Below are 57,671 nucleotides of genomic sequence, written 5' to 3' on the forward strand. Positions count from 1 at the left end.
AGCTACCCGGGGTCAAACGTGGCCACTTGGGCCAATACGACAGGTGACTGACACCGGAGCACAATGTCAGCCCCCCTGCCCTTACAGGATCGGAACACACCTGCGCGGGAAGGTTCCCTACCTCATCGAAGCACTGGCCACAGGCGCTACCGCAGCTTGCGCCAGGGCGGCCAGCATGCACGGCTGCAGCCGTCCCTCGACGACCATCAGATCGCGATGCAGACCGTCAACCACGTCCGTGAGGGCGTGCTTGTCGGCGAACTGCCGGCGGTTGAAGCGTCGATCCAGCACCAGAGCGCCGGTCGAATCGCGCAATATCACCCGGCATTCAAGCGGGCCGCCCACGTCAACCACGTCCACGTGGTAGGGCGTCAGTGCTTCAGTCAGCAACTCGTTGATATTTTCCATTCGATCACCACTCAGTTGTTCGAAATCAAGGTGTCTATCAATGACCCGTCGACAGTGCAAAAAGTTCTAAAAACGGCTCCGACGGGGAGTTAACCTGCCGTTTCAGCTTGCCCGTCGAATATGACAGTTGGAATGTGCAAAAAGCCAGCCCCCCGGCGAATGTGCCAGACTCCTCGTCTGGAACATCCACCGCGCCCGGAGCCCTACCGTGAATACGCCTTCCCACTCGCCGCTGCGCATCCTGGTGGCCGACGACCACCCGATTTTTCGCATCGGCCTACGCGCCGTGCTGCAACAGGACCCGGACCTGGCGGTGGTGGGCGAGGCCAGCAGCCCGTCGGAGCTGACCCAGTGGCTGGAAGAAGGCCAGTGCGACCTGCTGATCACCGACTTCATGATGCCGGCCGAACACCAGAACGACGGCCTGCGCCTGCTGGAGACCGTTCGTCGGCATTGGCCGGAACTGCCGATCCTGGTGGTGACCATGCTCAACAACGCCGGGCTGTTCCGCTCGATGCTGGGCTTGGGCGTGAAGGGCCTGCTGGGCAAGGCCAGCCTGGTCAGCGAGCTGCCGATCGCCATCGCCCAGGTGCGGCGCAACAAGGTGTTCATCGCCGATTCGGTGAGCCAGGCGCTGCTGCAGGAGGGTGAGGTGCGCCCGGACCGCATGTTCGAGCGCGAAGCGCTGTCACCCCGGGAGATTGAGGTGACCAGGCTGCTGGCCGGTGGCCTGTCGGTGGGCGAGATCGCCGCGCAGCTCAACCGCAGCAAGCAGACGGTCAGCGCCCAGAAGGTCAGTGCCATGCGCAAGCTGGGGGTGGCCAACGACGCCGCCCTGTTCATCTACCTGCAGGAGCATGGCCTGGCCTGAGCCCTGAACCCTGCGCTCAGGCCTGGCAAGGCTGGCCGTGCTGCGCAGCCCAGTGGCTGAGGTCGCGCGTGGCCATCCAGGCACCCAGCGCTTCCTGCGACATGGGCCGGGCCACATAGGGGCCTTGCAGCGCCGGTTGCCCCAGGGCCTGCAGGGCGTGGAAGTCGCTGGCGCTTTCCACCCCTTCCACCACCACGCCCAGGCCCATGCGTCGCGCCATGATCAGCGCACCGGCCACCACCGCCGCCTTGCGACCGTCCTGCGCCATGCCGCGCACGAACCGGCTGGGAATCTTCAGCTCCGAGAACGGCAGGTCCAGCAGGCGCTGGATGTTCGACTCACCGGTGCCGAAGTCATCGATGGCCAGCTGGCAGCCCAGCATGCGCAGGCGCAACAACGCTTCCACCTCCAGGCCATTGGCAGGACCCTGGCGGGTTTCGCGCATTTCCAGGGTCAGCACCGTGGCCGGCACACCCACCTGCTTGAGCCGCGCCTGGAGCTGGGCGGTGAAACCTTCGGCCTCGATAAGGCCCGGCGCCATGTTGACGGCTACCGGCAGCGCTTCACCGGTGTGTTCGCGCACCGACGCGCTTAGCTGCAATGCAGCTTCCAGCACATGCCAGGTAAGCTGCGGCAGCAGCCCCGCATAGCTGACCAGCGGCAGGAAGCTCGCTGGCGACAGCAGGCCCAGGGCCGGGTGCTGCCAGCGCACCAGGGCTTCGACCCCCAGCAGGCGGCCGTCGATGGCAACCTTGGGCTGGAACCACACCTGCCACTGCTGGCGCAGTTGAGGCAGGCGCTCCAGCGTCAGCTCGTCCAGGCCAACCAATTCGTTGACCTCCACCAGCGGCATCACGCCGGGCGCTGTTTCCCCTTGTTCATACCGTTGCAGCAGGTCGTGCAGCACTGCCGGGGTGGCCGGTTTTTCCAGCACCCCCAGCACCTGCAAGCCCAGGTGCCGGGCCAGTTGGCCGACGCTGTCGAGCACGCCGCGTTCCAGGCTCGACAGGATGATCAGTGCCTGGGCCTGGCGATGGCGTGCCAGGTGGCGGATCAATTGCAGGCCGTCGCCCTCCTCCAGCTGCAGGTCGCAGATGGCGATGTCGACAGGGCCGCGGTTTTCCAGTGATTGAAGCGCGGCATCGACACTTTCGGCCGTCAGGACATCGAAGACCCCGCTGGCGTTGAGCATCTGGTGCATCGCCATGAGTTGGAAGGGGCTGTCTTCGAGAACCAGAACTTTCAGTGCGTGCATGTGCATACCTCCGAATCACGCCCACGTGGTCAAGGGCGCTTGCTGCACACTCTAGAGAGCGGGCCGGGGGTGACACATAGGACAAGTCCTAAACTTTGTAGGATATTTCCGAAAGTTGTTTTTCGATGTCCAGGCTCAGCGCCTGCAGGCGCTGGCGCAGGGTGGTCCATTGCTGCCCGAGCCCATCGCCCGCACGGGCCTTGGCGCTGCTGTCCAGCTCGGCGCAGGCCATGGCCATGGGCCCAGCGTCAATCAGGCAGGCCACGCCCTTGAGGCGATGCAACGCGGCCCGCATGGGCGACCAGTCAGCCGTGGCCACCGCCGCCTCCAGCACCTGAGTTTCCTGGGCGATGTTGTTGCGCAGTTCCTCCAGCATCTTTTTCATCACCGTATCATCTGCCAGGGTCATGCGCCGCAGTGTGGCCATGTCGAAGGCTGGGGGCGCCGCCAGGCCGGCCAGCAACTGGCCAAGCTGTTCAAGGCCGATGGGCTTTACCAGCAGCTGGTCCATGCCCGCCAGGCGACAACGCTCTGCCTCGCCATCGGAGGCATTCGCGCTGCTGCCGATGAACGGTATACGCGGCCTTGCGCCCTGCGCCTCGGCGGCACGGATGGCGCGGGCCAAGTCGTAGCCACTCATGCCCGGCATGTTGCAGTCGCTGATGATCACATCGGGGGCCTTGGCCTGCCACGCCGCCAAGGCCTGCTCGGCGCTGCTCACGGCCTGCACCTGATGGCCGAAGAAACTCACCTGCTGGGTCAGCACCAGGCGGTTGGCGGCCATGTCATCCACCACCAGCACCTGCAGTGCACGGCCAGCATACGGCTGGGCGTGCCCCGTGGTGTTGCCGGGGCTGCCGGCAACGCGCGGCAGGTCCAGGGTCAAGGTCACCCGCGTGCCCTGCCCAGGCGCGCTGGCCAGGCGGATATCACCGCCCATCAGGCCCACCAGCTGCTTGCAGATGCTCAGGCCCAGGCCGGTGCCACGCACCTGCTGTGCAGACGGCGCGCCCACCTGCACGAACGGCTTGAACAGCCGCGCCTGCTGCCCGGCGTCCATGCCCACGCCAGTGTCGCTGACTTCGATGCACAGGCCGCCCTGTTCGCTCAACCTTACCTCGAGGGTCACCTGGCCCTGAGGGGTGAACTTCAAGGCGTTGCTCAGCAGGTTGTGAATCACCTGGCGCAGGCGCAACGGGTCGAACCAGTAGCTGCCGTCCAGCCCCGCCGCCATGTCCAGCTCCAGCCGCAAGCCTTTCTGCTGCGCCTGGGCGCTGAACAGCTGGACGATGGTGGCGAAGAAGGGCCGCAGCTCGGTGGCTTCCGGTGCCAGTTGCAGGCTGCCCGCCTCGATCTTGGCCAGGTCCAGGCTGTCACCGATCAAGGCAATCAGGTCACGGGCCGACTGGTAGGCGACGTCCAACGCCTGCGACGGCTCACCACCGTGCAGGCGAGCGGTCTCTCGCTCCAGTTCCAGCAGGCCGATGATGGCGGCCATGGGCGTGCGGATCTCGTGGCTCATGGTGGCCAGGAACGCGCTCTTGGCCTGACTGGCCTGCTCGGCCACTTGCCGCGCATGCACCAGCTCCGTCTCCAGGCGCTTGCGCTCGCTGATGTCGATCCAGCCGCCCAGCATGCCCTGCAACTGGCCGTCGGCGCGGTAGAACGGCACCATCCACTGCCAGGCGTCCACCGGCTGGCCCTTGAGCTCGATCTGCCGGTCGGCGAAGCGCGGCTGTTGGTCCTGCAGCAGCGCCAGGTAGTCGGCGTGCAGCTGCGCGGCCTTGTCGGCGGCGATCAGTGACACTTCGGGCAGCAGCTTGCCGCGCACCAGCGCCAGGCGGGTCGAGAACACCTCCTCGTAGCTCTTGTTGCACGACACCATGCGCCCCTGCAGGTCGCGCACGTAAATCGGGTTGGGGATGCCGTCAAGCAACGCGCGCTGGAACGCCAACTGGTCGCTCAGCGCCTCCTCGGCCTGCTCGCGCTGCTGGATCTGCGCCTTCAGGCGGCTGTTCCACATCAACGAGACGAGGCCGAACAGCACCGCCGCCGCCAGCGCCCACCACACCCATGGTGCGATGCGTTGCCAGGCCGGTGGCGGGCCGTCGACGGCGCCCAGCCACTTGATGCGCACCGCGCGCAACTCCGGCACCGGGTAGGCTTCCAGGGATTTATTGAGAATGCTCAGCAGCAGCGGTTCATCCAGCCGCACGGCAAAGCGGTCCGCCGCCCAACGGCCTTCCACGCTGCGCCCTACCTTCAGCTCGCCCGGCGGGTAACGGCCCACCGAGCGCCAGGCGCTGACTTCGCTGTCCAGTGTGGCGTCGGCCTCGCCCCGCCGCACCAGGTCGCGAGCCTGGTCGTAGGTGTCCACCAGGCGCAGGATGATGCTGGGGTATTCCTCGCGCAGGCTGCTCTCCAGCGCGTGCTGGCGCGGCAAGGCCAGCACGCGCCCGGCCATGTCCTCCAGCGAGGCCACCGGCGGCCCATTGCCCCGCGCCACGAACACCCAGCCCTGGCCGCCGAAGGCATGGGAAAACCCCAGGAAGGCCTTGCGCTCGGGGTTTTCCGACAAGGTGGTATTCATGTCGGCGTTGCCGGCCTTCAGCGCCTGCAGGCTGTCGGCGATGGACGCCGAGGGCACGTAGTCGAACTGCAGGCCGCTCATGGAGGAGATGGTCGCCAGCACGTCGCGGTTGAGCCCTGCCCAGTTGCCCTGGCGGTCGCGGTACAGGTACGGCGGGTAATCGCTGGCTGCCACCCGCACCCTGGGGTGGGCATGCAGCCAGGCCTGCTCCTCGGCCGACAGCGCCACCCGTGGCTGGCCGATGTCCGAGCCCAGGCCGGTGGTCCAGCGGCCGAGGATTTCCCGGCGCAACGATTCGTCGATACTGGCCAGGGCGCGGTCCAGCAGGCCCAACAGCACCGGGTCGGTGCCGCGTACGGCGAAGGCGAAGCCGGCATCGGGCAGGCTGGCCTCGCCAGCGATGCGCAAGCCCATGAACGGCCGCAGCGCACTGTAGGCACGCACCACCACCTCGTTGCCGATGAAGGCTTGCACATCGCCCTGGGCCACCGCCTCCAGCCCGCTGGCGAGGCTGGGGGCCAGCACCAGCTCGCTGTGCGGATAAGCGGCGTGCAGCACGTCCAGGTCCAGGTAGCCATCGAGTACGGCGATGCGCGAGCCTGCCAGGGCGTTGGGGCCGCCCAGGTTCTCCCGCTGCACCAGCACCGCGTCGTCGGGCATGTACGCGCGGGTGAAGGCCAGGCCGGGGTGCTTGCGCACGAAACCGTTGGCGCTGGTGAGGATATCGATTTCGCCGGACTCCAGGGCCTCCACGGCCTCTTCGCGGCGGGCGAAGCCGTGAATCTGCAACGGCAGGTCGAGGCGGCTGGCAATCAGGTTGAGGTAGTCGGCGCTGATACCGCGGTAGCGGTTGCGATCCACGGTGATGTCGACCGGCTCAAGGTCGGTGATCGACACCCCGACCCGCAGCACCGGGTGCTGGGCCAGCCACTGCCGGTCGCCGGCCGCCAGGGGTAGCGGCTCAAGCCGGGTGAACGCCGGCATCAGGGTGAACGGCAGGGTCTGCGCGGCCTGGACCAGGCTGCAGGTGGCCAGGCACAGCAGCACCAACCAGGCCGCCAGCCAGCGTTTTGCCTTGTGCAGGTTGTGCTTCATGCCGTGTCATGGCCCTTGGGGAATCGAACCCCAAGTGTGACACGCGCAAAGAATAAAGCCCGTCGAGCGACGGGCTTTATGTGTTGCAGGGCTATTCAGCGTAACGCAGCGTTACAGCGGCTTGCCGCGGTTGCCGTGCTGGCTGACGAAGGCCTGGACGGCCTTGAGGTCGTTCGGCAGCACCGTACATTTCTCTTCGCGGCTGAACAGGTCTGCCAAGTGGGCTGGCAGCTCCAGCGCCTTGCCAACGCCAGCCTTGACCACCGCGTCGGGGAACTTGACCGGGTGCGCGGTGCCCAGCACCACCATGGGGATGTCCAGGCTGCGGCGGCATTCGCGCGCGGCCTTGACGCCGATGGCGGTGTGCGGGTCCAGCACTTCGCCGGTCTGGGCGAAGACTTCGGCGATGGTCTCGCAGGTGGCTTCGTCGCTGACCGCCAGGGAGTCGAACAGCTTGCGCGCCTCGGTCCAGCGCTCTTGCTCGACGCTGAAGCCGCCACCCTGCTTGAAGGTGTCCATCAGCTCGGCGACGGCGGCGCCATTGCGACCGTGCAGGTCGAACAGCAGGCGCTCGAAGTTCGACGAGACCATGATGTCCATGGACGGCGACAGGGTGGCGTGCAGGGTTTCCTTGGCGTACTGGTTGCCGCTCATGAAGCGGTGCAGGATGTCGTTGCGGTTGGTGGCGACGATCAGCTGGTTGACCGGCAGGCCCATGTTGCGGGCCAGGTAGCCGGCGAAGATGTCGCCGAAGTTGCCGGTAGGCACCGAGAACGACACCGAACGCGCCGGGCCGCCCAGCTGCAGGGCCGCGTGGAAGTAGTAGACGATCTGGGCCATGATGCGCGCCCAGTTGATCGAGTTCACTGCAACCAGGCGGGTGCCCTTCAGGAAGCTCTGGTCAGCGAAGCTGTTCTTGACCATTTCCTGGCAGTCATCGAAATTGCCTTCGATGGCGATGTTGTGGATGTTGTCGCCGAACAGCGTGGTCATCTGCCGACGCTGCACTTCCGACACGCGCTGGTGCGGGTGCAGGATGAAGATATCGACGTTCTCGCAGTGCTTGCAGCCTTCGATGGCGGCGGAACCGGTGTCACCGCTGGTGGCGCCGATGATCACCACGCGCTCGCCGCGCTTGGCCAGGGTGTAGTCCAGCAGGCGGCCCAGCAGTTGCAGGGCGAAGTCCTTGAAGGCCAGGGTCGGGCCGTGGAACAGCTCCAGCACCCACTCGTTGCCGTTCAGCTGGCGCAGCGGCGCCACGGCGTTGTGGGCGAAGGCACCGTAGGTTTCCTCGAGGATCTTCTTGAAGTCGGCGTCCGGGATGCTGCCGGTGACGAACGGGCGCATGATGCGGAAGGCCAGTTCGTGGTATGGCAGGCCGGCCCACGAGGCGATTTCTTCAACGGTGAAGCGTGGCAGGTTTTCCGGCACGTACAGGCCGCCGTCACTGGCCAGGCCAGCCAGCAGCACGTCTTCGAAGTTCAGGGCCGGGGCTTTGCCGCGAGTACTGATATAACGCATGGTTCCAAACCTTTGGTTCGCACCGCCAGCCCTGGCAGGGCTGGCGGCTACTGATTAGTTGAGGTGCTCGACGCGGATGCGGACAACGGGGCTGACCACGCCTTCCAGGCCTTCGAGGGCCTTGATGGCGTCGTTCATGCGCTGTTCCTGCACGCGGTGGGTCAGGAGGATCATCGGCACGCGGCCGTCCTGTTCCTCGACTTCCTTCTGCATGATCGATTCGATGTTGATGCCGCGCTCCGACAGGATGCTGGCGACCTGGGCCAGCACGCCTGGGTGGTCCTTGGCGTGGATGCGCAGGTAGTAGGCGGTCTCGCACTGCTCGATCGGCAGGATCGGGTGGGCGGACAGCGAATCGGGCTGGAAGGCCAGGTGCGGCACGCGGTTCTCCGGGTCGGAGGTCATGGCACGCACCACGTCCACCAGGTCGGCGACCACGGACGAAGCGGTAGGCTCCATGCCGGCGCCGGCGCCGTAGAACAGGGTGGAACCGGCGGCGTCACCGTTGACCATCACCGCGTTCATCACGCCGTTGACGTTGGCGATCAGGCGGTCGGCCGGGATCAGCGTCGGGTGCACGCGCAGCTCGATGCCGGCGGCAGTGCTGCGCGCCACGCCCAGGTGCTTGATGCGGTAGCCCAGCGCTTCGGCGTAGTTGACGTCGGCGGTGGTCAGCTGGGTGATGCCTTCGGTGTAGGCCTTGTCGAACTGCAGCGGGATGCCGAAAGCGATGGACGCCAGGATGGTCAGCTTGTGCGCCGCGTCGATGCCTTCCACGTCGAAGGTCGGGTCGGCTTCGGCATAACCCAGGGCCTGGGCCTCGGCCAGCACGTCCTCGAAGGTGCGGCCCTTCTCGCGCATTTCGGTGAGGATGAAGTTACCGGTGCCGTTGATGATGCCGGCCACCCAGTTGATGCGGTTGGCGGACAGGCCTTCACGGATGGCCTTGATCACCGGGATGCCGCCGGCCACGGCCGCTTCGAAGGCGACGATGACGCCCTTCTCGCGCGCCTTGGCGAAGATTTCGTTGCCGTGCACGGCAATCAGCGCCTTGTTGGCGGTGACCACGTGCTTGCCGTGCTCGATGGCCTTGAGCACCAGTTCGCGGGCCACGGTGTAGCCGCCGATCAGCTCGATGACGATGTCGATGTCGGGGTTGGTGGCCACGGCAAAGACATCGTTGGTAATGGGGGTACCGGTAATCTGGCAATTCGGGTTCTGCGAACGCATGGCAATCTGGGCCACTTCGATTCCACGCCCGGCACGGCGGGCAATCTCCTCGGCGTTGCGCTGAAGTACGTTGAAGGTGCCGCCACCGACGGTACCTAACCCACAGATGCCTACTTTGACCGGTTTCACTCTGAACTCCCCATAAAACGGCCGACGCAGGGTCGGCCGTGACAAACCGCCGCACACCCGTGCGGCTTGGTAAATTACGGCCTGGCGGGCATTCCCGTCAGGCCTTGATCTTGGATGACACGAAGGCGGCGGCCATCAGCCCTTGGCGCCCAGGGCCAGCTTGGCCACTTGCGGGGCCGGCTGGTAGCCAGGAATCATCTGGCCGTTTTCCAGGATGATGGCCGGCGTGCCGTTGACACCGATGGACTGGCCCATGGCGAACTGCTTGCTCACCGGGTTGGCGCACTTGGCCGGGGTGTCGACGCTCTTGCCGTTGATCAGCTTGGTCAGCGAGTCCTGGCGGTCCTTGGAGCACCACACGGCCTGCAGCTGCTCGTCACCGGGCGAACCCAGGCCCTGGCGCGGGAAGGCCAGGTAGCGCACTTCGATGCCCATCTTGTTCAGCGCCGGCACTTCCTCGTGCAGCTTGTGGCAGTACGGGCAGGTGGTGTCGGTGAACACGGTGATGTGCGACTTGGTCTCGCCCACGGCCGGGAACACCACCATTTCGCTGGCAGGAATGGCGTTGATGGTCTTGGCCACGCCCTGGCGCTCGGTGATCTCGGTGAGGTTGACCGGCTTGCCGTCCTGCACCTGGAACAGGTAGCCCTGCATCACGAACTTGCCGTCGGCACTGGCGTACAGCACGCGGCTGCCCTGCAGCTTGACTTCGTACAGGCCGTTGAGCGGGCTGGCGGCGATGCTTTCGATCGGGGTGTCGAGTTGCAGGGTGTCGAGGGTCTTGCGGATGGCCTGTTCGGCCTTGTCGTCGGCCATAGCCACGGTGCTGAGCAGCGCAAGGGCGGCGGCAGCGAGAATTCGGGTCACGCGCATGGGAACTCCTGAGGCAGCGGACGAAGGGGCCAATCGTGCTGGGTCGGCGGTCCGTGGACAGCCGGCATTCGATGCCCGCTTTGGTAACCGCCCAAGCCTACCACATTCACAGGCTCTGTCCGAATGACACGGCAACAAGAGATGTGCGGTGATCGCCTCAGCCACGCGGGTGGTGACGGGCGTGCAGGTCCTGCAGGCGGGCCCGGGCGACATGGGTGTAGATTTGCGTGGTGGACAGGTCGCTGTGGCCCAGCAGCATCTGCACCACGCGCAGGTCGGCGCCGTGGTTGAGCAGGTGCGTGGCGAAGGCGTGGCGCAGGGTGTGCGGCGACAGCGACTTGCCGATGCCGGCCACGCTGGCCTGGTGCTTGATGCGGTGCCAGAAAGTCTGGCGGGTCATCTGCTCGCCGCGCTGGCTGGGGAACAGCACGTCGCTGGGGCGCCCGCCCAGCAGGTCGTTGCGGCCGTCGCGCAGGTAGCGCTCCACCCACACCACGGCCTCCTCGCCCATGGGCACCAGGCGTTCCTTGCTGCCCTTGCCCATCACCCGCAGCACGCCCTGGCGCAGGTTGACCTGGTCCAGGGTCAGGCTCACCAGTTCGGTCACGCGCAGGCCGCAGGCATACAGCACTTCGAGCATGGCGCGGTCGCGCTGGCCGATGGGCTCGCTGAGGTCCGGGGCCTTGAGCAGCGCCTCCACGTCGGCTTCCGACAGGGACTTGGGCAACGGCTTGCCCAGCTGCGGCATCTCGACCTGCAGGGTCGGGTCCACGCCGATCAGTTTTTCACGCAGCAGGTAGCGATAAAAGCCACGCACGCCGGAGAGAAAACGCGCGGTGGAACGCGGCTTATAGGCCTGGTCCACGCGCCAGGCCAGGTGGTCGAGGATCAACTCGCGGCCCGCCTGGGGCAGCTGCACGCCTTTTTCCTGCAGCCAGCCGTTGAACAGGGTCAGGTCGCTGCGGTAAGAGTCGCGGCTGTTGTCCGACAAGCCTTTTTCCAGCCACAGGGCATCGAGGTACTGGTCGATGAGGGGGTGATCTACAGCGGGCATCTGCGCAAACCGGGCGATTGAAAGCCCCAGTCTACCTCACAGGCCCGGCAATACCGGCACCGGGCGCTTGTCATCGTCGATGGCGACGAAGCTGAACACACCTTCGATGGCCTTTTCCCGGCCGTCGCAGCTCATGCTTTCGACGAACACTTCAACCCGCACCTTGAGGCTGGTGTTGCCGACTTTCACCACGGTGCCTACCAGTTCGACGATGCTGCCGGCAGGAATGGGGTGGTTGAAGTCGATGCGGTCGGTGGACACGGTCACCAGCGGCAGGCGGCAGAAGCGCGTGGCGGTGATGAACGACACCTCGTCCATCCAGGCCAGGGCGGTGCCGCCGAACAGGGTGTTGTGGTGATTGGTGGTGGGCGGGAACACCGCCTTGGTGACGCGGCTGACCGAGAGGTCGGTGCGGCGTTGTATTTCGAGGTCGCGTGGGGTCATGGAGGTCTATCGCCAGGATGTTGGGAATGTGGGAGCTGGCATAAATCGCGGGCACAAAAAAGCAGCCCGTAGGCTGCTTCTTTCTTGCATCGGTAAAACGGCTATTAAGCCAGTTTTTCCTTGATGCGAGCTGCTTTACCCGACAGGTCGCGCAGGTAGTACAGCTTGGCTTTACGCACGTCACCACGACGTTTCACGGCCATGCTGTCGATCTGCGGGCTGTAGGTCTGGAAAGTACGCTCTACGCCAACGCCGTTGGAGATTTTACGAACAGTGAAAGCACTGTTCACACCACGGTTACGCTTGGCGATAACAACGCCTTCGAACGCCTGCAGACGAGCGCGATCGCCTTCCTTCACTTTCACCTGAACGACGATGGTGTCGCCCGGGGCAAAGGCCGGGATTTCTTTGGTCATCTGCTCGGCTTCGAGTTGCAGAATGATTTTGTTGGTCATGCTGTGCTCCTAAGGTAAATCTTTGTGATCTACCATCGATACGTTAACTATCGTCCCGCTCACGGAGATACTCCGTCAGCAGCTTCTTCTCTTCTCCAGAAAGCGAGCGTCTTTCCAGAAGATCGGCACGTCGTTCGTAGGTCCGCCCAAGGGACTGCTGCAAACGCCAGCGCCGGATGTGTGCATGATTGCCACTAAGCAATACGTCGGGAACACGCTGATCCGCATACACCTCCGGTCGGGTGTAGTGCGGGCAATCCAGCAGACCATCCGTGAAGGAGTCTTCCTCCGCGGAGTCCGCATGCCCTAAAGCTCCGGGCAGCAGTCGTGTAACCGCATCGATCAGGACCATCGCCGGCAGCTCACCGCCAGACAGGACATAGTCACCAATCGACCACTCTTCATCGACATGAGCCTGAATAAACCGCTCGTCAATGCCTTCATAGCGCCCTGCGATCAGAATCAAGGATTCCGATTCAGCCAGTTCGCGTACCCCCTGCTGAGTCAGCTGGCGGCCTTGCGGCGACAGGTAAATGACCTTCGCCGACTCCCCCGCTGCGTTCCTGGCCTCGGCCAGCGCATCTTCCAGGGGCTTGATCTTCATCACCATGCCCGGACCACCGCCAAACGGCCGATCATCCACCGTATGGTGACGATCTGTGGTGTAGTCCCGCGGATTCCAACAGGTCAGTTGCAACAACCCCTGTTTCACCGCACGGCTGGTAATGCCGTACTCGCTGATGGCCGAAAACATCTCGGGGAACAGACTGATCACTTCTACGCGCAGGCTGGCCATTGCCTAGAAGTCCGCATCCCAATCAACCTTCATTTCGCCTGCGGCCAGGTCGACTGCCAACACACACTGCGCCGTATAGGGCAGCAAGCGTTCGCGATCATCCAGGCTGCCAGCGCAAGGCTTGACCACCATCACATCATTCGAACCGGTCTCCAGCAGGTGATCGATCTTCCCGAGCAGTTGCCCGAGTTGGTCGATGACATTCAGACCTTCCAGCTGGTACCAGTAGTACTCGCCGTCGTCCAAATCTGGAAACAGATCACGTGGCACGCAGATCTCGTAACCGGACAGAAGCTGGGCTTCGTCGCGATCATCAAGACCCTTGAGCTTCGTGACCAGGAACTTGCTCTGCAAGCGCCCGCTGACCAGCTCTACCTGCTTGTCCACGCTGCCTGCGCGCTTGAGCGTCCAGGTTTTGTAGTCCAACAGGTTGTCAATCGGATCAGTAAAGGAGTAAACCTTCACTTCGCCACGAACGCCGTGAACCGAGAAAATCTTGCCGATAACGATCAAATCATCAGCAGTAGCTGGCGTCGTGTTCATATTGCTCAGGCCGCAGCCTTGGCAGCTTCCTTCAGCAACTGAGCAACGCGCTCAGAAGGCTGTGCACCAACGCTCAACCAGTGGTTGACGCGCTCTTGGTTCACGGACAGGCGGATTTCCTGACCACGAGCCACTGGGTTGAAGAAGCCAACGTGCTCTTTGTGCGAGCCGTCACGCGGGTTGCGCGAGTCGGTCACGGTCAGTTGGTAGAATGGGCGCTTTTTAGAGCCGCCACGGGCAAGACGGATGGTTAGCATTGAACATCGTTCCTGTAGTCGGTGCTGCAAATCATAATGCACAGCGGGCACACGGGTGCCCGAAAGGCCGCATATTCTCAAGGAATATCCGGACTTTTGCAAATGCCTTTTTCCGGCACACAAAGTGCGCCCGATAGATTTGCTTCATATGACCACCCGAAGGGGTGGCCGGTGGACCTGCCGGGGCAGGTTTACCGCAGTGCCCGCACTGCTGCGGGCGGTGCCAGCCTGGGGGCTGGCACGGGTAATCACATCTTCGGCATGCCACCGCCGCCGGGCAGCATGCCGCCCATGCCGCGCATCATCTTGGCCATGCCGCCCTTGGTGGAAAACTTCTTCATCATCTTCTGCATCTGCTTGTGCTGCTTGATCAAGCGGCCGATGTCCTGCACCTGGGTGCCGGAACCCAGGGCGATCCGGCGCTTGCGCGAACCACTGATCAGGTCAGGGTCGCGGCGCTCGGCCGGGGTCATGGAGTTGATGATGGCTTCCATCTGCTTGAATTGCTTTTCAGCGGCGTTCTGGGCGTTGCCCATCTGCGACAGGTTCATGCCGCCGATGCTCGGCAGCTTGTCCATCAGGCCACCCAGGCCGCCCATGTTCTTCATTTGTTGCAGCTGGTCACGGAAGTCTTCGAGGTCGAAGCCTTTGCCCTTCTTCAGCTTCTTGGCCAGTTTGTCGGCCTTCTCTTTATCCAGGGTCTGCTCGGCCTGCTCGATCAGGCTGAGCACGTCGCCCATGCCCAGGATCCGCGAGGCGATACGATCCGGGTGGAAGGGCTCGAGCGCTTCGCTCTTCTCGCCCATGCCGATGAACTTGATCGGCTTGCCGGTAATGGCACGCACCGACAGGGCGGCACCGCCACGGGCGTCGCCGTCGACCTTGGTCAGGATCACGCCGGTCAGCGGCAGCGCATCGCCAAAGGCCTTGGCGGTGTTGGCGGCGTCCTGGCCGGTCATGGCGTCGACCACGAACAGCGTTTCCACCGGCTTGATGGCCGCGTGCAGGGCCTGGATCTCGCCCATCATCTCGGCGTCGATGTGCAGGCGGCCGGCGGTGTCGACGATGACCACGTCGATGAACTTGAGCTTCGCTTCGCGGATCGCCGCTTCGGCGATGGCCACCGGCTTCTGGGTGATATCGGACGGGAAGAAGGTCACGCCGATGTCGTTGGCCAGGGTCTCGAGCTGCTTGATGGCCGCCGGACGGTAGACGTCGGCCGATACCACCATCACGCTCTTCTTCTTGCGCTCTTTGAGGAAGCGCGCCAGCTTGCCGGCGGTGGTGGTCTTGCCCGCACCCTGCAGGCCTGCCATCAGCACCACGGCAGGCGGCGCGGCGTTCAGGGCCAGGTCTTCGTTGGCCGCGCCCATCAGGCCTTCGAGTTCGATCTGGACGATCTTCACGAACGCCTGGCCAGGCGTCAGGCTACGCGATACTTCGGTGCCGACCGCGCGTTCCTTGACCTTGTTGACGAAGTCCTTCACCACCGGCAGGGCGACGTCGGCTTCCAGCAACGCCATGCGCACTTCACGCAGGGTGTCTTTGATGTTGTCTTCCGTCAGCTTGGCCTTGCCAGTTACGTGGCGCAGCGTCTGCGAAAGACGTTCGGTAAGGTTTTCAAACATGCGCGATCCTTTCAGGCTCAATTGAACCGAGGTTAAGCAGCCTGGCCCGTGAATAATATTAGAGGCGCGGCGTGGGCAGGCCGGCGATTATAGCCAGAAGTGCGCGCCACGGACACCAGTGCGGCGCCAGTCTTTCGTCCGGCGGCCGTTCTATGCCACACTCAGCCACTTTCGGGCTTGCTCCACAGGACTTATGCTCCCCTTGTCACCCAGTTTGCTACCCAGCCTCGCCGCCGCCTTCCTTTATGCCGCTGCGACCGTCTACCACGGCACCCGCGTGAAGCAGCGCGCAGCGGTCGACAAACGCCTGCTCTACGTGATCGGCGCCCTCGCCGTGGTAGCCCAGGGCCTGGCGTTGAAATACCAGCTGATCACGCCCCAGGGCCTGAGCCTGGACTTCTTCGGCGCCGCCAGCCTGATCTCGGCGGCGGTCATCGCCCTGACCCTGATCGCCTGCACGCGCATTCCTGTGGAGAACCTGCTGCTCCTGCTGTTCCCGCTGGGCGCCACCACCACGTTGATCGCGCAGTTCATCCCCAAGGGCACCGTGCCGCTGATCGACGAGGAGCCGGGCATCCTGGCGCACATCCTGCTGTCGATCCTGGCCTACGGCATGTTCACCATCGCGGTGTTCCAGGCCTTGCTGCTGCTGATCCAGAACCATCAGCTCAAGCACAAGCACCCTTCGGGGCTGATCAAGAACTTCCCGCCCCTGCAAACCATGGAAAGCCTGCTGTTCGGCTTCCTGTGGGCCGGCTGGGGGCTGCTGTCGCTGTCGTTGATTTCCGGCTGGCTGTTCCTGGAAAACCTGTTCGCCCAGCACCTGGTGCACAAGACCCTGCTGGCGTGCCTGGCGTGGATCGTGTTCAGCGTGCTGCTGTGGGGCCGCAACCGCCTGGGCTGGCGCGGGCACAAGGCGATTCGCTGGACCCTGGCCGGTTTCTGCCTGTTGATGCTGGCCTACTTCGGCAGCAAGCTGGTTCGCGAATACATTCTGCACATCTGACGGGCGAGTAAATGGACAATCTGCCGTTGGGCGCGATGCTGGGTTTCGTGCTGCTGTCGATCCTCTGGTCGGCGCTGTTCACGGGCGTGGAGACAGCCCGCAACCACCTGGCCGCCCTGCGCACCCGGCGCAAGGTGGGCGAGCGCCCCAGCCTGGCCTTCCCGCTGGAAAGCCTGGTGCTGTGCAACACCCTGTGCCGGGTGCTGGCGGTGGTGCTGGGGGTGTTCGTGGCCGTGTACCACTGGCACGTCAAGGGCCTGTGGGCCGGCGGCCTGATCATGGCCGCGGTGCTGGTGACCTTCAGTGAATACCTGCCACGCCTGCTGGCGCGCCGCCACCCCGAGGCCTTCATCGGCCTGGGCAACTCGCTGCTGCGCCTGCCGCTGACCCTGCTGTACCCGCTGGTGTGGCCGTTCAGCGGCATCGCCCGCCTGCTGCTCAAGCCGTTCGCGCCCATTGCCCGGCCCATCGCCCGCCCCCACGACGAGCCGGGGCCGGATGAGGCGGAAGATGAGCTGGATGAAGACCAGGAAACCAGCGCCCCGCACCTGCTGGGTGGCCTGCAGTCGCTGAACCGCATCACCGTCAATGACATCCTGGTGCCACGCAGCGAAGTCGACGGGCTGAACCTGGACGACCCCATCGAGAAGATTGCCGAGCAGTTGATCATCAGCCGCCACACCCGCCTGCCGGTGTACCACAACGACATCAACCAGGTGGAAAAGGTGCTCAACACCCGCCAGGTCAGCCACCTGCTGCCCAAGGGCGAGCTGACCATGGAAGCGCTGCTGGCGGCCTGCTACGACGCCTACTTCGTGCCCGAGAGCACTCCGCTGCACCTGCAACTGCTGAACTTCCACAAGCAGCAGCGGCGTTTGGGCGTGGTAGTGGACGAATACGGCGAAGTGCTGGGCCTGGTGACCCTGGAAGACATTCTCGAGGAAATTGTCGGCGAGTTCGAAGACGAACACACCATGGACAACCCCCACGTACACCCGCAGGCCGACGGCCGCTTCGTGGTGGATGGAGCGGCGTCGATCCGCGAGCTGAACAAGAGCCTGGGCTGGCACCTGCCCAGCGACGGCCCCAAGACCCTCAACGGCCTGGTCACCGAGGCGCTGGAGAGCATCCCCGACTGCGCGGTGTGCCTGAAGATCGGCCGCTACCGCCTGGAAATCCTCCAGGCCGAGGAAAACCGCGTGACGCGGGTGCTGATCTGGCACACCAGCAGCTTGCCCAAGCTCACCTGAAGCCAGCGGCTACCGGTTGCGCCACCGCCCGCAATTCATATAATCAAACCAGCTTACCCAGCCCCCTGCCGCCGCGTCCTGCTACCCGCACGGACGTGCACCGGCCACCTGCCTGCGGCCCACCCTGCCCCGCACCTATAATAATTTCGCCAGGGAACCTGCAATGAGCACCAGCACCTACGCTGCCAGCGGCGCCGAACAGCCGCGCAATTCCACCGCCCGGGTGGCCACCGCCAGCTTCATCGGCACCGCCATCGAATTTTATGACTTCTACGTGTACGCCACGGCTGCCGCCCTGGTGATCGGCCCGGTGTTCTTCCCGCAGACCTCCGGTACTGCGCAGATGCTCTCGGCCTTCCTCACCTTCGGCATCGCCTTCCTCGCCCGGCCGCTGGGCTCGGCGCTGTTCGGCCATTTCGGCGACCGCATCGGGCGCAAATCCACCCTGGTGGCCTCGCTGCTGCTGATGGGCGTGTGCACCACCCTGATCGGCGTGCTGCCCGGCTACGACCAGATAGGCGCCTGGGCGCCGATCCTGCTGTGCGTGTTGCGCTTCGGCCAGGGCCTGGGGCTGGGCGGCGAATGGGGTGGAGCTGCGCTGCTGGCCACCGAAAACGCGCCCAAGGGCAAGCGCGCCTGGTTCGGCATGTTCCCGCAACTGGGGCCATCCATCGGCTTCCTGGCGGCCAACGGCCTGTTCCTGGGCCTGGCCATGCTGCTCAGCGACGAGCAGTTCCGCGCCTGGGGCTGGCGCCTGCCGTTCCTGCTCAGCGCCCTGCTGGTGATGGTGGGCCTGTACGTGCGCCTGAAGCTGGAAGAAACCCCGGTGTTCGCCAAGGCCATGGCCGCCCATGAAAAACTGAAGATCCCGTTGGTGGAACTGTTCGCCCAGTACTGGCGGCCCATGCTGCTGGGCGCGGCGTCCATGGTGGTGTGCTACGCGCTGTTCTACATCTCCACGGTGTTTTCCCTGAGCTACGGCGTGGCCACCCTGGGCTACAGCCGGGAAAGCTTCCTGGGCATGCTGTGCTTCGCGGTGCTGTTCATGGCCCTGGCCACGCCAATTTCAGCGGCCCTGAGCGACCGTTTCGGGCGCAAGCCGGTGCTGGTGTTCGGCGGCGTATTGGCGATTGCCTCGGGCTTTGCCATGGAGCCACTGCTGACCCAGGGCTCGACCACCAGCGTGGCGTTGTTCCTGAGCATCGAGTTGTTCCTGATGGGCTTCACCTTCGCGCCCATGGGCGCGTTGCTGCCCGAACTGTTCCCCACGCGCGTGCGCTACACCGGCGCGTCGGCGGCGTACAACCTGGGCGGTATTGTCGGGGCATCGGCGGCGCCGTTCGCGGCGCAGAAGCTGGTGGCCATGGGCGGCCTGGGCTGGGTGGGCGGATATGTATCGGCGGCGGCGCTGCTCAGCCTGCTGGCGGTGTTGTGCCTGAAGGAAACGCGGGATGAGGATTTGAGCAAGGTGGCGTGACGCGGCCTGTGGCCGCTGCTACAGGGTCCGTAGCAGCTGCCGCAGGCGGCGTCCGGGCAATTACAGTTCCACGTTCACAGCCTGGGCCGAGCGAGTAGCCTTGGCACGGGCCGCTTCGATCGACTCGTCGCGCGCCAGGGCCACGCCCATGCGGCGCTGGCCGGCCACTTCCGGCTTGCCGAACAGGCGCAGCGCGGTGTCTGGCTCGGCCAGGGCGGCGCCCAGGTTGGCGAAGGCCGTCTGGGTGGAGTTGCCTTCCACCAGGATCACCGCCGAGGCCGACGGGCCGAACTGGCGCACGGCCGGGATCGGCAGGCCGAGGATGGCGCGGGCGTGCAGCGCGAACTGCGACAGGTCCTGGGAGATCAGGGTCACCAGGCCGGTGTCATGGGGGCGCGGCGAGACTTCGCTGAACCACACCTGGTCGCCCTTGACGAACAGCTCCACGCCGAACAGACCACGGCCACCCAGGGCCTCGGTCACGGCCTTGGCCACGCGCTCGGATTCGGCCAGGGCCACCGGGCTCATGACCTGCGGCTGCCAGGATTCCTGGTAGTCACCCTTCTCCTGGCGGTGACCTACCGGGGCCAGGAAGGTGGTGCCGCCCACATGGCGCACGGTCAGCAGGGTGATTTCGTAGTCGAAGTCGATGAAGCCTTCGATGATGACGCGACCCTTGCCGGCACGGCCGCCTTCCTGGGCGTAGTCCCAGGCTTTCTGCACGTCGTCGGCGCTCTTGAGCAGGCTCTGGCCCTTGCCCGACGAGCTCATCACCGGCTTGACCACGCACGGGAAGCCCAGGTCCTGGACGGCGTCGCGGTACTCTTCGAAGGTGTCGGCGAAGTGGTACGGCGAGGTCGGCAGGTCCAGCTCTTCGGCGGCCAGGCGGCGGATGCCTTCACGGTTCATGGTCAGCTGGGCGGCACGCGCGGTAGGCACCACGGTGAAACCCTCGGACTCCAGCTCCACCAGGGTGGCGGTGGCGATGGCTTCGATTTCCGGCACGATGTAGTGCGGCTTCTCGGCCTCGATCACCGCACGCAGCGCGGCCCCATCGAGCATGTTGATCACATGGCTGCGGTGGGCGACCTGCATGGCAGGGGCGTTGGCATAACGGTCGACGGCGATCACTTCAACGCCCAGGCGTTGCAGCTCGATCACCACTTCCTTGCCCAGCTCGCCGCAGCCACACAGCAGTACGCGCGTCGCGGTCGGCGACAGTGGAGTTCCGATACGGGTCATTTCAGGTCCTTAAGGGGAACGGGTTATCGCGGGCCGCCCGGGTGCGGCCCACCGAGGCGGGCATTTTACATCAATCGGCGCGAGGCGGCGCTGCGACACGACCGCCAGGCGATAGGCGCTGCAAAACCGTAGCCGCTGCCACAGGCTGCGCTGGCCCTGTGCCCCGCTGGAGATTTCCAGGGTTCACACCGGCCAGCGCAGCCTGCGGCCGCGGCTACGGATAGGGGTGCTTCAGGCGCCAGCGACAAACATCATCCCGCCGGCCACGGCGCGTTCATGGCACTTGACCAGCACTTCGCGGCGCTCGTCGTTGCTCATGCGCCCCCAGCGGGTGATTTCGGCGGCCGTGCGCTGGCAGCCGGTGCAGATATCGTCGTCATCCAGGGCACAGACTTGCACACAAGGCGAGGCGACGGGGCGTTCTTGGTTCATCAGTCTTCCTGGGGTGCAAGGTCCCGCGCGTAGCGGCGGGCATTGTGTACGTAGTGGGCGGCGCTGGCCTCGAGCATCTTCATCTGCGCCTCGGTCAGCTGGCGCACGACCTTGCCGGGCGAGCCCATCACCAGCGAACCGTCGGGTATTTCCTTGCCCTCGGCAATCAGCGCGTTGGCGCCGATGATGCAATGCTTGCCGATGCGGGCACCGTTGAGGATCACCGCGTTGATGCCGACCAGGCTATAGTCGCCCACGGTGCAGCCGTGCAGCATGGCGTTATGGCCGATTGTAACACCGCGGCCGAGGGTCAGTGGCGACCCCATGTCGGTATGGATCACCGTGCCGTCCTGCACGTTGCTGTCGGGGCCGATGTCGATCAGTTCGTTGTCACCGCGCAACACGGCGCCAAACCACACGCTGGCGTTTTCCTGCAGGCGCACCCGGCCGATCAGGGTGGCGGTGGGCGCGGTCCAGCTGGTGGCATGAGTCTCGACGCGGGCGTCGCCCAAACGGTATTTCATCGGTGGCTTCCTCAGGCAGGCAAAGGCGGCTCGCAGGTCCGCTCAAATTGACGTGAAATGCTCGGGGGGGCGGTGCAGGCTGATGTCGGCGTCGTACATCAGGTTCACCAGCTCGACGATCATGATCGCCGACAGGCCCCAGATCTTGTATTCGCCAAAGCGGTAGCTGGGCACGTACCAACTGCGGCCCTGGTAGTCGATGCGATGGGTGTGCTCGCGCGGGTCTTCACGGAAGAACGCCAGCGGCACGCTGAACACCGCGGCAATTTCCGCATCGTTGGGGCGGTATTCGACGAAGTCCGGGATCACCCCGACGAAGGGCGTCACCTTCAGGCCATGCTTGGAGATCAGCGGACTCAGGGGCCCCAGCACTTCCACCAGGCCGGGCGGCAGGCCGATTTCCTCCTCGGCCTCGCGCAGGGCGGTGAACACCAGGTCCGGGTCCTCGGGATCGCGGCGGCCACCGGGGAACGCCACTTCGCCGCCGTGGGTGGACAGGCCCTTGGCGCGCAGGGTGAGCACCAGCTCGGGCTCGGCGCTGCGGGTGATGGGCAGCAGCACGGCTGCCTCGGGGAAACGCTGATCGGTCTCCAGGGTCCGTGGCCTGTGGCTGCTCATCCGACGCAGTAGCTCGTCCAGCATGGTCTCTCTCAATTCGATGCCTAGGGGCAATCATGCACCAAAGCCACGGCCCTGCCCAACCCCCCTTGCGTACAAAACCGCCCTTGCGGTGCGGGGACCACTGGCGCCAAGATAGGCGCAGTGATCAGGAAGCCCGACATGAAATTCTGCAGCCAGTGCGGCAACCCGGTAACCCAGCGCATTCCCCAGGGCGACAACCGCCTGCGGTACGTGTGCGGGCACTGTGAATTCATTCACTACCAAAATCCCAATATAGTCGCCGGTTGCCTGCCTGTGTGGGGCGATCGCGTATTGTTGTGCCGCCGGGCCATCGAGCCGCGCCGCGGTTTCTGGACCCTGCCCGCCGGTTTCATGGAAAACGGCGAGACCCTGGAACAGGCCGCCAGCCGCGAGACCGAGGAGGAAGCCTGTGCACGCGTCCGCCAGCTGGCGCTGTACACGCTGTTCGACTTGCCGCACATTAGCCAGGTGCATGTGTTCTTTCGCGCCGAGCTTGCCGACCTGGACTACGCCGTGGGCGAGGAAAGCCTGGAAGTGCGGTTGTTCGAACAAAGCGAAATACCCTGGGCCGAGCTGGCTTTCCCCACGGTGAACCGTACCTTAGAATGCTACTTTGCCGACCGCCAGGGCCAACACTTCCCTGTGCGCAACGAATATCTGCCGCCGCTGCACGGGCTGGGGCAGACCTGAAACCGACCGTGTCACGCGGCACCGGCGCAAGCGGGGTGCGATTCACCTGCAGGATTGATCGTTAAATGCGCTGGTTGCTTGCCCTCTTCTGTCTGTCCTATGCCGCCCTGTCGTCGGCCGCCTTCACTGTCACTGTCGTCAAGCAGCCACCCGCGGGCACTGCACCGGCCGTGGTCGATGCCGTCACACCCCGGGTGCCGGCGGACCTGGCCAACGCCGTGGTGGACAAGGTGCTGGTGCTCAAGTCCAGCCACCAGCTGCAACTGCTCAGCCGTGGCCAGCCCCTGAAAAGCTACCGCGTGTCCCTGGGCAAGAGCCCGCGCGGGCCCAAGCAGTACGAGGGTGACATGCGCACCCCCGAAGGCTTCTACTGGCTGGACTGGCGCAAGGTCAGCGACCGCTTCAACCTGGCCATCCACGTGTCGTACCCCAACGCCGGCGACGCCGCCAAGGCACGCAGCGCCGGCCTGCCCGCCGGCGGCATGATCATGATCCACGGCACCCCGGACAGCGAGGAATACCCCGAGTGGTATTTCAACACCCTGGACTGGACCGACGGCTGCATCGCCATGAAGAACCAGGACATGCGCGAGCTATGGAGCCTGGTCAAGGACGGCACCATGATCGAAATCCGCCCGTAACACCGCCCCCCCGTAGCAGCGGCCGCAGGCCGCGTCCTCCCCCTGACACTCCCCGCGCTTGCCTCTGACGCAGCCTTCGGCAGCTGCTACGGGGAGGTGTGCGTGTGGCTTGCATAAAACCAGTGGTGTTGACGTGGTATTCAAGTGGTATTACCTTGAAGCCCACTACCGAGCGCCATAACTCTCACAATCGCATCGGAACCCTACATGAACGACCTGCTCGCGCTGCGCCCCGACGACACCCAGGCCACGCCGCTGTACCTGCAGCTGGCGCGCAACCTGGAAGCCGCCATCCATGCCGGTGTATGGAAGGCCGAACAGGCCTTGCCCTCCGAACGCACCCTCAGCGAACAGCTGGGCCTGTCCCGGGTCACCGCCCGCAAGGCGCTGGAGATCCTGCTGGAACAGGGCCTGATTCGCCGCAACCAGGGCTCGGGCACCTTCATCACCCCGCGCCTGGAACAACCACTGTCACGCCTTTCCAGTTTCAGCGAGATGCTCCGCCTCAAGGGCTTCGTGCCCGGCTCGCAGTGGCTGGAGCGCGGCATCGCCGTGCCCACCCATGAGGAAGTGATCCGCCTGGGGCTGTCGCCCACCGAGCAGGTGGCGCGCCTCAAGCGCCTGCGCAAGGCCGACGACACGGTCATGGCCATCGAGATGAGCGCCCTGCCCGCCGCCCTGCTGCCGCACCCCGAGGCCATCGGCGATTCGCTGTACCAGTACCTGGAAAGCATCGGCCGGCCGGTGGTGCGCGCCCTGCAGCACATCCGCGCCATCAACGCCTCGGCCGAATTCGCCGCCCTGGTAGGCATCGAGCCGGGCACCGCGATACTGCTGATGACCCGTATCGGCTACCTGGACGACAACACCGCCATCGAGCTGACCGACACCTATTGCCGCAACGACTACTACGACTTCGTCGCTGAATTGCGGCGCTGAACCACGAGCCTTCCTGCCATGTCCGACGACAACATCCTCACCCCCAACGGCTGGTACCGCGGCCGCCTGCTGCACGCCGAAGGCAAGATCACCGGCGTCGACGGCGTGCCCTGCGACCCGGCCACCAATGACCGGCCCTACCTGTTGCCCGGCTTCATCGACCTGCACGTGCACGGGGGTGGCGGCAAGGACATCATGCAGGGCGGCGACGCCTTCGCCACCATTGCCCGCACCCACGTGCGCTTCGGCACCACGGCGCTGCTGGCCACCACCATGACCGCCCCGGCCGAGGAAATCGCCAGCGTGCTCAAGGGCCTCGACCGCTACTGCCAGGCCCGCGAACCGGGCAGCGCGCGGGTGCTGGGCGTGCACCTGGAAGGCCCGTACATCAACCCCGGCAAGCTGGGCGCACAGCCCAACTTCGCCCACACCGCGCTGCTGGCCGAGGTGGACCACTACCTGAGCCTGGCGCCCATCAAGGTCATCACCATTGCCCCGGAAATCGCCGGCCACAACGCGCTGATCCGCGAGCTGAGTGGCCGTGGCGTGCGCCTGCAGATCGGCCACACCCTGGGCAGCTACGAAGACGGCGTGGCCGCGCTGGAGGCCGGCGCCAGCAGCTTCACCCACCTGTACAACGCCATGAGCCCGCTACACCACCGCGAGCCGGGCATGGTCGGCGCCGCCCTGGCCCACGCCCGCTACGCCGAGCTGATCCCCGACCTGTTGCACGTGCACCCCGGCGCCATTCGCGCGGCGCTGCGGGCCATCCCGTGCCTGTACTGCGTCACCGATTCCACCGCGGCCACCGGCATGCCCGACGGCAATTACATGCTGGGCAGCAACCACGTGACCAAGTGCCTGGGCGGCGTGCGCCTGGCCGACGGCACGCTGGCCGGCAGCACGCTGACCATGGACCTGGCGCTGCGCAACCTGGTGAAGATCGGCGTGCCCCTGGACGATGCGTCCCGGCGCCTGTCGCAATTCGCCGCCGACTACCTGGGCGTCAGCGACCGCGGCCGCCTGCAACCGGGGGCCTGGGCCGACTGCGTGCGCCTGGACCGCCACCTGATGCTGACCGACGTGATGGTCGAAGGAGAAGCCATTGACTTGCAAGATGCTTGAAGAAGCGCGTAGCGCCCACGCGGCCGTGAGCCGCCAGCTGCAGACCCTCGACCCGCTGCTGCAGGCCCTGGCCGAGCGCCTGCGCCAACAGCCGCCGCACGTGGCCATGACCGTGGCGCGCGGCAGCTCCGACCACGCCGCCAGCTACCTGGCCTACCTGGCCATGCAGCAACTGGGGGTGCCGGTGGCCTCCTTGCCGATGTCGGTGGTCAGCCTGCGCCACTCACCGCTCAAGGTCGACGGCCAGGTGGTGTTCGCCCTGTCCCAGTCGGGCCAGAGCCCGGACCTGGTGGACAGCCAGCGCCTGCTGCGCGAACGCGGTGCCCTCAGCGTGGCGCTGGTCAATGCCGAGGACTCGCCACTGCAGGCCGCCAGCGAATACACCGTGCCGCTGTGCGCCGGCGCCGAGCTGAGCGTGGCCGCCACCAAGAGCTTCATCGCCACCCTCAGCGCCAGCGCCCGGCTGGTCGGCCACTGGGCCCAGGACCCTGAATTATTGGCGGCCGGCACTGCCCTGCCCGACGGCTTGCGCCAGGCCGCAGCGGTGGATTGGGCTGGCGCCGTGGACGCCTTCAAAGGCTGCGACCGGCTGATGGTGATCGGCCGTGGCGCCGGTTTCGCCATCGCCCAGGAGGCGGCGCTCAAGCTCAAGGAGACCGCCGGCATACAGGCCGAGGCGTTCAGCAGTGCCGAGGTGCGCCACGGCCCCATGGCCCTGATCGACGCCGGCTACCCCTTGCTGGTGTTCGCCCCGCGCGGCGCCGAGCAGGCCGGCCTGCTGAAACTTGCCGCCGACATGCGCGAGCGCGGCGCCAAGGTGCTGCTGGCCGCCCCCGATGACATCGCCGAACGCGACCTGGACCTGTGCCGCGCCCAACACCCGGCGCTGGACCCGATCCTGGCCATCCAGAGCTTCTACGTAATGGCGGCCCACCTGGCCCTCGCCCGCGGCCTGGACCCCGACCAGCCGCGCTATTTGAGCAAAGTCACCCGTACCCACTAGTTGCCCGAACGAGTACCGCGCCCATGAATAACAATAATGAAGTGACCCTAAGCGCCCCCTTGAGTGGCCCCGTACTCGCCCTGGCCCAGGTCCCCGACCCGGTGTTCGCCAGCGGCACGATGGGCGACGGCATCGCCATCGACCCCACCGACAATTGCCTGGTGGCGCCCTGCGCCGGCGAGATCCTGCACGTGGCCCGCACCCAGCACGCCATCACCCTGCGCGCCGACAACGGCGCCGAGCTGCTGCTGCACCTGGGCATCGACACCGTGCAACTGAACGGCGAAGGCTTCCACCTGCTGGTGCAGCCGGGCATGCGCGTAACCCCCGGGCAGCCCTTGCTGCGCTTCGAGATGGACCGGGTGGCGCGGCACAGCACCAGCCTGATAAGCCTGATCATCGTCACCAACGGCACGCGCTTTCGTGCCGAGCGCCTGGCCCCAGAGCAGGTGCGCGCCGGCGAGCCGCTGCTGCGCCTCGTCGGCAACCAGGCCACCGGCGCAGTGACCGACGCGGCCGGTGAAAGCGTGGAAGGCAGCGCCAGCGTTGCCCACGTCGGCGGCCTGCACGCCCGCCCCGCTGCGCGCTTGCGCCAGGTGGCGCAAGGCTTCGATTGCAGCGCCCAGCTTCGCCACGAAGGACAGCTGGCCGACGTCATCAGCCTGGTGGCGGTAATGGGCCTGGGCGTGGACCAACACGCCCAGGTGCAGGTGATCTGCCGCGGCCCGCAGCGTGAAGCGGCGCTGGCCGCGCTGCTCGAGGCCTTGGGCACGGCCATCGCCGGCGACCACCCAGCCCCGGCGCCCCTGCCGTTGCAAGCTGCGGCGATACAAACGCCCGGCATGCTCGCCGGCGTGTGCGCCGCCCCTGGCCTGGCCAGCGGCCCGCTGGTGCTGCTGGGCGGCGTGACGTTGCCAGCCGACCCCGGCGGCCATGTTGCCAGCGAGCAGCAACGCCTGCTGGACGCTGCCGTGGCGGGCGTCGCCCGCGCCCTGGCGCTCGCCCAGGCCCAGGCGCAAATGCGCGAGGACGCTACCGAGCAAGCCATCTTCGCCGCCCACCTGGCGCTGCTGGAAGACTCGGCCCTGGCCCAGGCGGCCCAGGCGGCCATCAATACCGGCCGCGCCGCCAGCCACGCCTGGAGCGACGCCATCGACGCCCAGTGCCGCGTGCTGCACGCCACCGGCAAGCCACTGCTGGCCGAACGCGCCAACGACCTGCATGACCTGCGCCAGCAGGTATTGCGCGAGCTGCTGGGCGACAGCGCACGGCCGCCGCTGCCCCGTGGCGCCATCGTCGTCGCCCATGAACTGACCCCCTCCGACCTGCTGTACCTGCACGAACAAGGCGCCGCCGGCCTGTGCATGGCCGCTGGCGGCGCCACCGCCCACGTGGCTATCCTGGCGCGCGGCAAGGGCCTGCCCTGCCTGGTGGCCATGGGCGACGCGCTGCTGGCGCAGGCCATGGGCACCCAGGTGGTGCTGGACGCCGACAACGGCCGCCTGGAACTGACGCCCAGCGCCCAGCGCCTCGACCAGGTGGCCAGCCAACTCGCCGCACGGCAGGCTCGCCAGCAGCTGCAACAGGCGCACGCCCATGCACCGGCGCGCACCCGGGACGGCAGCGTGATCGAGATCGGCGCCAACGTCGCCTCGCGCCAGGACGCCGAACAGGCCCACCAGGCCGGCGCCGACGGCGTAGGCCTGCTGCGCACCGAGTTCCTCTTCGTCGACAGCCACGCAGCCCCCGATGAAACCCAGCAAGTGGCGGCCTACCGGGCCGTGCTCGACGCCATGGGCGACAAGCCGGTGGTCATCCGCACCATCGACGTGGGCGGCGACAAGCAGCTCGACTACCTGCCCCTGCCAGTGGAAGCCAACCCGGTGCTGGGCCTGCGCGGCATTCGCCTGGCCAGCGTCAACCCGCAGCTGCTCGACCAGCAACTGCGCGCCCTGCTGCGCACCGGCCAGCCCGGGCGCTGCCGGATCATGCTGCCCATGGTCACCGAAGTGGATGAACTGCTGCAGGTGCGCCAGCGCCTTGCCCAACTGGCCGGCGAACTGGGCGTCACGCAGCTGCCGCAGTTGGGCGTGATGATCGAAGTGCCCGCCGCCGCGCTGCTGGCCGCCCAGCTGGCCGAGCATGCCGACTTCCTGTCCATCGGCACCAACGACCTGTCCCAGTACACCCTGGCCATGGACCGCGACCACGCCGGCCTTGCCGCCCGCGTCGACGCCCTGCACCCGGCGGTGCTGGCGCTGGTGGCCCAGACGTGCGCCGGGGCTCGCCTGCACGGGCGCTGGGTAGGCGTGTGCGGCGCCCTGGCCAGCGACCCGCTGGCCACCCCGGTGCTGCTCGGCCTGGGCGTGCAGGAACTGTCGGTGAGCCCGCCCTTGGTGGCCGAGATCAAGGCACGGGTGCGCGACCTCGACCTGGCGGCCTGCCAGGCGCAAGCCCCACAGCTGCTGGCCCTGCCCGGCGCCGCCGCGGTACGCCAGGCCTGCCACCGGCACTGGCCCCTGAACGCCTAAGCCAATAACAACAACGGATCGGGAGACATGCCATGTACCAACACTTCATCGAAGGCCTGCAACGGCTGGGCCGCGCGCTGATGCTGCCCATCGCCATCCTGCCCATCGCGGGCCTGCTGCTGCGCCTGGGCGACACCGACCTGCTGAACATCGCCATCATCCACGACGCCGGCAACACCATCTTCGCCAACCTGGCGCTGATCTTCGCCATCGGCATCGCCGTGGGTTTCGCCCGCGACAACAACGGCACCGCCGGCGTGGCCGGGGCCATCGGCTACCTGGTGATGGTCTCGACCCTCAAGGTGCTGGACCCCAGCATCAACATGGGCATGCTTGCCGGCATCATCAGCGGCCTGCTGGCGGGCGGGCTGTACAACCGCTTCAAGGACATCCAGTTGCCCGCCTACCTGGCATTCTTCGGCGGCCGACGCTTCGTGCCCATCGCCACCGGCTTCGCCTCGGTGGGCCTGGGCGTGCTGTTCGGGCTGATCTGGCCGCCGATCCAGGACGGCATCAACAGCCTGGGCCAACTGCTGCTGGCCAGTGGCAGCCTGGGCGCGTTCATCTTCGGCGTGCTCAACCGCCTGCTGATCATCACTGGCCTGCACCACATCCTCAACAACATGGTCTGGTTCGTGTTCGGCAGCTTCACCAACCCGGCAACCGGCCAGGTGGTGAGCGGCGACCTGGCGCGCTACTTCGCTGGCGACCCCAACGGCGGCCAGTTCATGACCGGCATGTTCCCGATGATGATGTTCGGCCTGCCGGCCGCCTGCCTGGCCATGTACCGCAACGCCCTGCCCGAGCGGCGCAAGCTGATGGGCGGGATACTGCTGTCCATGGCGTTGACCTCGTTCCTGACCGGGGTCACCGAGCCCATCGAGTTCGCCTTCATCTTCCTGGCGCCGCTGCTGTATGGCCTGCATGCCCTGCTCACCGGCCTGTCCATGGCCATCACCAACCTGCTGGACATCCACCTGGGCTTCACCTTCTCCGGCGGCGCCATCGACATGGCGCTGGGCTGGGGCAAGTCCACCAACGGCTGGCTGATCTTCCCGGTGGGGCTGGCTTATGGGCTGCTGTACTACCTGGTGTTCGACTACTGCATTCGCCGCTTCAACCTCAAGACCCCCGGCCGCGAAGCCGTGGCCAACAGCGACAGCCCGGTGGTGGCCGACAGCGACCGCGCCGGCGCCTATATCCAGGCCCTGGGCGGTGCGGCCAACGTGCTCAGCGTCGGCGCCTGCACCACCCGCCTGCGCCTGCAACTGGCCGACCGCGACCGGGCCGACGACGCCCGCCTGAAAGCGCTGGGCGCCATGGGCGTGGTGCGCCCCGGCCACGGCGGCAGCCTGCAAGTGATCGTCGGGCCGCTGGCCGACAGCCTGGCGGACGAAATTCGCCTGGCGTTGCCGGCGGCGGCCAAACCCATGCAACCACTGCAACCCTGGTTGCAGGCACTGGGCGGGGCGGCCAACATCGACACCCTGGAGTGCCTCGCCGTGACCCGCCTGCGCGTGCAGCTCAATGGCGCGCCGCTGGACCTGCACGCGCTCAAGGCTCTGGGCTGCCAGGGCAGCACCGACCTGGGCGACGGCGCCTGGCACCTGCTGGTAGGCGAACAGGCACAAGGCCTGAGCCAAGCCCTGCAGCCGCTACTGACCCGCCGCGAAGCACTGGCGTAACCCCGTAGCAGCTGCCGAAGGCGGCGTCATGGCGCACACTGCCTGATGGACTGCGCGGCTCAGGACGCAGCCTGGCGGCAGCTGCTACGGGATTGAAACCGCAGAACCGTCCTACACAAACCCTGGAAGCGTCTGAACTCATTTGAGTGGATATCCCGGTAGATTCAGTACCAATGGATAGCCACTCAAAAGAATAACAAGATGCCCAAGGTGACCGGCCTGCTGGCCTGCTGTGCCCTGTTTCTCGCCCCCATGGCGCCGGCCGACGACACGTTGCGCTGGCTGGACCAGGAGCGCCGCGACCGCGAGGCCCTGGAGCGCGACCAGCGCCTGCGCCAACTGCAGCAGCCACGGCCCACGCCACCACCCGCCGAACCGACGGTGGCCGCCGAAGCGCGTTGCTGGCGCCTGAGCGGCCTGCGCCTGGCGGGCAACCGCCTGATCGATGATGGCACCCTGCAGCGGCTACTCAGCCAACGCCTGCGCCCGTGCATGGGCGCCGATGCCTTGCGCCAGGTGCTTGTCGATATCACCCAGGCCTACGTGCAGCGCGGCTACATCGCCGCGCGTGCCTACCCGGCGCAGACTCCGGCGGACGGCCAGCCGCTGGACATCGTCATCGAAGAAGGCTTCGTCGAGTCCATCGAACTGGCTGACGACAGCCTGCCGGTGTCGCTGGCCAGCGCCTTCCCCGACCTGGTCGGCCGGCCGCTGCACCTGCCCACCCTGGAACAGGGCCTGGACCAGCTCAACCGCCTGCGCAGCATCGACCTGCAGGCCCAGGTGCAACCCGGGGAACTGGACGGCGGTTCCCGCATCCTGCTGACCTCACGCAGCCGCCGCTCACCCTGGGGCCTGCGCGTGGGCTACGGCAATGGCGGCGACACCACCAACGGCCGCCACGGCCTGAGCCTGGTGGCCAGCCGCGACAGCCCCTTGCAGCTCAACGACGTGCTGCAGGCAAGCCTGTTCGGCACCTTCGGCAACGCCCCCAACTACACCCGCGGCCTGGGCCTGTACTACAGCGTGCCCTACGGCGCCTGGACCCTGGGCGCCAGCCTGGGCCACAGCGAACAACGGGCGTTCACCGGCCACGGCGTGCGCCACGACTACACCAGCGACAGCCGCGGCCTGAGCCTGGGCCGCAGCCTGTGGCGCAACCAGCACACCCTGGTCAGCGCCAGCCTGCGGCTGAACCGCAAGACCCGCGACTACCGCCTCAACCATCGGTCAATCGCCCAGCAGGACGCCAGCCTGACCAGCGCTAGCCTGGACCTCAACCTGCTGTGGCTGGGCCGCGCCACCTGGAGCGCGCAACTGGGCTACGCCCACAGCCTGCCGTGGCTGGGCGCCGACACCCGGCCGTTCGAGCAATGGCGCCTGGGCGTGCTGCGCAGCCAGGCCTGGCCCGGCAACCGCCACCAATGGCGCTGGGACAGCAGCCTGGAAGCCCAGTACAGCCCCACCCTGCTGCCGGCCAGCGAGCAGTGGCTGCTGAGCAGCCCCGGCAGCGTGCGCGGCCTGCGCGACAGCAACATCGCCGCCAGCAGCGCGCTGGTGCTGCGCAACAGCCTGAGCCTGGCATTGCCAGTGACGCCGGGGCTGGTACTGACCCCGCACGTAGCCGTGGACTACGGCCGCGGGGGGGGGGCCGCGGCGGGCCCGGGGCGGGCGGGCGCCGCCGCCCGGCGCGGGGGCCCCGGGGCCAGCCTGGGCTGGCGCGGTGGCGAAGTGAAACTCGATTATCGCCACGCCGTGGTGATCAAGGATGGCCCTCCCTCAGAGCCGGGCTTCTGGAACATGGAGCTGAAACTGGACTTCTGATTCATCAATAAGAGAAATAAAAACAATGACTCAGCGACCCCCACGCTTTACCGCCAACCGCCTGCGCTGGGCGATTTCCGCCGCCCTGCTGGGCTCCAGCCTGCCCGCCCTGGGCGACGGACTGGTACCGGCGCCCGGCCCCAACGGCTACGCCGTGCTCAGCGAGCACAATGGGGTGCCCGCACTGGATATCGTGCGCCCGGACGGCCAGGGCCTGTCCGACAACCACATGCAGCAGTTCAACGTCGGCCAACAGGGCCTGGTGCTGAACAACTCGCTGGCAGCCGGCCAGGCGCAACTGGGCCCGCAGCTGGACGCCAACCCGCACCTGCAGGGCCAGGCGGCCAGCACCATCCTGATGCGCGTCGTCGGCCAGGGCGATTCGCGCATCGACGGCCCCCAGGAAATCTTCGGCCAGCGCGCCGACTACCTGCTGTCCAACCCCAACGGCATCAGCCTCAACGGCGCCAGCTTCATCAACGCCAACCGCGCCACCTTCCTGGTGGGCATTCCCGAGCTTGAAGACGGGCGCATCGTGCGCCTGGACGCCAGCCATGAACGCGGCGTGCTGCAGGTAGGCGAGCGCGGCGCCAGCAACGCCGAGGGCGCCCTGGACCTGATCACCCCGCGCCTGGACACCGAGGGCCGGCTGACGGCCCGCGATGACCTCAATGTGCTGATCGGCCGCAACAGCGTCGCTTACGCCGACCGCAGCGTGCTCGGCACCACCCAGCCGACAGCGGGCGCGGTGGATGCGCAGTTGCTGGGCGCGATGCACGCCGGGCGCATTCGCATCATCAGCACCACCGAGGGCGCCGGCGTGCGCATGCCGAAGGCGCAACTGGTCGGCCGCGATGGCGTCGAAGTGGCCAGCCGGGGCGACGTGCAGATCAGCGGCAGCCAGGCCCGCAACGGCGTCATCACTTCCACTGACGGTGACGTGCGCCTGCGCAGTGGCGGCGACCTGCAGCTCACGGCCGTGGACGTCGAGGGGGGCAGCATCACCGCCAAGGCCGGCAAGGCCCTGCGCATGGACACCCTGACCCGCGAGCAGGTCACCAAGGCCCACGACCAGTGGAGCCGCAAGGCCTGGTTCATCCCTACCGAGGAATACTCCAAGCGCACCACCGACACCACCCGCCAGCACCTGGCCACGCGCCTGGAAGCGCGCCAGAACATCCAACTGGAGTCCGGCGCCGATATGCACCTGACCGCCGCCCACTTGAAAGCGCCTGGCGACCTGAGCGTGCACAGCGGTGGCAACCTGACCGTCGACGCCGCCCTGGACAGCAAGGCGAGTTTCCAGACTGTTCGCCACCGCAAGCACTTGTGGCGCGGCGACAGCAACACCACCGACGTGCGCGAGACCGCCCGGGGCAGCAACCTGGAGGGCGGCACCGTGCAGCTCACCAGCGCCGGCGACACCCACGTGCGCGGCAGCCGCCTGCACAGCCAGGGGCCCGGCACCCTGCGCAGCGCCGGCAACGTCACCCTCGACGGCGTCAGCGTGAAGGCCAGCCACGACAAGGACGACTACCGCGGCGACCTGGTAGGCGGCGCCTTCTTCAGCAAGACCGTCAACGACGAACGCCGCAGCAGCGCACCGCACCGCACCGAGGTGCGCTCGGAGAACAACCTGCAGATCATCGCCAATGAAAAAGTAGCGCTGGTCGGCCCCAAGGTCAGCGCCGCCGGCACCACGCAAATCAAGGGCGAACAGGGCGTGGAGCTGCTGCCCGCCGTGGCCGAACGCACCGACACCTCCACCACTCGCAGCCAGGGCTTCACCGTCAAGGCCGGGGAAACCAAGGCCGCCGCCGATGACAAGGCCGGCAGCAAGCAGTACTTCGGCGAAGTCGGCTACGCACGGTTAGACACCCGCAAGGCCAGCTCGGCCAAGACCCACGTTGCCACCGAGGTGTCAGGCGGCAACGTGGCCATCAGCGACAGCACCGCCATCAAGATGGTCGGCGCCAAGGTCGACGGCCAGCAGGGCACGCAGGTGCAGGCACCGGACATCGCCCTGCTCACCGCCCTCGACGAGCAGCACGACAGCGAGCAGGCCACCACCAAGGACGGCGCCCTGCGCCTGACCGGTGGCATGGACCGGGTCGGCAGCGCCTTCAGCGGCGGCGTGGCAAGCCAGGAAAAAACCACCGAGGCCCAGACCCACCAGGCCAGCACCGTGCGCAGCAAAGGCACCACCCAGGTGCTGGCTAAAACACTGCACACCGAGGCCGCGAGCATCATCGGCGAGGGCGAGACCCGCATCCAGGCAGAGAACGCGACCCTGGGCGATGCCCACGACCTGCACAAGGTCACGCAATCGAGCACCAGCACCCGCGGCCACCTGGGCGCCAGCGTCGAATACACCGATCTCACCCGCCCCATCGAGAAAGTGGTCAACGGCGAAGACCAGAGCCGCTTCCAGCACCAGGCCCTGGAAGACAACCTGTTCGCCCCCAGCCTTGGCGCCGACCTGGAGGTCAACCACCAGCAGCGCAAGGCTACAGCCACCAAGGAAACCGCGCGGGTCACCGAGGTCAGTGGTGCCGGCGTGACAGTGAATGTCGAGCAGCAGCTGACCGACATCGGCACACGCTATGAGGCGACCGCCGGCACGCTGGCCTTGAACCTGGGCAGCCACGCGCAGCGCGCCAGCCAGGACCGCGAGGCCACCACCCTCGACCGCCTGGACGTGGACGTCCGCGCGCGGGTGGACAGCAACACCGGCAGTGACATCAACGCCAAGGTGGTCGGCAGCGGCGGCTCGGTGCACAGCAGCAGCGGCGACGCCAAGGCCGTGCCCAGCCTGAACCAGGGCCACGCCGGGGTGCAGATCCAACTGGGCACCGATGGCCGCTATGAAGGCTCGCGCTTCGCCAGCACCCAAGGCCCTGTTGCCATGAAGGCCGGCGGCACAGTAGCCCTTGAACAGGCCAAGGATGAACAGCAGCAGGCCAGCACCAGCATTGACGGCTCCGCCTGGGCCAAGGGCGGCACCAGCCCCACCGCCGGCAAGAGCATGGGCGGCAGCGTTATCGGCAAATACACCACCGCCAGCAGCGCCGACAGCCAGGGCCGCGCCGTCGCGTTCGACACCCCGGGTGCGGTGAGCATCCACGCCGGCAAGCAGGTGAACATGGATGGCCCACGGGTGGGCGCCATCGACCGTCCGGTCGCCAGCGTCGAGGTCATCGCCGGCGACACCGCCAGCATCGGCAGCGTCATCGACACCCACCGGGCCGACGGCCGGGTGTACGGCGGCGGCCTGCAGTTGAGCCTGTCGCGCAATGCTCCCCAGGGTGGCAAGGGCGGCGGCATTGGCGCCAGCCTGGAACTGGGGCAGACGGACGAGCGCAGCACCACCGCCCAGCCGGGCGAGTGGCACGTCAAGGGTAGCGCCAGCGTCGAGGCCGGCAGCAGCGCGGATGCCGCCATCAACGTCGAAGGCCTGAACGTCAACGCCCAGCGCCTGGCACTCACGGCGGACAAAGGCGGCATCGCCGTGGCCAGCGGGCAGACCGACGAGCAGCGCAACAACAAGAGCGTGGGCATCGGCCTGGGCGTCAACGGCGCCAACAGCACCGAGGGCAGCAAGGGCTACAACGCCGTCCATGGTCGCGCCACCCTGGGCCTGGACAAGCTGGCCAGCCAGACCCACCGCAACAGCGAGATCCGCGTCGACCAGTTGCACATCGACAGCCGCCGCGACACCCGCCTGAACGGCGTGCGCGTGGAGGCCGACCAGGTCAGCGGCAACGTTGGCGGTGATCTCGTCGTCGCAAGCCGCCAGGACCAGGTCAACGGCCACGCGGTGACCCTGGACGCGCGACTCAACGCCGAGAAAAACCCCCAGGGCCTGGTGAACGGTGCCACGGCCCTGGCAGGCCCGGCAGGCAGCAAGGTCAAGGAGCAAATCGGCACTGGCCTGCAGAAGGTCGACCTTGGCTTCGCCCCTACCCTGCACCTGGACGTGAACAAGACCCAGCGCGACACCGCCACTGCCGCCAGCGTGGTCACCGGCCGCAACGGCATCGCCCTGAACGTGGACGGCGACACCCACCTCAACGGCGCGCAGCTGAAAAGCCCGCGCGGCCAGGTGGACCTGGGTGGCAGCAACGTCAACACCACCACCTTGAGCGGCAGCGACCATTCGTTCGGGTTGGAAGGCAAGCTGTCACTGGTGCCCGAGGAGATGACCCAGAACCTGATCAACGCCTTCACCGGCACGGCGGACAGCAAGGACCGCACGTCGGACCTGGGGCTGTTGCGTACCAAGGGGCATGATCAGCAGCAAACGTTGGAGGGAGGGATAAAGCACAAGGAGGGATGATGGGTGTGGAGCGCTGACGCGGCCTTTGGCCGCTGCTACGAAAAACCGTAGCAGCGGCCGCAGGCCGCGTCAGGGCCGATCAGAAATCAGCCAGGCGCCACACTTCATAAGCGGGCGCCTCGTAGGGGTGGCTGGCCTTGAGGGCCGCCACCACCGGGTGGATCAGTTCATCCGCCACCACAAGCTCCACCTTCCATTCTTCCACCCGCTCGAGCAGCCCAGCCTGGCCCAGGAACGGCGTTGCGCCGTCCATGGGCCGGAACTGGCCTTGCCCCAGTACCTGCCAGGCGCAGCTGTCGTAGGCGCCGATGCGACCGCCACCGGCGGCAAACACGGCGCTTTTCACAGCGTCCACATGGCTGGGCGGCACGAAGAAGGCAAGCTTGTACACCGCCTTAGTTCACCCAGACGCGGGCGTTGCGGAACATGCGCATCCACGCCGCGTCTTCGTTCCAGTCGTCAGGGCGCCACGAGTTCTGCACGGCACGGAACACACGCTCCGGGTGCGGCATCATGATGGTGACGCGACCGTCGCGGCTGGTCAGGCCGGTGATCCCGCGCGGCGAGCCGTTCGGGTTGGCCGGGTAGGCTTCGGTGACCTTGCCGTGGTTGTCGACGAAACGTAGTGCCACGCAACCCGACACGTCGGCTTCGATCAGCGCCTGCTCGTTGGCGAACTCCGCATGGCCTTCGCCGTGGGCGATGGCGATCGGCATGCGCGAACCGGCCATGCCCTGCAGGAACACCGAGTTCGACTTCTGCACTTCGACCATGGCCACGCGCGCCTCGAACTGCTCCGAGCGGTTGCGCACGAAGTGCGGCCAGAACTCGGTGCCCGGGATCAGCTCGTGCAGGTTGGACATCATCTGGCAACCGTTGCACACGCCCAGGGTGAAGGTGTCGCTGCGCTCGAAGTACTGCTGGAACGCATCGCGGGCACGGGCGTTGAACAGCGCCGACTTGGCCCAGCCTTCACCGGCACCCAGCACGTCGCCGTAGCTGAAGCCACCGCAGGCCACCAGGCCCTTGAACTCGTTCAGGTCGACGCGGCCGGCGAGGATATCGCTCATGTGCACGTCGATGGCGTTGAAGCCGGCGCGGTCGAAGGCGGCAGCCATCTCGACCTGGCCGTTGACGCCCTGCTCACGCAGCACGGCAACCTGTGGGCGAACGTTGGTCTTGATGTACGGCGCGCTGACGTTGTCGTTGACATCGAAGCCCAGCTTGACGCTCAGGCCCGGGTTGTCTTCTTCCAGCAGGGCGTCGAACTCCTGATCGGCACACTCGGCGTTGTCGCGCAGGCGCTGGATCTGGTAGCTGGTCTCGGCCCACTGGCGTTGCAGCAGGCGGCGGTCGCCTTCGAACAGCTGCTCGCCGTTCAGGCTGATGTACACGTGGCCGTTGTTGACCGGCTGGCCGATCACGGCCACGCAGTCACCCAGGCCGGCAGCGCTGAACTGGGCAAGGATGTCGGCGGTGGCGTCCTGGCGAACCTGGATGACCGCGCCCAGCTCTTCGTTGAAGAGGATGGCGTTGATCTCTTCCTTGGCGTGGGTCAGGGTGTCCAGTTGCAGGTCCAGGCCGCAGTGGCCGGCGAAGGCCATTTCCATCACGGTGGCCAGCAGGCCGCCGTCGGAACGGTCGTGGTAGGCCAGCAGGTGGCCGTCGGCGTTCAGGCCCTGGATCACGGCGAAGAAGGCTTTCAGGTCTTCGGCGTCGTCGACGTCCGGCGCGGCCTTGGCCAGCTTGGCGTGGGCCTGGGCCAGGATCGAGGCGCCCATGCGGTTCTGGCCACGGCCCAGGTCGATCAGGATCAGATCGGTCAGGCCCTTGTCCATGCGCAGTTGCGGGGTCAGGGTCTTGCGGATGTCCACCACCGGGGCAAAGCCGGTGATGATCAGCGACATCGGCGAGGTCACGGTCTTCTCGGTGCCCTCGTCGCTCCAGCGGGTCTTCATGGACATGGAGTCCTTGCCCACCGGAATGGTGATGCCCAGCTCAGGGCACAGTTCCATGCCCACGGCCTTGACTGCATCGTACAGACGCGCGTCTTCACCCGGGTGGCCGGCAGCGGACATCCAGTTGGCCGACAGCTTGATGTCGGACATTTTCGCGATGGACGAAGCAGCGATGTTGGTCAGGGTTTCACCCACGGCCATGCGCGCCGATGCCGGGGCATCCAGCAGCGCCAGCGGCGTGCGCTCGCCCATGGCCATGGCTTCGCCGGTGTAGACGTCGAAGCTGGTGGCGGTGACGGCAACGTCAGCCACAGGTACCTGCCACGGGCCTACCATCTGGTCACGGTTGACCAGGCCGGTGATGGTGCGGTCGCCGATGGTGATCAGGAAGCTCTTGCTGGCCACGGCCGGGTGGTGCAGCACGCGCTCGATCGAATCGGCCAGGTCCAGCTGGGCCGGGTCGAAGTCGTCGCCCAGTTCGGTTTCACGCACGGCCGAACGGTGCATGCGTGGGGCCTTGCCCAGCAGCACTTCCAGCGGCATGTCGACGGCGTTGTTGCCGAAGTGGCTGTCGGTCACGGTCAGTTGCGGCTCGGCAGTCGCCTCGCCCACTACCGCGAACGGGCAGCGCTCGCGCTCGCAGATGGCCTGGAAGCGCTCGAAGTCAGCAGCGTCGACGGCCAGCACGTAGCGTTCCTGGGACTCGTTGCTCCAGATTTCCAGCGGCGCCATGCCCGGCTCGTCGTTGGGCACGTTGCGCAGTTCGAAGCGGCCGCCGCGGCCGCCGTCGTTCACCAGTTCCGGGAAGGCGTTGGACAGGCCGCCCGCGCCCACGTCGTGGATGAAGCTGATCGGGTTCTTGTCGCCCAGCTGCCAGCAGCGGTCGATGACCTCCTGGCAGCGACGTTCCATTTCCGGGTTTTCGCGCTGTACCGAGGCGAAGTCCAGGTCAGCCGAGCTGGTGCCGGTGGCCATGGAGGAAGCGGCGCCGCCGCCCAGGCCGATGAGCATGGCCGGGCCGCCGAGCACGATCAGCTTGGAGCCGACGGTGATCTCGCCTTTCTGCACGTGCTCGGCGCGGATGTTGCCCATGCCGCCAGCCAGCATGATCGGCTTGTGGTAGCCGCGCACTTCTTCACCGTGCGGGGTGTCGATGGCCTGCTCGAAGGTACGGAAGTAGCCGGTCAGGGCCGGACGACCGAATTCGTTGTTGAACGCGGCGCCGCCCAGCGGGCCGTCGATCATGATGTCCAGCGGGGTGACGATGCGCTCGGGCTTGCCGTAGGCCTTTTCCCATGGCTGTTCGAAGCCAGGGATGTTCAGGTTCGATACGGTGAAGCCGGTCAGGCCAGCCTTGGGCTTGGCGCCGCGGCCGGTGGCGCCTTCGTCACGGATCTCGCCGCCGGAACCGGTGGAAGCACCCGGGAACGGCGCGATGGCGGTCGGGTGGTTGTGGGTTTCCACCTTCATCAGGATGTGCACCGGCTCCTGCACCGCGCCGTACTGGCGGGTTTCAGGGTTCGGGAAGAAACGCCCGGCCACGCTGCCGACGATCACCGAGGCGTTGTCCTTGTAAGCGGACAGCACGCCTTCGTTGTGCATCTGGTAGGTGTTCTTGATCATGCCGAACAGGCTTTTTTCCTGGCTCTGGCCGTCAATGTCCCAACTGGCGTTGAAGATCTTGTGGCGGCAGTGCTCGGAGTTCGCCTGGGCGAACATCATCAGCTCGATGTCGTGGGGGTTGCGCCCCAGGCCTTCGAAGCTCTTGACCAGGTAGTCGATCTCGTCTTCGGCCAGGGCCAGGCCCAGCTCGACGTTGGCTTTTTCCAGCGCGGCGCGGCCGCCGCCCAGCACGTCGATGGCGGTCAGCGGTTTTGGCTCGGCATGGCTGAACAGGCCGGCGGCCTCTTCCAGCTTGCTCAGCACCACCTGGGTCATACGGTCGTGCAGCAGGCCGGCGACGACTTGCGCCTCGGCTTCGCTGAACTCACCGCTGACATAGAAGGCAATGCCGCGTTCCAGGCGCTGGACGTTGCCCAGGCCACAGTTGTGGGCGATATCGCTGGCCTTGCTCGACCATGGCGAAATGGTGCCGAAGCGCGGCATGACCAGGAACAGGCGGCCGTTTGGCTCCTGCACTGGCACGCTCGGGCCGTACTTGAGAAGACGAGCAAGCACTTGCTGCTCATCGGCGGTCAGCTCGCCGGTAACTTCGGCGAAGTGGGCAAATTCAGCGTACAAGCCACTTACAGCGGGGACCTTCTGGCTCAGTTGCTCGAGTAATTTACCGTGGCGAAAGGCAGAAAGGGCAGGAGCGCCGCGCAGGATCAACATCTTCGGGACAGCCTCAGAAAGGGGTGTGCTTAGAGGCCGTGCATTCTAGCGTAAACCGCCGCCGCAGGCACCCAAAACGGTAATCCTGGCGCCAGCCGGGCATCTGGCGGCATATCCTGTCTCAAGAGTCAAATAAATTTCCCCGTAGCAGCTGCCGAAGGCGGCGTCCCTGGGCGCCATCGTGGTGCGGCCGGACGCAGCCTTCGGCAGCTGCTACGGGGATTGCGCAACGCCTAGCAGAACGGCGTGATGCTGTCGAGATATGGCGCCCCTCGCGCTTTGCGTATACTGCTAGGATGCATTCAAAGACTGCCTCACGCCCGCGCTTCGCCAAATGGCTGATCGCAACCGGTCTACTCCTACTGCTCAACGGCTGCGTCGACAAACCCAGCACGCTCGAGCGAGTCAAGGAGGACGGCGTATTGCGCGTGATTACCCGCAACAGCCCCGCCACCTACTTCCAGGATCGCAACGGCGAAACCGGTTTCGAGTACGAACTGGTCAAGCGTTTCGCCGATGACCTTGGGGTGGAACTGAAGATCGAGACCGCCGACAACCTCGACGACCTGTTCAACCAGGTGGGCAAGCCCAATGGCCCGGTGCTGGCCGCCGCAGGCCTGGTGGCCGACGACCAGCGCAAGACCCAGGTGCGTTTCTCCCACCCGTACCTGGAAGTGACCCCGCAGGTCATCTACCGCAACGGCCAATCGCGCCCCACCGACGCCAGCGACCTGGTGGGCAAGAAAATCATGGTGCTCAAGGGCAGCAGCCATGCCGCGCAACTGGCCGAACTTAAAAAGCGTTATCCCGGCATACAATACGAAGAATCCGACGCGGTGGAGGTCGTGGACCTACTGCGCATGGTGGACGAAGGTCAGATCGATCTGACACTGGTGGACTCCAACGAGCTGGCGATGAACCAGGTCTACTTTCCCAACGTACGCGTCGCCTTCGACCTCGGCGATGCCCAGCAGCAGCGCTGGGCCGTGGCCGCCGGCGAAGACAACAGCCTGCTCAACGAGATCAACAGCTACCTGGACAAGGTGCAGAAGAACGGCACCCTGCAGCGCCTGAAAGACCGTTACTACGGCCACGTGGACGTGCTCGGCTACGTGGGCGCCTACACCTTCGCCCAGCACCTGCAGCAGCGCCTGCCGCACTTCGAGAAGCACTTCCACGCCGCCGCCAAGGACGAACAGGTGGACTGGCGCCTGCTGGCTGCCATCGGCTACCAGGAATCCATGTGGCAGGCCGACGTGACCTCCAAGACCGGCGTGCGCGGGCTGATGATGCTGACCCAGAACACCGCCCAGGCCATGGGCGTGGCCAACCGCCTGGACCCCAAGCAGAGCATCGAGGGCGGCGCCAAGTACTTCGCCCTGGTGCGTGACCAGCTCGATGACAAGATCGCCGAACCGGACCGCACCTGGTTCGCCCTGGCCGCCTACAACGTGGGCAGCGGCCACCTGGACGACGCCCGCCAGCTAGCCAAGAACGAAGGCCTGGACCCCAACAAGTGGCTGGACGTGAAGAAGATGCTGCCGCGCCTGTCGCAGAAGCAGTGGTACCGCAAGACCCGCTACGGCTATGCCCGCGGCGGCGAACCGGTGCACTTCGTGGCCAACATCCGCCGCTATTACGACATCCTCACCTGGGTGACCCAGCCGCAGCTTGAAGGCGGCCAGGTAGCCGACAGCAACCTGCACACGCCAGGGGTCAACAAGGCCAAGCCAGCGCAGGACAACCCCTCCCTCTGACCCGTAGCAGCGGCCGCAGGCCGCGTCCCCCACACCGCGGTTATGCAGGCCAATCGCGGGACGCGGCCTGGCGGCCGCTGCTACGGGTGCATTGGGTCAGGGTTTGGCGCGGCGGGCCTTGAAGAATTCACTGAGAATGGCACCGCACTCCTCCGCCAGCACCCCACCCTCGATCATCACCCGGTGGTTCAGGAAGCCCTGGCTGAAGAACTGCCCCTGGCTCTGAGCCACACCAGCCTTGGGCTCCAGCGCGCCATAGACCACGCGGCTGACCCGCGAATGCACGATCAGCCCTGCGCACATGCTGCAAGGCTCCAGAGTGACGTACAGGGTGCTGCCGGGCAGCCGGTAGTTGCTCGCCGCCTGGGCGGCGTTGCGGATGGCGACCATCTCGGCGTGGGCGCTGGGGTCGCTGCCGCTGATGGGGCAGTTGAAGCCGCGGCCGACGATTTCCCCGTTGTGCACCAGCACCGCGCCCACCGGCACTTCGCCCATGGCCGCGCCCTGGGCGGCCAGGGCCAGGGCCTCGCGCATGAAGTGCTGGTCGCGGCTGCGGTCGACGATCAGAGGCTGGCGCATCTCACGCCACCTCGATCGCGGCCATCAGGCCGGTTTCCATGTGGTCCACCACATGGCAGTGGAACATCCAGGTACCCGGGTTGTCCGCCACCAGTGCCACCTGGGCGCGCTCGTGCTTGCCCAGCAGGTAGGTGTCGGTGAAGTACGGCACGATGGTGCGGCGATTGGACGCGATCACCTTGAAGGTCATGCCATGCAAATGGATGGGGTGCTGGTACTGGGTCATGTTCTTCAGTTCGAAAATATAGCTGTTGCCCCGGCTCAGCCGGGCAATGGGCCGGTCGGCGCAGGTCTTGTCGGTGATATCCCAGGCCTGGCCGTTGAACTGCCAGAAGCTGGGCGGGCGGCCATTATCCCCTTGCGCGGCCGCCGAGCCTACCCATTCCACGTTGAAAACCAGCTTTTCGGCACGGGCCAGGTCGGGCTCGGCCACCGGGTTGGCCGGTAGCGGTGGCGGCCATGCCCCCGGCGGCATGGCGGTGGCCACCGACCGCAGGGTGCCCAGCCGCACCGGACCGTCGCGCACGGCAACCTCTTCGCCGGCCGGTGGCATGCGCACCGCCACGCAGGCGCGCATGCCCGGCCCCAGCCAGTAATCCTCGCCGAACGCGCGAGGCTCGATGGGGTTGCCGTCCAGGGCGTACAGGCGCACCTGGTCAGTACCGCGGAAATTGAGCCGGTAGGTGGCCGTATTGTCGACGTTCAGCAGGCGCAGGCGCACGACCTGCCCTGCTGGCAGGTCAATCGTCGCCTGCGGCACGCCATTGATACTCGACAGCCGCCCCAGCGTACCCACCCGCGCCGCCTCGCGGGCCACGCTGAACGGCACGAAGGCACCCTGCTCGTCTACGTGCCAGCTTTTCAGGCTCAGGGTGGCCTCATGGGCGAAGCCGGTGGGCGCGCGCTCCTCGACGATCAGCGGCCCCACCAGGCCGCGCCCCAGCTGCTCGGTGCTGGCCACGTGGGGGTGGTACCAGAAGGTGCCAGCGTCGGGGACCCGGAAGCGATAGTCGAAATACTCGCCCGGCAGCACCGGCAGCTGCGACACGTAGGGCACGCCGTCCATCTCCAGCGGCAGGCGAATGCCGTGCCAGTGAATGGTGGTGGGTACCGGCAGGCGGTTGATGAAACGCACCCGCAGCCATTCGCCCTGGCGCACCCGCAGCTCGGCGCCAGGGGCCGAGCCGCCAAAGGCCCAGGCCGGGGTGACCTGGCCGGGTACCAGCTCAAGGTCCAGCGGCGCGGCGATCAGCTCAAAGTCATGCCCCGCCTGGTCGGCGCGGCGGCCCAGCCAGTAGTGCGCCGCGCCGCCGGCGCTGGCACCGACCAGTGCGAGGCCGGCGAGCCCTGCAAGTGTCTGGCGACGAGTGAAAGACATGCTGGCGCCCCCTCGAAATCAACAAAGGCGCGCACGATACACCGCCACAGGGCCGACAAAGGCGCCGGAAACATCTTGCGAAAAAATCCCCTGGGGCGAGCCTTACACAACTACCACCCACCTGCGCCCAGCCTCCCCACACTCAGGCCTTTCTCACCCAAAGGAAGGCCCACCATGACCACTGCCCATCAACCAGGCGCCGCCGACCGCCAGGCCCTGATCGACATCGCCAAGCGCATTGCCGACACCCTGCCCGACATGCGCCAGAAGGCCCGCGACACCGCCAACCTGATCCTCCATCGCCACACGGGCGCCTACGGCGAGCCCGACACTATCTGGTGGCACCGCTGGAAGAACGGCAACACCAGCCCGCGCACCTATTCAGGCTGGGAGCATTACGGCAAACCGGTGGAATCCTTCACCCTGCCACAACTGGTCATGCATCGTTTCCACACCGGGGACCAGGACAACGCCGACCTGCTGCACATGTGGGGCGGGTTCTACAGCAAGGGCCCCAACGAGCGCTTCTACGACGAGAAAACCGAGATTCGCCTCGAACCCCAGGACGTGCTCAATGACTTCTGGGGCCTGGACTTCGCCGGCCACTTTCGCAAAGACCTTGATCAGTTCTGGGCCCATCATGCGGGTGATTTCCGCGTCATGGCCAAGGCCAACTTCCTCGCCAAGGCCCTGGAAGACCGCGAGGCGCGACGGCTGTCCGACCCGCAGTTCCAACTGCTGGTAAAGGCCGTGGCTGGCGAGGTGACCTGGCCTATCAGCGTGCAGGCGCTGCGCACCGAGATTTCCCCCACTGGCCCGCTGAAGGTCTACGCCTTCGACATCGGCGGCCACATCGCCACTGACATCCTGCGCATCGTCGACCAGGACGGCTGGCAATACCTGTACATGCCCGGCACGGTGAACACCTTCCACGCGTTCGAAACCGACCAGGACCTGTACTGGTGGGTGCTGTCGCAAACCAACATGGCGCAGAACCGCGCGCACTTCATGAGCCACTGGCCGCTGTCGGCCAACGACGGCGATGACGCCCTGCACCACAGCCTCGACCTGCTGTTCCAGGCCTGGGGCAAGAACCACGCGAAACCTATCAACCGCCTGAAGATAGCCCTGGTGGAGGATCCCTTCACCTTCCTCGCCGACACCAGCCGCCAGCGCATGTACGACGACATGCAGATGCTGCTGCACAGCAATGGCCAGCTACGCGAGCAAATGTGGGTCGGCTACCTGAAAGCGTTCGGCCAGGCGTTCGGGGGGCTGGCCGCCCTGCATTGGCCCATTGCCTTGGCGGTGGTGGGCGCCGGCATCGCCGAGATGGGCCTGCACATCGATGAAGCCGTCAATGGCCACGACACCGCCGAGCGCAAGCAGGCGACCATTGCCGCGATCACCAGCGCCGTGGACGTGCTGTTCAACGCCACGTTCCTGTGGACGCCCGCAGAAGAGGCGGTCGCCAGTGAATTCCACCCGCCTGCCACCCACATCGCCATGCCCGACATCGAGCCATTGCTGCCAGCCCCCTACAATGCGCCGGAGATCGCCGACCTGCTGGCACCGCTGGAAACCAACGAACTGGTGGACGGCAAGTCCCTGGGCCGCAGCGGCCGCAGGCGTGGCGTCTATGAGGACACCCATGGCCAGGACTACATCGAAATGGGCGACATGACCTACCAGGTGCGCTGGGCCAGCGACATCAACCGCTGGACCATCATCGACCCGGCCAACCCCTATTCCTTCTACCAGAGCGTGCCCGTGCAGTTGAACGCCGAAGGCGTGTGGGAACCCTTGGAACGCCTGAAGCTCAAGGCCGGCGGCAAGATCTTCGGCAAGCTGCCGTGGGGCAACCCGGTTGCACGCCCCAGCGCAGCCCTTACTCCCACGTTTCGCTATGACATGCCCGAGGCGCTGCGCCCGCTGTTGCAGGACGGCGCCAATGGCTCGGCCGACCTGCTGATCAGCGGCGTCCACGCCGACCTCCATACCCCCGGTTCCATACAGGCCTACAGCGCGTTTCGCGCCCTGCGCGACCAGCTTGTCAGCGACACCCTCACGTTCTTCCAGGACTTTACCCCGCCGGCTCGCCCGACCATTCCCGACCTGGACGTAGTGGCCGCGCAACCAACGATCATCAAGGGCATCTACGCCAACGCCGACGGCCTGGTGATTGGCGAATCCCACAGCAGCGTCGCCAGCAAGAAATTCCTCATCGACAACATGCCGCTGCTGGCCAGGGAGAGAGTGCGCACCTTGTTCATGGAGCATTTGCTGACTGACTTCCACCAGGTGCACCTGGACGCCTATGCCCGTACGGGCAACATGCCGGGCGAACTCAAGGCGTACCTGCGCAAAATGGACGGCGGTTTCCACACCGACCCATCCGGCCGCTACACCTTCCTGGAATTGGTCAAGTCCGCCCACCGCAACCATATCCGCATCCAGGCCATCGACTGCATGGCCAGCTACCGCCAGGCGGGCCTGCTGGACACCACCGACACCCTGCGCCAGCAGACCATGAACTACTTCGCCCATACGGTGATCGCCGCCGATCGTGAAACCCGGGGTGCCGGCAGGTGGGTGGCGCTGGTCGGCAACACCCACGCCAACACTTTCAAGGGCGTGCCCGGCGTGGCCGAACTGGAAGGCGCCATCGGCTTGCGCGTGGCGGACGTGCCGGCCAACGCGGCCCGTGGCGTGCGCGCGGACACCGGCGTCCACCCCGCAGACTCTGGTTTCAACGGTCCCGGCGGGCTAGTCAAGGGTGACCTCTACTACCCCATGGGCACCCTGCGCCAGGCGCGCGACCTGGAACACGAACTGTCGGCGCCGGGCATGTTCACCATCGACACGGTGCAGGTGTTCAAGGAACTGATCCACCGCAGCGCCGATGGCTCGCTGGTGTTCACCGAACTGAAAAAGGACGGCGAGATGATCTACATCGAACGGCCGCGCTGGGCCGCGGTGCACAAGCGGCGCTTCGACAACACCCGCGAGCTGATCACGGCGTTGACGATGATTGGGTTGAAGTACGTAGGATAATGCCTGCACTCCCTGGCCGTGATCTGCATGCGCGGCCAGGGAGAAGAACGAACGCGCCCCGTCAGAAGATCAGAAGAAAATCGCCGGGCTCACCGAGAATCGCTTGCTCAGCGCGTCGATGTGATCCTTCGTGAGATTGCGACCGCGACCATTGAGAATCTTCGACACCAGCGATTTGCTGCCGATCTCAGGCAAATCAGCCACGCCGAGGTGGTGTTGTTCCATGAGCAGCTTCAAGACGTCGACACCATTCATCTGAGCGACCTTGGCATCAAAGCTTTCAAAGGCAGGCGACTCACGCTCCCAGCGCTCGATGGAATTGGACAGAATCTCGATCAAGATCCGATTGGCATCGTAGTCATCCACCAGTTGGTCCATCAGCGCCAACGCCTGGCTGTAGTCAGCGTCGTCACTGATATGGCCGATGAATGAAGCACCTTCTAGCAGGGCACGGGCCCGCTCCTTGATTACAGAAATATCCATTTTATTCACGCTCCTGCCGGTAGCGATTGCACAGCTTGTCGTATTCGCCATGGGGGACGATGTGCTTTACGTACATTCGATTATCCCGAAAGGCTATGAATGCGATCATTCGAAGGGTGTTGCCGCCAATATCGATTACCCACCATTTGTCCCGGTAACGAAAATTATCCAGGGACGGAAAAGCGCATCGAAGCTGCGTGGGCGTATCGAAATCGCCAGCGCGCAGCGCTTTGTAGGTTCGCGCAATGGCATCCGCCTGATTTGGGAATGCCTTGCAGGCGTCATCGAACGGCTTCTTGGAAATCACATGCATAGTCGAGCGAGTGTCCTTACAAGGATGGCGAAAAGTTGACATTTTGTCAACCACAATGGATCACCCTTTGCCTCCCTGCAAAGCGCGTCCACCCCCAAGGATACGTTTCCCATCCTCCCCCAGCGTCGCGTAATCGTCACGAAATATGGCGAACGCTCCGGGACATCCGGGCATTACCTGCTTCCATAAAAAAACCGCCCGGAGCCAAAGCCCCGGGCGGTTTTCATTGGTGCCATCGACCCTTAGGCCAACTGCATCATTCCCACTCTATTATCAATAGATCTTAAAAACCCATAAAATTCAATAGATTGTCGCATAATCAGCCGATAGCACCATAAAAAAACCATGTTCACTCCTAAGTGTCGAGCATATCCCACTCATCTCCGAGCACCCAGCGTATTGCAGACAGCTTGCCATTGATCATCCCCCACTCAAAGTCGGTCCACGGCCCTAGCTCTTCGGTGCCCAACTCTTCTTCAGCGCTTTTCATTGCGGCAAGCATCCCCTCCCAAATCGTATCGACCAGTAAGTTCCGCCGCTCCTCCGGAGCGGATTGGTCCCACACCTCTTTGGTCACGAGCTTTGCTTGACCGCCTTCGACGCGAGCGATGATGCTCCATTTTCTGTTGTACCAAACCTGTGTTGTCAGGTTGTTTTCTGCCTCAAGCAGTTCAGAAAGCTGCCTAGGGTCTTGGCTGTATTCGCGCTCGAATCTGGTCTCTTCGATCAGGTCGCTCGCAAACTCGCTGAGCACCACACTTAGGTTGGTTTCGTATCGCGATCTCACACCATCAAAGAGCGACGCCAGATCAGGGTGAGGGACACGTGTGTCAGCTCCCTTTTGGCTGAAATCGTGAATGTTGTGGGTCACAAACGCGAACACGTCCTCATCTGTGCGCGCGGCTACGGCGTCAATGTAAGTCTCGATGATGATGGCATCACCAATCCCGTTCATTTGCCGGTGAAACGGGGCAACCTTGGCAATAGCTCGATCCGCAGCGCGCACCTTGATGTGATCGCTGACAGGTACTGGTGTAGCCTCCCCTAATAACTTTTCGATCAAGTCCACCGCCTCGTTCACAGCCTCTCCGCCACTAGCAACCCGGTGATCGACTTCGTTTAGCTGCTTCAGCGTGGCATCCCGCCCTTCTTCAGGGGCGAATTGCATAATCGCCTCCCTGACACGTTTGAAGTGGCTGGAAAGACTGGCTCGACTAGCGGCCATGACTCGATCGCGATTCCGCGCAAATTCCTCAATGATGATCTGCGGCATGATAAGCACGACCTCGCCTGCATCGGCCATTGCGGACAAGGCGTCCAGCAACGGAAGGTGGCGGGGATCTTTCGTAAGGTCGAGCCACACCGATGTATCGATCAACAGGTTCAATTTCATTCGTGCTCCTTCCATTTCGTGCTGACATCGACTGTAGAGTCTGTTCCATCCACCCCTTGCAGCTGACGCAACAGGACCGTACCTTCGGCAAAGTCGCCGCCCTGACGTACCTCGGCGAGCAGTGCGTCTGCGTAAGCCGGATGTGCGCGGAAATAGGCAATCATAGCCTCATCATGAGGCCGATCTTTCATTGGCATCATCCTTCCCTCAAAGACCATCGTTCCGTTCACCCCGCCTACGGCACCAGACCAGCCAAAACGGGAGTATTAAACGTCCCAGCAACCTTGGTTCCAAACTGAAACCACGTTCGGCACCCGTTGCTGCGCTACAGATAGTGTGAAGCGATCTATCCAAGACAGATGCGTTTTTACAGTATCGCGCTCATCCACCGACTTGCTCATCTGGTAGAAAAAGGATAGCTATATGATATCATTCCTCCTCTCAAGCACTGCATGACCGTGTGATGAAAGGAGTCAACATGAGCGACGAGGAAGCCAGCAAGTACCCGCATAGCGCCATTTCCACTTGGAGTGGATTCGTCTACCAAGGCAAAGTAGCGCTTTATCATTGCCTGAAACTGATCAATCAAGGCGACTGTGATTTCCAGCTACAGCTCGACAGCACAGACGATTTTGCCATTTATAAAAACAATGAATTAATAAGTGCCCATCAGGTAAAAGCCAAAATTGGTGACTATCGCAGCAACTATAAGGACGCTTTAAAAAAGTCAGCTGCAATTGAACTCGACAGAATCGCAGGAACCAAAAGATATTTTCACATATCCCAACCCATCAACGACAATAGCGACTACGTAGACGCCAACCACGAGCGAGTTGAATTTTATGCCTACGGTGACCTTCGCCACTGCGAGCTTGACAAGATTGAAGAGCTAACAAAACAGGTAATCAAGGAAATTTTTACCCGACAGGCAGTAGTTTACGATGATAGCCTTGTAGACTCTAACTACTGCCTACTATCTGACAAAATCAGCTCTCAAGCGCTAGTGATTCACGCAAAAATACAAAATGAAGGTGACGCTCAGCGTATAGCAGCATATGAACATCGAGTGCCTGCGGAAAGCATTCTTAGTGACATATTGGATGCGAATCCATACGAAAGAAAAGACTATTTCGCAATTGAGCTGAAGGCACGCCTCCACACCCACTTAGAAGAAAGGTTAGCTGATTCGCTCCCAGGTATGTCGGACGCAGCGTATGAAAGAGCGCGACGCATCTACGAACTTATAAGACTCTCTGAGGGTGGCGACTTCAAAATACTTTGCCAACTCATGAAGCCTTCAGAAAAATTCTCACGCATCCAAAGTTCAGATATACGTCGATACTCGGACCTTCTGCACACAATCAATATTGAGCCTATTTTAAAACGACTACCACACTACTTAGACAACGACAATAAATTTTATGCACCAACAGCACTATACCTACCAGAACCAACAGACAAAAAATACTGCACCTCTGAGATAATCGCCGAAATAAAAGATAATGACGATCTAGGCAGGCTACTCTTCGAATTTAACAATCTAATTGCAGCCAAGGCCAACGAGAGCTTCACAATCGATACAAAGTACACAAATTGCTTCGATACAATCTCCACCGACGATCAAGACCGCATCGACAGCAATATTACAAAAAGTTTGTGCATCAGCATTTTAACAAAAGACGACGCAGAGGCGCGACTTAAATGATTATTGACCTCATTCACCAAGCCCTAGATGCACACAATTTCTCCAAAGTACATGAGAACGACAGTACTGGCTTCTATGTTCGTGAAGACGGTACGGCGATCAGATTTGCAGTCTTGCACAGGTTAGACAGCTTGATGAAGCCCGGCGAACTCAATGCCATCATCAACCAGTCAGCACCAGTGGAATTTATATCTGATCCAGCATTTAAAAAGAATTGCGATCTAATCTGCATTCATCACCTCGACAAACTTGCCGAATTCAAAAACCACGAAGAGCAGATTTTTGAAATTGAAGAAGATCCTCATTTCTATAAAAAATATGTGCTTTACTACAGCGACACTGAGATCGAAGCTATTAAGGGACTAAATTTCGCCAAGCTAAACGAATTGATTTCAGACAAAGCGCAATTTGACATATACAAAAACGAACCCACAGCAGCTACCAAATACAGTGCAGCTGCGAAAATATTCATTAAGCTGCCATTTTTGGCGCTTCACATCAATAAAGTGGAGCTCGTACCCCTTCGCTTACAAATTGACGAGGCTGTGGCAGAAGCCGACCTAAGCAAGACTTATGAAACGATAAAGAAACACGGCCAACTAAATATCGAAGACTTGATCAAGGAACTGATTAGCGATGAACTGGCAAATTTCCAAAATTGAAATTTCAAGCTTTAAAGCTTTCAAACAAATCCATCTTGATTTTGGCGACTCTTCACTCTTGACATTGGATGGCCCCAACGGCTTTGGCAAAACAAGTGTATTTGATGCAATTGAATTATTGCTAACCGGCGGAATAAAGCGAATCTGTCACTTATTCACTACCCTAATGATGGGGAAAAGAACAAATTATGAAGACAACCTGCTTTGGAATAACCGCTCCGGCAATAAAGATCTAGCAATCAAAATAGAGTTCTTCAATGGCTCGCGCAAGCTTATTCTAGCTAGGCATACTCCCGCAGCAGACTTTGACGAGAAATCAAACAATCGAGCAGACCAGTTTACGCACCTCATGCTTTACGAGTTACCTGAGTTTTCGTCAAACGATTACGTAGCAGAAAATCTTCGGAACGAAAGTTTCATCGAGGAGCTTTTTGGCAAAAATTTTAAAGAAAACTTTTCTTACTTAAATTATTTAGAGCAGGGCCAAAACCAGCTTCTCCACTCGCGAGTAGACAAGCGCAAAGAAGCATTAAATAACCTTTTCAACATCAGCGACGTAAAAACAGAGACAGATAACTGCAAAACTATCGCTTTGCGGCTTACGAAGTTCATCGGTGATCCAAAGCGTGCTGCAGATTTATCAAGGTTGGAGTCAGAATCTGGCTTGCTGAAGGGAATGATTCAGGCAGACTTAGGAGCAATTGAATATAAAAAGACTTCCACAGCAGCGTTGCAACCTGGCTGGGATAAAGAGAACCCCTTTCCCACCTACTCTGTGGAAATCCACGGAGAATACATCGAGAACATCCAACGCCTTCAAAGACTGGTTGTACTAAAAGGTGCAATACAGGTCAGAGACAAGAACGAGTCGATTGAAAATTATATTGAACTTAACAAGGACTCGATCAAAAGTCTGGCGCGTTTCGGCAATGACTTGAACAAACTGGATGACCTCGAAGAGACCAAAAAAGAGTTAAATGAATTGCTCAAACGCGGGGGTATTATCAAACGCGGAGCTACAGTCATTAACGCCAATGAAGCCAAGAGCCTTACTGGATGGACCCAAGGGCGTTTGGAATGGTTTATTGAGCAAATAATTACCCGCAACTCCCTTCAGCAAAAGAACAGTTCCAATACCAATGCTGCAGCCGAGCTGAATCGTCTGAAAGCAGAACTGATAGCTGAGCACTCTAAACTCTATCCTGACGATCAGCATTGCCCAATGTGTGGGGCCGACTGGCAATCCCATGACGCGATGTTGCAAAAGATTGAGCTCAGATCACAGCAGATCAATGACGCGCTAAGCGCTGATGGCCAGACCTTGATAAACCTCACAGGGTTGATGGCTGCGGAGTTGACTTTAATTGACGCTCAGATCCAAGGCCGGGCAGCGGAGCTATCCGTAGGTTACAGCAGCGCCCTACACACTGCCCTGCTCCGTGATAAAGCTCGGTTGCCGGCGATTAACCATCTCGCCGCCCGGCTTCAAGCTTTAGGCGTACAGCTCAACCACTCATTTTCCGAAAATGAGGAGGAGATAGACACTCGTACTCAGGCTCTGACAGCTTTCATCAGAAGTCAGAAAACATCCGAGACAGAACCCCTTCCGCAAGACTGGAGAAGTGTCATCACCTCTGCCTTCAAAGAGCTGCAAGATTTCTATATTGTTGAGTCTCAAACGCTTAAAGACAAAGAGCTTTATATCGTAGCTAAAGCAAACGAGGCACAAAGCAGCAGACTGAAGCAGTGTCTTGACGAGCTACAGATCATTCAGCGTGAAACGAAAGCAGCGCAGGCTGCTAAAGCCAAGGTCAACAACCTAAAGTCTACCTTGGAGAAAACAGAACGCAGTTACTCTGAACAAACTATTGCTGAAATTGAGCTGATATTCCATATCTATAGTGGACGGCTCATCCAGAACTATCAGCGTGGTTTGGGTCTATTTATTGAAAGCAAAGACGGTAAGGAGCTTAGGTTCCTGACCGCTGAAAAGTCTGAGTATGATGCGATTCTCTCGATGAGCTCCGGGCAGGTGTCGGCACTCAGCCTGGGCTTTTTCCTCTCGCTGAATAGAGTTTATTCAAGCGTACCGCTGATATTGATCGATGACCCGTCCCAGTCGTTGGATGAGGTAAATATCGCCTCTTTAACTGATCTACTTCGCTGTGAGTTCAGCAATCGCCAGTTGGTAGTTTCCTCGCACGAGGATGATATTTCCTCGTATATGCGTTACCGATTCGCCAAAGCTGGCTTGAGCACCCGATCGTTAAACATGCAACGCTTGGCTAAGGAAACTTTAGTCTCCGCAGGTTGATTCGCCATAATTGGGGCACATGGAACGTGCCCCTTGTCTAAGATCGGCTTCACAGGTCATGTTTTTGAGTTTGAACAATAGATCCCATCTTCATCCCTACGGCCACCTGCAATCTCCGAAACTCCACCATTATGCTCTCTACGTCAGTGGCATTCGCTCCTTGACCGCGCTTCTCTGCGAGCCAGATTTTCAACAGTCCCGCAACCCGCCCAAGGTCGCCATTGACCTTGGCCAGATCGGCCACGGCGTTCAGGTCAACGACCGATCGTATCGGCGTGTTCAATCCTAGCGCCCGCAGGTAGCCTGAACGGGACATGCCTGCTTTTTCGGCGCGCTCTGTGATGGTCGCCTTTTCCTCGTCAGTCACCCACACCTCTATTGGCTTTCCACGCCTTCGAGGCTGGGCATTCTCTTTGGTGCCCTCTTTCATGACTTGCGCTCCTGTTGTTGCTTTTCAGCTTTTAGACGCGGCAGCGGCTGGGGCCACGCAGAGCAAGATACTGTTGAGCTGCAGGCGAATAAGGTGCGGTGTTGGATGGGTTCGGGCTCGCCCGTACCCGTACAACACACATCTTGCCGTCTATTTCTATGCGATTCTATGCAACTTGAGCAGAGATGCCATTTACATTTCATCTAGTCGCGTAGATTCGCGTAGATTCGCGTACGTTCGCATAGCGTCGCATTAATAAATGGTTTCAATCGCATAGAGTCGCGCAGAATCGCATAAAGCCGTCATAGTGAACTAGGTGAATTGAACTTTCTAACGTCGGGCACCAAAACAGACTGCTTGGTGGCGAGCATGGCTAATTTTGCAAAGCATGCGGCTTGAAATCACGCATCTCGAATGAGAGCATTCATAGGCGTACCCACTTTTACCGAAGAAAATCATCAGATATACCGGAGCAATCAATGGCACGCAAAACTCTCGCTGAGCGCCGTTCTGAGGCCATTTCCGAACTGGAAACCGCTAAAGCACGACTGGCGAAACTCGACAACGAGGCCGCTGAGAGAATCGGCAGAATTGCAATAAAGTCAGGATTGGTTAATCTGAAGCTTACGGACGATCAAGTCCGGGAAGAATTCGACCGAATAGTGGAAAAGATCAGCAAGGGGAATTGACCATGAAGACAGCTCGCCGCATCAGTGCATTTGCCAGTCGACTTGACGAATTGCAAGCCTGCCTCGGTCGGGCCGGTAACCGGGCTACGGAAAATGTTACGGAAGCCCAGCGTATCGCGGCTGAACTGGCTTTATCCCTCGAAGACTGGCATCTGGACGCGCTGCCCATACCTAAGGCGGAGCGTGCCCCCTACCGATCGCAGAATCCATATTACTCAGCACATTGACTCTGCCGCTCTGATTAAAAAGTCCACTTCGGTGGGCTTTTTTGTGTCCGTAAAACGTATAAAACCGGACAGGCTTAATCTCTACCACCCTGGAAATTAAAGCCCTACATATCAGGTCGATAGTTATTTTTCTCAGTCATATGGCGGACAGTTTACGGACAGACCTATCGCACTTTATACGGATAGATAGTTATCCGTATATTTCAAACGGAGCAATATCGATAAATAATAGGGCCGTCAAGGTTAGAAATGAGGTATTCGGTATGAATAGGGAATTACTCATAAAAGCATCGTCCTACTTGTGCAAATCCGGGCGTCATGTGGCGTTGAGCGTTGCGATGGTCGGAACCGGCTTACTTGGCGCGGGGCTATACGTTGCGCCTGCCACGGCTTACGCCATCTACTGCGCAAACTGCTCCACGTTCTATCAGCAGATGTTTGAGTACGCTGAAGCGGTCAACACGGCTCTGAACACGGCCGAGCAACTGCAAACCCAGGTGCAGTAGTATCAAAGCATGATCACCCAAGGCACCGGGTTGCCCGATTCGATGTTCGGCAGTATCGCGGCTGATCTGAAAAGCGTGGTGAACATCTACGACCGCTCGCAGGTGTTGGGCCGCCAAATCCAGAACATGGATTCGCAGTTCAACACGGCTTTCCCCGGTTTCGAGTCGTACCTCAACCAAGCTGCCAACTCGGCTGAGTCACCGGCACAGGATCGCTATCAGACGTGGTCTGAGCAAGGCCGCGATAACGTGAAAACTGCGCTTGAAGCGGCAAACCTCAATACCAGTTCTTTTGAGTCTGAGGGCGTGCAGCTTGACCGCATGATGACCCGTTCACAGTCAGCCGTCGGCCGGATGCAAGCACTTCAGGCGGGCAACGAAATCGCTTCACAGAACGTACAGCAATTGCAAAAGCTGCGCGATCTGGTGGCTACGCAAATCAACATGCAGGGCAACTATCTGGCTCAGCAGGGCGACAGGGCAGCAGCCAGCGAAGCTACCGAACAACAGTTTGAAGCGCGCAAAAACACACGTGGCGGCGTTAAGGGGTATTGAGAATGACTATTTCGAAATGGCTCATCGCGTTGATCTGCTTCGGCTCTGCACTAATCGGTTCAATGGTCACCGTGGCGGTTCAGAGCGACTGCGAGTGTACCTCTGTGACTGAGCACCAACGGCAACAGCATGACGCTGCTGCCTCGTTTGAAGCGCGCCCGAGCACTCGCGGCGGCGTTAAGGGGTACTAGCTATGGATACTCGCCTACTGTTGTTCCTCGCCTTAGCGAGTGCATTCGTGACCGGAGATGCTATGGCCGCGACCGACCTTTCCCATGCCGACACATCGGTGCAGGGCCTACTCGACCTCGTTTTGCAGCAGTCGCACCAGTGGTCAGAAACGCTGTATGACTATGCGATCAGATTATTCTGGCTGCAGGCCTCGATTCAGTTCATCTGGACGTTCATGCCTCTGGTCATGAAGCAAGCCGACTTCGGCGAGATTGTCGGCGAGCTGCTGCGCTTCGTCCTGGTGGTCGGTTTCTTCCTTGCCGTTATGAAATACTCGGTGGAGTGGTCATCTGCCATTGTCGAGAGCTTCCGCGATGCGGCGGCATCTGCGAGCGGCCTCGGGCGCGCTTTAGAACCCGGCGATATGCTGGCGGTTGCACTGGATTTTGGCCGCACCATGGTGAAGGGCATATCAGTATTTTCTCCGGCCAAAGGACTTCTGATCGCAGTTTGCGCAATCCTTGTATTGGCGTGCTTCGCCTTCATCGCTGCATTCATGTTCGTAACGCTCGTCGAGTCTTACGTCATCATCAATGCTTCGGTGCTGTTCTTTGGCTTTGGCGGGTCACAATGGACGCGTGATTTTGCAATCGCCCCAATGCGTTTC

Annotated in this window: 46 protein-coding genes and 1 pseudogene (1 of these 47 cut by a window edge); 21 read left to right on the forward strand and 26 right to left on the reverse strand. The window is 63.3% G+C overall.

What is annotated here, in order from left to right; all coding sequences use genetic code 11:
- Nucleotides 1–117: 117 nt before the first annotated feature.
- Nucleotides 118–408, reverse strand: a complete 291-nt coding sequence (locus AC0Z2B_RS11970; protein WP_416422777.1) for a DUF3509 domain-containing protein — start codon at nt 406–408, stop codon at nt 118–120.
- A 208-nt stretch (nt 409–616) separates the two neighbouring features.
- Here AC0Z2B_RS11970 and AC0Z2B_RS11975 point away from each other — a divergent pair, with 208 nt between their 5' ends.
- Nucleotides 617–1,279, forward strand: coding sequence for a response regulator (locus AC0Z2B_RS11975; RefSeq protein ID WP_473005559.1), 663 nt, complete (start codon nt 617–619; stop codon nt 1,277–1,279).
- Between the two features lie 16 nt (nt 1,280–1,295).
- Here AC0Z2B_RS11975 and AC0Z2B_RS11980 read toward each other — a convergent pair whose 3' ends face one another.
- From AC0Z2B_RS11980 to ffh, 12 genes are all read right to left on the reverse strand, one after another.
- Nucleotides 1,296–2,534: an EAL domain-containing response regulator gene (locus tag AC0Z2B_RS11980; protein WP_476296861.1), complete on the reverse strand. Its 1,239-nt coding sequence runs from the start codon at nt 2,532–2,534 to the stop codon at nt 1,296–1,298.
- Between the two features lie 88 nt (nt 2,535–2,622).
- Nucleotides 2,623–6,219 (reverse strand): ATP-binding protein, encoded by a 3,597-nt coding sequence (locus tag AC0Z2B_RS11985; protein WP_476296863.1) that lies wholly within the window; start codon nt 6,217–6,219, stop codon nt 2,623–2,625.
- Nucleotides 6,220–6,330: 111 nt separating this feature from the next.
- Nucleotides 6,331–7,740 (reverse strand): threonine synthase, encoded by a 1,410-nt coding sequence (thrC, locus tag AC0Z2B_RS11990; RefSeq protein ID WP_476296865.1) that lies wholly within the window; start codon nt 7,738–7,740, stop codon nt 6,331–6,333.
- A gap of 54 nt (nt 7,741–7,794) precedes the next feature.
- Nucleotides 7,795–9,099, reverse strand: coding sequence for a homoserine dehydrogenase (locus AC0Z2B_RS11995; RefSeq protein WP_416422772.1), 1,305 nt, complete (start codon nt 9,097–9,099; stop codon nt 7,795–7,797).
- Nucleotides 9,100–9,234: 135 nt separating this feature from the next.
- Entirely contained in the window at nt 9,235–9,972 is a 738-nt protein-coding gene (locus AC0Z2B_RS12000) for a thioredoxin fold domain-containing protein (protein ID WP_416422771.1), read from the reverse strand.
- Nucleotides 9,973–10,129: 157 nt separating this feature from the next.
- Nucleotides 10,130–11,026, reverse strand: a complete 897-nt coding sequence (gene xerD / locus AC0Z2B_RS12005) for a site-specific tyrosine recombinase XerD (protein WP_416422770.1) — start codon at nt 11,024–11,026, stop codon at nt 10,130–10,132.
- 36 nt (nt 11,027–11,062) lie between these two features.
- Nucleotides 11,063–11,470 (reverse strand): acyl-CoA thioesterase, encoded by a 408-nt coding sequence (locus AC0Z2B_RS12010; RefSeq protein WP_476296868.1) that lies wholly within the window; start codon nt 11,468–11,470, stop codon nt 11,063–11,065.
- A 104-nt stretch (nt 11,471–11,574) separates the two neighbouring features.
- Nucleotides 11,575–11,925: a 50S ribosomal protein L19 gene (rplS, locus tag AC0Z2B_RS12015; protein ID WP_027978895.1), complete on the reverse strand. Its 351-nt coding sequence runs from the start codon at nt 11,923–11,925 to the stop codon at nt 11,575–11,577.
- A gap of 43 nt (nt 11,926–11,968) precedes the next feature.
- Nucleotides 11,969–12,721: a tRNA (guanosine(37)-N1)-methyltransferase TrmD gene (trmD, locus tag AC0Z2B_RS12020; RefSeq protein ID WP_027978896.1), complete on the reverse strand. Its 753-nt coding sequence runs from the start codon at nt 12,719–12,721 to the stop codon at nt 11,969–11,971.
- A gap of 3 nt (nt 12,722–12,724) precedes the next feature.
- Nucleotides 12,725–13,264: a ribosome maturation factor RimM gene (gene rimM / locus AC0Z2B_RS12025; protein ID WP_476296869.1), complete on the reverse strand. Its 540-nt coding sequence runs from the start codon at nt 13,262–13,264 to the stop codon at nt 12,725–12,727.
- Nucleotides 13,265–13,269: 5 nt separating this feature from the next.
- Nucleotides 13,270–13,521, reverse strand: a complete 252-nt coding sequence (rpsP, locus tag AC0Z2B_RS12030) for a 30S ribosomal protein S16 (protein WP_008366201.1) — start codon at nt 13,519–13,521, stop codon at nt 13,270–13,272.
- Nucleotides 13,522–13,769: 248 nt separating this feature from the next.
- Entirely contained in the window at nt 13,770–15,149 is a 1,380-nt protein-coding gene (gene ffh, locus AC0Z2B_RS12035; protein WP_416422768.1) for a signal recognition particle protein, read from the reverse strand.
- Nucleotides 15,150–15,342: 193 nt separating this feature from the next.
- Between ffh and AC0Z2B_RS12040 the strand changes: the two genes are divergently transcribed.
- The 3 genes from AC0Z2B_RS12040 (at nt 15,343) to AC0Z2B_RS12050 (ending at nt 18,882) form a co-directional block, all read left to right on the forward strand.
- Nucleotides 15,343–16,155, forward strand: coding sequence for a cytochrome C assembly family protein (locus AC0Z2B_RS12040; protein WP_416422767.1), 813 nt, complete (start codon nt 15,343–15,345; stop codon nt 16,153–16,155).
- An 11-nt stretch (nt 16,156–16,166) separates the two neighbouring features.
- Nucleotides 16,167–17,405: a transporter associated domain-containing protein gene (locus tag AC0Z2B_RS12045; RefSeq protein ID WP_476296871.1), complete on the forward strand. Its 1,239-nt coding sequence runs from the start codon at nt 16,167–16,169 to the stop codon at nt 17,403–17,405.
- A 163-nt stretch (nt 17,406–17,568) separates the two neighbouring features.
- Nucleotides 17,569–18,882, forward strand: a complete 1,314-nt coding sequence (locus tag AC0Z2B_RS12050; protein WP_476296873.1) for an MFS transporter — start codon at nt 17,569–17,571, stop codon at nt 18,880–18,882.
- Between the two features lie 60 nt (nt 18,883–18,942).
- On the opposite strand, the gene purT is transcribed toward AC0Z2B_RS12050, so the two are convergent.
- The 4 genes from purT to AC0Z2B_RS12070 form a co-directional block, all read right to left on the reverse strand.
- Nucleotides 18,943–20,124 carry a formate-dependent phosphoribosylglycinamide formyltransferase gene (gene purT, locus AC0Z2B_RS12055; protein ID WP_476296875.1) on the reverse strand — a complete coding sequence of 394 codons (1,182 nt, stop codon included), beginning with the start codon at nt 20,122–20,124 and terminating at the stop codon, nt 18,943–18,945.
- A 231-nt stretch (nt 20,125–20,355) separates the two neighbouring features.
- Nucleotides 20,356–20,556, reverse strand: a complete 201-nt coding sequence (locus AC0Z2B_RS12060; protein ID WP_416422763.1) for a DUF1289 domain-containing protein — start codon at nt 20,554–20,556, stop codon at nt 20,356–20,358.
- Entirely contained in the window at nt 20,556–21,080 is a 525-nt protein-coding gene (locus AC0Z2B_RS12065) for a gamma carbonic anhydrase family protein (protein ID WP_476296877.1), read from the reverse strand. Before AC0Z2B_RS12065 ends, AC0Z2B_RS12060 begins: the two co-directional genes overlap by 1 nt.
- Nucleotides 21,081–21,122: 42 nt before the next feature.
- A complete protein-coding gene (locus AC0Z2B_RS12070) occupies nt 21,123–21,722 on the reverse strand; it encodes a CoA pyrophosphatase (protein WP_416422761.1) in 600 nt (199 codons plus the stop codon).
- A 138-nt stretch (nt 21,723–21,860) separates the two neighbouring features.
- Between AC0Z2B_RS12070 and AC0Z2B_RS12075 the strand changes: the two genes are divergently transcribed.
- The 9 genes from AC0Z2B_RS12075 to AC0Z2B_RS12115 all read left to right on the forward strand — a co-directional run bounded on the left by AC0Z2B_RS12075 (nt 21,861) and on the right by AC0Z2B_RS12115 (nt 36,496).
- Nucleotides 21,861–22,412 carry an NUDIX hydrolase gene (locus tag AC0Z2B_RS12075; protein ID WP_476296880.1) on the forward strand — a complete coding sequence of 184 codons (552 nt, stop codon included), beginning with the start codon at nt 21,861–21,863 and terminating at the stop codon, nt 22,410–22,412.
- Nucleotides 22,413–22,477: 65 nt separating this feature from the next.
- Nucleotides 22,478–23,053, forward strand: coding sequence for a L,D-transpeptidase family protein (locus AC0Z2B_RS12080; RefSeq protein WP_476296881.1), 576 nt, complete (start codon nt 22,478–22,480; stop codon nt 23,051–23,053).
- 207 nt (nt 23,054–23,260) lie between these two features.
- Nucleotides 23,261–23,992, forward strand: coding sequence for a GntR family transcriptional regulator (locus AC0Z2B_RS12085; protein WP_476296882.1), 732 nt, complete (start codon nt 23,261–23,263; stop codon nt 23,990–23,992).
- An 18-nt stretch (nt 23,993–24,010) separates the two neighbouring features.
- Nucleotides 24,011–25,117 (forward strand): N-acetylglucosamine-6-phosphate deacetylase, encoded by a 1,107-nt coding sequence (gene nagA / locus AC0Z2B_RS12090; RefSeq protein ID WP_476296884.1) that lies wholly within the window; start codon nt 24,011–24,013, stop codon nt 25,115–25,117.
- The gene (locus tag AC0Z2B_RS12095; protein WP_473005547.1) at nt 25,098–26,120 is read left to right on the forward strand and encodes an SIS domain-containing protein; all 1,023 of its coding nucleotides are present in this window, start codon (nt 25,098–25,100) and stop codon (nt 26,118–26,120) included. The genes nagA and AC0Z2B_RS12095 overlap by 20 nt, the downstream gene beginning before the upstream one ends.
- A gap of 23 nt (nt 26,121–26,143) precedes the next feature.
- On the forward strand, nt 26,144–28,651 hold the full coding sequence (ptsP, locus tag AC0Z2B_RS12100) for a phosphoenolpyruvate--protein phosphotransferase (RefSeq protein WP_476296886.1): 2,508 nt from the start codon (nt 26,144–26,146) through the stop codon (nt 28,649–28,651).
- Between the two features lie 32 nt (nt 28,652–28,683).
- Nucleotides 28,684–30,336, forward strand: coding sequence for an N-acetylglucosamine-specific PTS transporter subunit IIBC (nagE, locus tag AC0Z2B_RS12105; RefSeq protein ID WP_476296888.1), 1,653 nt, complete (start codon nt 28,684–28,686; stop codon nt 30,334–30,336).
- A gap of 201 nt (nt 30,337–30,537) precedes the next feature.
- A complete protein-coding gene (locus tag AC0Z2B_RS12110; RefSeq protein WP_476296890.1) occupies nt 30,538–32,160 on the forward strand; it encodes a ShlB/FhaC/HecB family hemolysin secretion/activation protein in 1,623 nt (540 codons plus the stop codon).
- A 25-nt stretch (nt 32,161–32,185) separates the two neighbouring features.
- Nucleotides 32,186–36,496, forward strand: a complete 4,311-nt coding sequence (locus AC0Z2B_RS12115; RefSeq protein ID WP_476296892.1) for a hemagglutinin repeat-containing protein — start codon at nt 32,186–32,188, stop codon at nt 36,494–36,496.
- Between the two features lie 79 nt (nt 36,497–36,575).
- On the opposite strand, the gene AC0Z2B_RS12120 is transcribed toward AC0Z2B_RS12115, so the two are convergent.
- Both AC0Z2B_RS12120 and purL read right to left on the reverse strand, forming a co-directional pair.
- The gene (locus AC0Z2B_RS12120) at nt 36,576–36,887 is read right to left on the reverse strand and encodes an NGG1p interacting factor NIF3 (protein WP_476296894.1); all 312 of its coding nucleotides are present in this window, start codon (nt 36,885–36,887) and stop codon (nt 36,576–36,578) included.
- A 4-nt stretch (nt 36,888–36,891) separates the two neighbouring features.
- Nucleotides 36,892–40,788, reverse strand: a complete 3,897-nt coding sequence (gene purL / locus AC0Z2B_RS12125; RefSeq protein WP_476296896.1) for a phosphoribosylformylglycinamidine synthase — start codon at nt 40,786–40,788, stop codon at nt 36,892–36,894.
- A gap of 296 nt (nt 40,789–41,084) precedes the next feature.
- On the opposite strand from purL, the gene mltF reads away from it, so the two are divergent.
- The gene (gene mltF, locus AC0Z2B_RS12130; RefSeq protein WP_416422749.1) at nt 41,085–42,545 is read left to right on the forward strand and encodes a membrane-bound lytic murein transglycosylase MltF; all 1,461 of its coding nucleotides are present in this window, start codon (nt 41,085–41,087) and stop codon (nt 42,543–42,545) included.
- Nucleotides 42,546–42,641: 96 nt separating this feature from the next.
- Here mltF and tadA read toward each other — a convergent pair whose 3' ends face one another.
- Both tadA and AC0Z2B_RS12140 read right to left on the reverse strand, forming a co-directional pair.
- The gene (gene tadA / locus AC0Z2B_RS12135; protein WP_473005540.1) at nt 42,642–43,124 is read right to left on the reverse strand and encodes a tRNA adenosine(34) deaminase TadA; all 483 of its coding nucleotides are present in this window, start codon (nt 43,122–43,124) and stop codon (nt 42,642–42,644) included.
- A gap of 1 nt (nt 43,125) precedes the next feature.
- Nucleotides 43,126–44,502: a multicopper oxidase family protein gene (locus tag AC0Z2B_RS12140; protein ID WP_476296899.1), complete on the reverse strand. Its 1,377-nt coding sequence runs from the start codon at nt 44,500–44,502 to the stop codon at nt 43,126–43,128.
- Between the two features lie 174 nt (nt 44,503–44,676).
- Here AC0Z2B_RS12140 and AC0Z2B_RS12145 point away from each other — a divergent pair, with 174 nt between their 5' ends.
- The gene (locus AC0Z2B_RS12145) at nt 44,677–47,556 is read left to right on the forward strand and encodes a dermonecrotic toxin domain-containing protein (RefSeq protein ID WP_476296900.1); all 2,880 of its coding nucleotides are present in this window, start codon (nt 44,677–44,679) and stop codon (nt 47,554–47,556) included.
- 69 nt (nt 47,557–47,625) lie between these two features.
- Here the strand turns inward: AC0Z2B_RS12145 and AC0Z2B_RS12150 are convergent, their stop codons facing one another.
- From AC0Z2B_RS12150 to AC0Z2B_RS12165, 4 genes are all read right to left on the reverse strand, one after another.
- Nucleotides 47,626–48,039, reverse strand: coding sequence for a helix-turn-helix domain-containing protein (locus AC0Z2B_RS12150; protein WP_416422745.1), 414 nt, complete (start codon nt 48,037–48,039; stop codon nt 47,626–47,628).
- A gap of 1 nt (nt 48,040) precedes the next feature.
- A complete protein-coding gene (locus tag AC0Z2B_RS12155; RefSeq protein ID WP_473005536.1) occupies nt 48,041–48,352 on the reverse strand; it encodes a type II toxin-antitoxin system HigB family toxin in 312 nt (103 codons plus the stop codon).
- 355 nt (nt 48,353–48,707) lie between these two features.
- Complete coding sequence (locus AC0Z2B_RS12160; protein ID WP_476296902.1) at nt 48,708–49,745, reverse strand: PIN domain-containing protein; 1,038 nt, start codon at nt 49,743–49,745, stop codon at nt 48,708–48,710.
- Nucleotides 49,742–49,936 carry a hypothetical protein gene (locus AC0Z2B_RS12165; protein ID WP_476296904.1) on the reverse strand — a complete coding sequence of 65 codons (195 nt, stop codon included), beginning with the start codon at nt 49,934–49,936 and terminating at the stop codon, nt 49,742–49,744. Before AC0Z2B_RS12165 ends, AC0Z2B_RS12160 begins: the two co-directional genes overlap by 4 nt.
- Nucleotides 49,937–50,223: 287 nt before the next feature.
- Here AC0Z2B_RS12165 and AC0Z2B_RS12170 point away from each other — a divergent pair, with 287 nt between their 5' ends.
- The 3 genes from AC0Z2B_RS12170 to AC0Z2B_RS12180 are packed head-to-tail and all read left to right on the forward strand — an operon-like array spanning nt 50,224 to nt 54,426.
- Nucleotides 50,224–51,450 (forward strand): ABC-three component system protein, encoded by a 1,227-nt coding sequence (locus AC0Z2B_RS12170; protein ID WP_476296906.1) that lies wholly within the window; start codon nt 50,224–50,226, stop codon nt 51,448–51,450.
- The gene (locus AC0Z2B_RS12175; RefSeq protein ID WP_476296907.1) at nt 51,447–52,112 is read left to right on the forward strand and encodes an ABC-three component system middle component 1; all 666 of its coding nucleotides are present in this window, start codon (nt 51,447–51,449) and stop codon (nt 52,110–52,112) included. The genes AC0Z2B_RS12170 and AC0Z2B_RS12175 overlap by 4 nt, the downstream gene beginning before the upstream one ends.
- Nucleotides 52,087–54,426: an AAA family ATPase gene (locus AC0Z2B_RS12180; protein ID WP_476296908.1), complete on the forward strand. Its 2,340-nt coding sequence runs from the start codon at nt 52,087–52,089 to the stop codon at nt 54,424–54,426. Before AC0Z2B_RS12175 ends, AC0Z2B_RS12180 begins: the two co-directional genes overlap by 26 nt.
- A gap of 49 nt (nt 54,427–54,475) precedes the next feature.
- Here AC0Z2B_RS12180 and AC0Z2B_RS12185 read toward each other — a convergent pair whose 3' ends face one another.
- The gene (locus tag AC0Z2B_RS12185) at nt 54,476–54,856 is read right to left on the reverse strand and encodes a plasmid mobilization protein (RefSeq protein ID WP_476296910.1); all 381 of its coding nucleotides are present in this window, start codon (nt 54,854–54,856) and stop codon (nt 54,476–54,478) included.
- 479 nt (nt 54,857–55,335) lie between these two features.
- Here AC0Z2B_RS12185 and AC0Z2B_RS12190 point away from each other — a divergent pair, with 479 nt between their 5' ends.
- From AC0Z2B_RS12190 to trbL, 3 genes and pseudogenes are all read left to right on the forward strand, one after another.
- Nucleotides 55,336–55,545: a TraC family protein gene (locus tag AC0Z2B_RS12190; RefSeq protein ID WP_122270014.1), complete on the forward strand. Its 210-nt coding sequence runs from the start codon at nt 55,336–55,338 to the stop codon at nt 55,543–55,545.
- Between the two features lie 565 nt (nt 55,546–56,110).
- Nucleotides 56,111–56,833, forward strand: a pseudogene (gene trbJ, locus AC0Z2B_RS12195) (P-type conjugative transfer protein TrbJ).
- A gap of 193 nt (nt 56,834–57,026) precedes the next feature.
- Nucleotides 57,027–57,671 carry the beginning of a P-type conjugative transfer protein TrbL gene (trbL, locus tag AC0Z2B_RS12200; protein WP_476296912.1) on the forward strand. Its footprint extends 900 nt past the window's final position, so the window shows 645 of its 1,545 coding nt (coding positions 1–645); its start codon is at nt 57,027–57,029; the stop codon falls past the right edge of the window.

This window comes from Pseudomonas sp. GYB4201, assembly GCF_056312595.1.

Excerpts from the sequence above, each read along its gene's own strand:
- AC0Z2B_RS11970 (WP_416422777.1), bottom strand. The coding sequence starts at position 408 with ATGGAAAATATCAACGAGTTGCTGACTGAAGCACTGACGCCCTACCAC.
- AC0Z2B_RS11980 (WP_476296861.1), bottom strand. The coding sequence starts at position 2,534 with ATGCACGCACTGAAAGTTCTGGTTCTCGAAGACAGCCCCTTCCAACTC.
- AC0Z2B_RS11985 (WP_476296863.1), bottom strand. The coding sequence starts at position 6,219 with ATGAAGCACAACCTGCACAAGGCAAAACGCTGGCTGGCGGCCTGGTTG.
- thrC (WP_476296865.1), bottom strand. The coding sequence starts at position 7,740 with ATGCGTTATATCAGTACTCGCGGCAAAGCCCCGGCCCTGAACTTCGAA.
- AC0Z2B_RS12000 (WP_416422771.1), bottom strand. The coding sequence starts at position 9,972 with ATGCGCGTGACCCGAATTCTCGCTGCCGCCGCCCTTGCGCTGCTCAGC.
- xerD (WP_416422770.1), bottom strand. The coding sequence starts at position 11,026 with ATGCCCGCTGTAGATCACCCCCTCATCGACCAGTACCTCGATGCCCTG.
- AC0Z2B_RS12010 (WP_476296868.1), bottom strand. The coding sequence starts at position 11,470 with ATGACCCCACGCGACCTCGAAATACAACGCCGCACCGACCTCTCGGTC.
- rplS (WP_027978895.1), bottom strand. The coding sequence starts at position 11,925 with ATGACCAACAAAATCATTCTGCAACTCGAAGCCGAGCAGATGACCAAA.
- trmD (WP_027978896.1), bottom strand. The coding sequence starts at position 12,721 with ATGGCCAGCCTGCGCGTAGAAGTGATCAGTCTGTTCCCCGAGATGTTT.
- rimM (WP_476296869.1), bottom strand. The coding sequence starts at position 13,264 with ATGAACACGACGCCAGCTACTGCTGATGATTTGATCGTTATCGGCAAG.
- rpsP (WP_008366201.1), bottom strand. The coding sequence starts at position 13,521 with ATGCTAACCATCCGTCTTGCCCGTGGCGGCTCTAAAAAGCGCCCATTC.
- ffh (WP_416422768.1), bottom strand. The coding sequence starts at position 15,149 with ATGTTTGAAAACCTTACCGAACGTCTTTCGCAGACGCTGCGCCACGTA.
- AC0Z2B_RS12040 (WP_416422767.1), top strand. The coding sequence starts at position 15,343 with ATGCTCCCCTTGTCACCCAGTTTGCTACCCAGCCTCGCCGCCGCCTTC.
- AC0Z2B_RS12045 (WP_476296871.1), top strand. The coding sequence starts at position 16,167 with ATGGACAATCTGCCGTTGGGCGCGATGCTGGGTTTCGTGCTGCTGTCG.
- AC0Z2B_RS12050 (WP_476296873.1), top strand. The coding sequence starts at position 17,569 with ATGAGCACCAGCACCTACGCTGCCAGCGGCGCCGAACAGCCGCGCAAT.
- purT (WP_476296875.1), bottom strand. The coding sequence starts at position 20,124 with ATGACCCGTATCGGAACTCCACTGTCGCCGACCGCGACGCGCGTACTG.
- AC0Z2B_RS12060 (WP_416422763.1), bottom strand. The coding sequence starts at position 20,556 with ATGAACCAAGAACGCCCCGTCGCCTCGCCTTGTGTGCAAGTCTGTGCC.
- AC0Z2B_RS12065 (WP_476296877.1), bottom strand. The coding sequence starts at position 21,080 with ATGAAATACCGTTTGGGCGACGCCCGCGTCGAGACTCATGCCACCAGC.
- AC0Z2B_RS12070 (WP_416422761.1), bottom strand. The coding sequence starts at position 21,722 with ATGCTGGACGAGCTACTGCGTCGGATGAGCAGCCACAGGCCACGGACC.
- AC0Z2B_RS12075 (WP_476296880.1), top strand. The coding sequence starts at position 21,861 with ATGAAATTCTGCAGCCAGTGCGGCAACCCGGTAACCCAGCGCATTCCC.
- AC0Z2B_RS12080 (WP_476296881.1), top strand. The coding sequence starts at position 22,478 with ATGCGCTGGTTGCTTGCCCTCTTCTGTCTGTCCTATGCCGCCCTGTCG.
- AC0Z2B_RS12085 (WP_476296882.1), top strand. The coding sequence starts at position 23,261 with ATGAACGACCTGCTCGCGCTGCGCCCCGACGACACCCAGGCCACGCCG.
- nagA (WP_476296884.1), top strand. The coding sequence starts at position 24,011 with ATGTCCGACGACAACATCCTCACCCCCAACGGCTGGTACCGCGGCCGC.
- ptsP (WP_476296886.1), top strand. The coding sequence starts at position 26,144 with ATGAATAACAATAATGAAGTGACCCTAAGCGCCCCCTTGAGTGGCCCC.
- nagE (WP_476296888.1), top strand. The coding sequence starts at position 28,684 with ATGTACCAACACTTCATCGAAGGCCTGCAACGGCTGGGCCGCGCGCTG.
- AC0Z2B_RS12110 (WP_476296890.1), top strand. The coding sequence starts at position 30,538 with ATGCCCAAGGTGACCGGCCTGCTGGCCTGCTGTGCCCTGTTTCTCGCC.
- AC0Z2B_RS12115 (WP_476296892.1), top strand. The coding sequence starts at position 32,186 with ATGACTCAGCGACCCCCACGCTTTACCGCCAACCGCCTGCGCTGGGCG.
- purL (WP_476296896.1), bottom strand. The coding sequence starts at position 40,788 with ATGTTGATCCTGCGCGGCGCTCCTGCCCTTTCTGCCTTTCGCCACGGT.
- mltF (WP_416422749.1), top strand. The coding sequence starts at position 41,085 with ATGCATTCAAAGACTGCCTCACGCCCGCGCTTCGCCAAATGGCTGATC.
- tadA (WP_473005540.1), bottom strand. The coding sequence starts at position 43,124 with ATGCGCCAGCCTCTGATCGTCGACCGCAGCCGCGACCAGCACTTCATG.
- AC0Z2B_RS12140 (WP_476296899.1), bottom strand. The coding sequence starts at position 44,502 with ATGTCTTTCACTCGTCGCCAGACACTTGCAGGGCTCGCCGGCCTCGCA.
- AC0Z2B_RS12145 (WP_476296900.1), top strand. The coding sequence starts at position 44,677 with ATGACCACTGCCCATCAACCAGGCGCCGCCGACCGCCAGGCCCTGATC.
- AC0Z2B_RS12150 (WP_416422745.1), bottom strand. The coding sequence starts at position 48,039 with ATGGATATTTCTGTAATCAAGGAGCGGGCCCGTGCCCTGCTAGAAGGT.
- AC0Z2B_RS12155 (WP_473005536.1), bottom strand. The coding sequence starts at position 48,352 with ATGCATGTGATTTCCAAGAAGCCGTTCGATGACGCCTGCAAGGCATTC.
- AC0Z2B_RS12160 (WP_476296902.1), bottom strand. The coding sequence starts at position 49,745 with ATGAAATTGAACCTGTTGATCGATACATCGGTGTGGCTCGACCTTACG.
- AC0Z2B_RS12165 (WP_476296904.1), bottom strand. The coding sequence starts at position 49,936 with ATGAAAGATCGGCCTCATGATGAGGCTATGATTGCCTATTTCCGCGCA.
- AC0Z2B_RS12170 (WP_476296906.1), top strand. The coding sequence starts at position 50,224 with ATGAGCGACGAGGAAGCCAGCAAGTACCCGCATAGCGCCATTTCCACT.
- AC0Z2B_RS12175 (WP_476296907.1), top strand. The coding sequence starts at position 51,447 with ATGATTATTGACCTCATTCACCAAGCCCTAGATGCACACAATTTCTCC.
- AC0Z2B_RS12180 (WP_476296908.1), top strand. The coding sequence starts at position 52,087 with ATGAACTGGCAAATTTCCAAAATTGAAATTTCAAGCTTTAAAGCTTTC.
- AC0Z2B_RS12185 (WP_476296910.1), bottom strand. The coding sequence starts at position 54,856 with ATGAAAGAGGGCACCAAAGAGAATGCCCAGCCTCGAAGGCGTGGAAAG.
- AC0Z2B_RS12190 (WP_122270014.1), top strand. The coding sequence starts at position 55,336 with ATGGCACGCAAAACTCTCGCTGAGCGCCGTTCTGAGGCCATTTCCGAA.